General features: G+C 64.9%; 63 protein-coding genes (1 of these 63 only partly in view). 54 read left to right on the forward strand and 9 right to left on the reverse strand.

The features are described 5' to 3' along the window. A partial coding sequence (locus JMF86_RS34945; protein ID WP_236592995.1) for a hypothetical protein occupies positions 1-193 on the reverse strand: 193 nt, incomplete at its 3' end. 152 nt (positions 194-345) lie between these two features. Here JMF86_RS34945 and rpsJ point away from each other — a divergent pair. The 31 genes from rpsJ (at position 346) to dsbD (ending at position 17356) form a co-directional block, all read left to right on the forward strand. After that, positions 346-657 (forward strand): 30S ribosomal protein S10, encoded by a 312-nt coding sequence (gene rpsJ, locus JMF86_RS01370; protein ID WP_004199280.1) that lies wholly within the window; start codon positions 346-348, stop codon positions 655-657. A 178-nt stretch (positions 658-835) separates the two neighbouring features. Continuing rightward, the gene (gene rplC / locus JMF86_RS01375) at positions 836-1486 is read left to right on the forward strand and encodes a 50S ribosomal protein L3 (protein WP_006482922.1); all 651 of its coding nucleotides are present in this window, start codon (positions 836-838) and stop codon (positions 1484-1486) included. Further along, on the forward strand, positions 1486-2106 hold the full coding sequence (rplD, locus tag JMF86_RS01380; protein WP_006477192.1) for a 50S ribosomal protein L4: 621 nt from the start codon (positions 1486-1488) through the stop codon (positions 2104-2106). Before rplC ends, rplD begins: the two co-directional genes overlap by 1 nt. Next, positions 2103-2417, forward strand: coding sequence for a 50S ribosomal protein L23 (rplW, locus tag JMF86_RS01385; RefSeq protein WP_004199275.1), 315 nt, complete (start codon positions 2103-2105; stop codon positions 2415-2417). The genes rplD and rplW overlap by 4 nt, the downstream gene beginning before the upstream one ends. 2 nt (positions 2418-2419) lie before the next feature. Further along, positions 2420-3247: a 50S ribosomal protein L2 gene (gene rplB, locus JMF86_RS01390; RefSeq protein ID WP_006482900.1), complete on the forward strand. Its 828-nt coding sequence runs from the start codon at positions 2420-2422 to the stop codon at positions 3245-3247. A gap of 10 nt (positions 3248-3257) precedes the next feature. Further along, positions 3258-3533 carry a 30S ribosomal protein S19 gene (gene rpsS / locus JMF86_RS01395; RefSeq protein WP_004199273.1) on the forward strand — a complete coding sequence of 92 codons (276 nt, stop codon included), beginning with the start codon at positions 3258-3260 and terminating at the stop codon, positions 3531-3533. Between the two features lie 12 nt (positions 3534-3545). Next, a complete protein-coding gene (gene rplV / locus JMF86_RS01400; protein WP_004199272.1) occupies positions 3546-3875 on the forward strand; it encodes a 50S ribosomal protein L22 in 330 nt (109 codons plus the stop codon). 11 nt (positions 3876-3886) lie between these two features. After that, positions 3887-4687: a 30S ribosomal protein S3 gene (gene rpsC, locus JMF86_RS01405; RefSeq protein ID WP_006482899.1), complete on the forward strand. Its 801-nt coding sequence runs from the start codon at positions 3887-3889 to the stop codon at positions 4685-4687. Positions 4688-4689: 2 nt separating this feature from the next. Continuing rightward, positions 4690-5106, forward strand: a complete 417-nt coding sequence (gene rplP, locus JMF86_RS01410) for a 50S ribosomal protein L16 (RefSeq protein WP_006482873.1) — start codon at positions 4690-4692, stop codon at positions 5104-5106. Positions 5107-5115: 9 nt separating this feature from the next. After that, the gene (rpmC, locus tag JMF86_RS01415; RefSeq protein ID WP_006400652.1) at positions 5116-5310 is read left to right on the forward strand and encodes a 50S ribosomal protein L29; all 195 of its coding nucleotides are present in this window, start codon (positions 5116-5118) and stop codon (positions 5308-5310) included. Beyond that, positions 5307-5579 carry a 30S ribosomal protein S17 gene (rpsQ, locus tag JMF86_RS01420; protein WP_006477189.1) on the forward strand — a complete coding sequence of 91 codons (273 nt, stop codon included), beginning with the start codon at positions 5307-5309 and terminating at the stop codon, positions 5577-5579. Before rpmC ends, rpsQ begins: the two co-directional genes overlap by 4 nt. A gap of 309 nt (positions 5580-5888) precedes the next feature. Continuing rightward, positions 5889-6257: a 50S ribosomal protein L14 gene (rplN, locus tag JMF86_RS01425; RefSeq protein ID WP_006482918.1), complete on the forward strand. Its 369-nt coding sequence runs from the start codon at positions 5889-5891 to the stop codon at positions 6255-6257. A gap of 9 nt (positions 6258-6266) precedes the next feature. After that, entirely contained in the window at positions 6267-6575 is a 309-nt protein-coding gene (rplX, locus tag JMF86_RS01430) for a 50S ribosomal protein L24 (RefSeq protein WP_006477187.1), read from the forward strand. A gap of 16 nt (positions 6576-6591) precedes the next feature. Beyond that, positions 6592-7131 carry a 50S ribosomal protein L5 gene (gene rplE, locus JMF86_RS01435; RefSeq protein ID WP_006477186.1) on the forward strand — a complete coding sequence of 180 codons (540 nt, stop codon included), beginning with the start codon at positions 6592-6594 and terminating at the stop codon, positions 7129-7131. A gap of 7 nt (positions 7132-7138) precedes the next feature. Further along, positions 7139-7444 carry a 30S ribosomal protein S14 gene (rpsN, locus tag JMF86_RS01440; RefSeq protein ID WP_006482884.1) on the forward strand — a complete coding sequence of 102 codons (306 nt, stop codon included), beginning with the start codon at positions 7139-7141 and terminating at the stop codon, positions 7442-7444. A 14-nt stretch (positions 7445-7458) separates the two neighbouring features. Then, a complete protein-coding gene (gene rpsH / locus JMF86_RS01445) occupies positions 7459-7854 on the forward strand; it encodes a 30S ribosomal protein S8 (protein WP_006477185.1) in 396 nt (131 codons plus the stop codon). Positions 7855-7872: 18 nt separating this feature from the next. After that, positions 7873-8403 (forward strand): 50S ribosomal protein L6, encoded by a 531-nt coding sequence (gene rplF / locus JMF86_RS01450; RefSeq protein WP_006477184.1) that lies wholly within the window; start codon positions 7873-7875, stop codon positions 8401-8403. Positions 8404-8415: 12 nt separating this feature from the next. Next, complete coding sequence (rplR, locus tag JMF86_RS01455) at positions 8416-8781, forward strand: 50S ribosomal protein L18 (protein ID WP_006477183.1); 366 nt, start codon at positions 8416-8418, stop codon at positions 8779-8781. Between the two features lie 14 nt (positions 8782-8795). Next, entirely contained in the window at positions 8796-9314 is a 519-nt protein-coding gene (gene rpsE, locus JMF86_RS01460) for a 30S ribosomal protein S5 (protein WP_006752931.1), read from the forward strand. 15 nt (positions 9315-9329) lie between these two features. Further along, positions 9330-9512 carry a 50S ribosomal protein L30 gene (rpmD, locus tag JMF86_RS01465; protein WP_006400644.1) on the forward strand — a complete coding sequence of 61 codons (183 nt, stop codon included), beginning with the start codon at positions 9330-9332 and terminating at the stop codon, positions 9510-9512. A gap of 26 nt (positions 9513-9538) precedes the next feature. Continuing rightward, a complete protein-coding gene (rplO, locus tag JMF86_RS01470; protein WP_006477180.1) occupies positions 9539-9973 on the forward strand; it encodes a 50S ribosomal protein L15 in 435 nt (144 codons plus the stop codon). A 42-nt stretch (positions 9974-10015) separates the two neighbouring features. Beyond that, positions 10016-11365 carry a preprotein translocase subunit SecY gene (gene secY / locus JMF86_RS01475; RefSeq protein WP_006482915.1) on the forward strand — a complete coding sequence of 450 codons (1350 nt, stop codon included), beginning with the start codon at positions 10016-10018 and terminating at the stop codon, positions 11363-11365. Between the two features lie 7 nt (positions 11366-11372). After that, entirely contained in the window at positions 11373-11591 is a 219-nt protein-coding gene (gene infA, locus JMF86_RS01480; RefSeq protein WP_004521905.1) for a translation initiation factor IF-1, read from the forward strand. 20 nt (positions 11592-11611) lie between these two features. Further along, positions 11612-11728, forward strand: coding sequence for a 50S ribosomal protein L36 (gene rpmJ / locus JMF86_RS01485; RefSeq protein ID WP_004199844.1), 117 nt, complete (start codon positions 11612-11614; stop codon positions 11726-11728). 38 nt (positions 11729-11766) lie between these two features. Continuing rightward, the gene (rpsM, locus tag JMF86_RS01490; protein ID WP_006477178.1) at positions 11767-12132 is read left to right on the forward strand and encodes a 30S ribosomal protein S13; all 366 of its coding nucleotides are present in this window, start codon (positions 11767-11769) and stop codon (positions 12130-12132) included. A gap of 28 nt (positions 12133-12160) precedes the next feature. Beyond that, positions 12161-12562 (forward strand): 30S ribosomal protein S11, encoded by a 402-nt coding sequence (rpsK, locus tag JMF86_RS01495; protein ID WP_004197937.1) that lies wholly within the window; start codon positions 12161-12163, stop codon positions 12560-12562. Positions 12563-12716: 154 nt separating this feature from the next. Next, positions 12717-13340 (forward strand): 30S ribosomal protein S4, encoded by a 624-nt coding sequence (gene rpsD, locus JMF86_RS01500; protein WP_006477177.1) that lies wholly within the window; start codon positions 12717-12719, stop codon positions 13338-13340. 124 nt (positions 13341-13464) lie between these two features. Beyond that, positions 13465-14442 carry a DNA-directed RNA polymerase subunit alpha gene (locus tag JMF86_RS01505; RefSeq protein ID WP_006477176.1) on the forward strand — a complete coding sequence of 326 codons (978 nt, stop codon included), beginning with the start codon at positions 13465-13467 and terminating at the stop codon, positions 14440-14442. A gap of 149 nt (positions 14443-14591) precedes the next feature. Beyond that, on the forward strand, positions 14592-14987 hold the full coding sequence (rplQ, locus tag JMF86_RS01510) for a 50S ribosomal protein L17 (RefSeq protein ID WP_006477175.1): 396 nt from the start codon (positions 14592-14594) through the stop codon (positions 14985-14987). A 202-nt stretch (positions 14988-15189) separates the two neighbouring features. Next, complete coding sequence (gene cutA, locus JMF86_RS01515; RefSeq protein WP_027805216.1) at positions 15190-15516, forward strand: divalent-cation tolerance protein CutA; 327 nt, start codon at positions 15190-15192, stop codon at positions 15514-15516. Further along, positions 15509-17356, forward strand: a complete 1848-nt coding sequence (gene dsbD, locus JMF86_RS01520; RefSeq protein WP_175810062.1) for a protein-disulfide reductase DsbD — start codon at positions 15509-15511, stop codon at positions 17354-17356. The genes cutA and dsbD overlap by 8 nt, the downstream gene beginning before the upstream one ends. A gap of 128 nt (positions 17357-17484) precedes the next feature. Here the strand turns inward: dsbD and hemB are convergent, their stop codons facing one another. Together hemB and yihA are read right to left on the reverse strand one after the other, a co-directional pair. Next, on the reverse strand, positions 17485-18483 hold the full coding sequence (gene hemB, locus JMF86_RS01525) for a porphobilinogen synthase (RefSeq protein ID WP_011546641.1): 999 nt from the start codon (positions 18481-18483) through the stop codon (positions 17485-17487). A gap of 252 nt (positions 18484-18735) precedes the next feature. Then, a complete protein-coding gene (yihA, locus tag JMF86_RS01530; protein ID WP_006477171.1) occupies positions 18736-19395 on the reverse strand; it encodes a ribosome biogenesis GTP-binding protein YihA/YsxC in 660 nt (219 codons plus the stop codon). A gap of 214 nt (positions 19396-19609) precedes the next feature. On the opposite strand from yihA, the gene JMF86_RS01535 reads away from it, so the two are divergent. From JMF86_RS01535 to msrQ, 5 genes are all read left to right on the forward strand, one after another. Then, on the forward strand, positions 19610-20263 hold the full coding sequence (locus tag JMF86_RS01535) for a cytochrome c (protein WP_011546640.1): 654 nt from the start codon (positions 19610-19612) through the stop codon (positions 20261-20263). 222 nt (positions 20264-20485) lie between these two features. After that, a complete protein-coding gene (locus tag JMF86_RS01540) occupies positions 20486-22699 on the forward strand; it encodes a cytochrome c biogenesis protein ResB (protein ID WP_175809226.1) in 2214 nt (737 codons plus the stop codon). A gap of 4 nt (positions 22700-22703) precedes the next feature. After that, entirely contained in the window at positions 22704-23894 is a 1191-nt protein-coding gene (ccsB, locus tag JMF86_RS01545) for a c-type cytochrome biogenesis protein CcsB (protein ID WP_175809228.1), read from the forward strand. Positions 23895-24053: 159 nt separating this feature from the next. Beyond that, positions 24054-25049 (forward strand): protein-methionine-sulfoxide reductase catalytic subunit MsrP, encoded by a 996-nt coding sequence (gene msrP / locus JMF86_RS01550; protein WP_175809230.1) that lies wholly within the window; start codon positions 24054-24056, stop codon positions 25047-25049. 20 nt (positions 25050-25069) lie between these two features. Beyond that, entirely contained in the window at positions 25070-25756 is a 687-nt protein-coding gene (gene msrQ / locus JMF86_RS01555; RefSeq protein ID WP_175809233.1) for a protein-methionine-sulfoxide reductase heme-binding subunit MsrQ, read from the forward strand. A gap of 94 nt (positions 25757-25850) precedes the next feature. Here the strand turns inward: msrQ and JMF86_RS01560 are convergent, their stop codons facing one another. Next, on the reverse strand, positions 25851-26129 hold the full coding sequence (locus JMF86_RS01560; protein WP_054928283.1) for a lipoprotein: 279 nt from the start codon (positions 26127-26129) through the stop codon (positions 25851-25853). A 36-nt stretch (positions 26130-26165) separates the two neighbouring features. On the opposite strand from JMF86_RS01560, the gene cyaY reads away from it, so the two are divergent. Beyond that, a complete protein-coding gene (cyaY, locus tag JMF86_RS01565) occupies positions 26166-26492 on the forward strand; it encodes an iron donor protein CyaY (protein ID WP_011546634.1) in 327 nt (108 codons plus the stop codon). An 81-nt stretch (positions 26493-26573) separates the two neighbouring features. On the opposite strand, the gene JMF86_RS01570 is transcribed toward cyaY, so the two are convergent. Further along, positions 26574-28967, reverse strand: coding sequence for a penicillin-binding protein 1A (locus JMF86_RS01570; protein ID WP_027809236.1), 2394 nt, complete (start codon positions 28965-28967; stop codon positions 26574-26576). Between the two features lie 220 nt (positions 28968-29187). On the opposite strand from JMF86_RS01570, the gene JMF86_RS01575 reads away from it, so the two are divergent. From JMF86_RS01575 to ugpQ, 12 genes are all read left to right on the forward strand, one after another. Beyond that, entirely contained in the window at positions 29188-30111 is a 924-nt protein-coding gene (locus tag JMF86_RS01575; RefSeq protein WP_011546632.1) for a competence protein ComA, read from the forward strand. Next, entirely contained in the window at positions 30111-30755 is a 645-nt protein-coding gene (locus tag JMF86_RS01580; protein WP_011546631.1) for a hypothetical protein, read from the forward strand. The genes JMF86_RS01575 and JMF86_RS01580 overlap by 1 nt, the downstream gene beginning before the upstream one ends. Next, on the forward strand, positions 30752-31618 hold the full coding sequence (locus JMF86_RS01585; protein ID WP_054928284.1) for a hypothetical protein: 867 nt from the start codon (positions 30752-30754) through the stop codon (positions 31616-31618). The genes JMF86_RS01580 and JMF86_RS01585 overlap by 4 nt, the downstream gene beginning before the upstream one ends. After that, positions 31615-33246, forward strand: a complete 1632-nt coding sequence (locus JMF86_RS01590; RefSeq protein WP_054928285.1) for a type IV pilus secretin PilQ — start codon at positions 31615-31617, stop codon at positions 33244-33246. Before JMF86_RS01585 ends, JMF86_RS01590 begins: the two co-directional genes overlap by 4 nt. A 40-nt stretch (positions 33247-33286) precedes the next feature. Then, entirely contained in the window at positions 33287-33841 is a 555-nt protein-coding gene (gene aroK / locus JMF86_RS01595; RefSeq protein WP_054928286.1) for a shikimate kinase AroK, read from the forward strand. Then, positions 33838-34917: a 3-dehydroquinate synthase gene (gene aroB, locus JMF86_RS01600; protein ID WP_054928287.1), complete on the forward strand. Its 1080-nt coding sequence runs from the start codon at positions 33838-33840 to the stop codon at positions 34915-34917. The genes aroK and aroB overlap by 4 nt, the downstream gene beginning before the upstream one ends. A gap of 41 nt (positions 34918-34958) precedes the next feature. Beyond that, positions 34959-36167: a deoxyguanosinetriphosphate triphosphohydrolase gene (locus tag JMF86_RS01605; RefSeq protein WP_011546628.1), complete on the forward strand. Its 1209-nt coding sequence runs from the start codon at positions 34959-34961 to the stop codon at positions 36165-36167. An 88-nt stretch (positions 36168-36255) separates the two neighbouring features. After that, positions 36256-37590 carry a sn-glycerol-3-phosphate ABC transporter substrate-binding protein UgpB gene (gene ugpB, locus JMF86_RS01610; protein WP_054928288.1) on the forward strand — a complete coding sequence of 445 codons (1335 nt, stop codon included), beginning with the start codon at positions 36256-36258 and terminating at the stop codon, positions 37588-37590. 96 nt (positions 37591-37686) lie between these two features. Next, positions 37687-38571 carry a sn-glycerol-3-phosphate ABC transporter permease UgpA gene (gene ugpA, locus JMF86_RS01615; protein ID WP_011546626.1) on the forward strand — a complete coding sequence of 295 codons (885 nt, stop codon included), beginning with the start codon at positions 37687-37689 and terminating at the stop codon, positions 38569-38571. Beyond that, a complete protein-coding gene (gene ugpE / locus JMF86_RS01620) occupies positions 38568-39413 on the forward strand; it encodes a sn-glycerol-3-phosphate ABC transporter permease UgpE (RefSeq protein WP_006477155.1) in 846 nt (281 codons plus the stop codon). The genes ugpA and ugpE overlap by 4 nt, the downstream gene beginning before the upstream one ends. Before the next feature lie 30 nt (positions 39414-39443). Beyond that, positions 39444-40529 carry a sn-glycerol-3-phosphate import ATP-binding protein UgpC gene (locus tag JMF86_RS01625; protein ID WP_011546625.1) on the forward strand — a complete coding sequence of 362 codons (1086 nt, stop codon included), beginning with the start codon at positions 39444-39446 and terminating at the stop codon, positions 40527-40529. Positions 40530-40557: 28 nt separating this feature from the next. Beyond that, positions 40558-41328, forward strand: a complete 771-nt coding sequence (gene ugpQ, locus JMF86_RS01630; RefSeq protein ID WP_006477153.1) for a glycerophosphodiester phosphodiesterase — start codon at positions 40558-40560, stop codon at positions 41326-41328. 178 nt (positions 41329-41506) lie between these two features. Here ugpQ and JMF86_RS01635 read toward each other — a convergent pair whose 3' ends face one another. Continuing rightward, positions 41507-42238, reverse strand: a complete 732-nt coding sequence (locus JMF86_RS01635; RefSeq protein ID WP_011546624.1) for an OmpW family protein — start codon at positions 42236-42238, stop codon at positions 41507-41509. 193 nt (positions 42239-42431) lie between these two features. On the opposite strand from JMF86_RS01635, the gene JMF86_RS01640 reads away from it, so the two are divergent. From JMF86_RS01640 to JMF86_RS01650, 3 genes are all read left to right on the forward strand, one after another. Next, positions 42432-43145, forward strand: a complete 714-nt coding sequence (locus JMF86_RS01640) for a transposase (protein ID WP_006477151.1) — start codon at positions 42432-42434, stop codon at positions 43143-43145. Between the two features lie 288 nt (positions 43146-43433). After that, positions 43434-48137, forward strand: a complete 4704-nt coding sequence (locus JMF86_RS01645) for a glutamate synthase-related protein (protein ID WP_012327769.1) — start codon at positions 43434-43436, stop codon at positions 48135-48137. A gap of 85 nt (positions 48138-48222) precedes the next feature. Further along, positions 48223-49689, forward strand: coding sequence for a glutamate synthase subunit beta (locus JMF86_RS01650; protein ID WP_054928289.1), 1467 nt, complete (start codon positions 48223-48225; stop codon positions 49687-49689). Between the two features lie 60 nt (positions 49690-49749). On the opposite strand, the gene JMF86_RS01655 is transcribed toward JMF86_RS01650, so the two are convergent. Then, positions 49750-50148 carry a hypothetical protein gene (locus JMF86_RS01655; RefSeq protein ID WP_054928290.1) on the reverse strand — a complete coding sequence of 133 codons (399 nt, stop codon included), beginning with the start codon at positions 50146-50148 and terminating at the stop codon, positions 49750-49752. A 290-nt stretch (positions 50149-50438) separates the two neighbouring features. Here JMF86_RS01655 and JMF86_RS01660 point away from each other — a divergent pair, with 290 nt between their 5' ends. Both JMF86_RS01660 and thpR read left to right on the forward strand, forming a co-directional pair. Then, positions 50439-51932, forward strand: a complete 1494-nt coding sequence (locus tag JMF86_RS01660) for a sodium:alanine symporter family protein (RefSeq protein ID WP_011546621.1) — start codon at positions 50439-50441, stop codon at positions 51930-51932. Then, positions 51929-52513 (forward strand): RNA 2',3'-cyclic phosphodiesterase, encoded by a 585-nt coding sequence (thpR, locus tag JMF86_RS01665; RefSeq protein ID WP_011546620.1) that lies wholly within the window; start codon positions 51929-51931, stop codon positions 52511-52513. The genes JMF86_RS01660 and thpR overlap by 4 nt, the downstream gene beginning before the upstream one ends. 73 nt (positions 52514-52586) lie before the next feature. On the opposite strand, the gene JMF86_RS01670 is transcribed toward thpR, so the two are convergent. Both JMF86_RS01670 and JMF86_RS01675 read right to left on the reverse strand, forming a co-directional pair. Then, entirely contained in the window at positions 52587-53888 is a 1302-nt protein-coding gene (locus JMF86_RS01670) for a D-amino acid dehydrogenase (protein ID WP_011546619.1), read from the reverse strand. Between the two features lie 25 nt (positions 53889-53913). Then, positions 53914-54207 carry the final stretch of an MFS transporter gene (locus JMF86_RS01675; protein ID WP_054928291.1) on the reverse strand. 969 nt of this gene lie beyond the right edge of the window, so the window shows 294 of its 1263 coding nt (coding positions 970-1263); its start codon lies beyond the right edge, outside the window — the gene reads right to left on this strand; its stop codon occupies positions 53914-53916.

A 54207-nucleotide genomic window follows, 5' to 3' on the forward strand; every position in this document is an offset into this window, starting at 1 on the left:
GATCCGCGAAGGCGGCCGTACCGTCGGCGCCGGCGTCGTCGCCAAGATCATCGAGTAATATCGACGATCCGCGGATCCCGACGGGGTCCGCGATTCCCGCGGTACGCGGTTGTACCGTCGAAACCGGGTGCCCAGCTTGCGCTGGCGCCCGGTTTTGTTTTTCCGGCGGCGCGTTGCGCGCACCAAGAAACACGCAACACTACTTCAGAATTTCGTGTAGAATCGCGGGCTTAGCAGTGGAAGTACTGTCCGGAACCTGATGCTTCGCTCCCCGCTGGCGTCATGTTTCACGTTCTTTTAGTGTCCGGCGATGCAACATCGCCTCGCTCTTTTCAAGGAATTGTCATGCAGCAACAGAAAATCCGCATTCGCCTGAAGGCATTCGACTATCGTCTGATCGATCAATCGGCTGCCGAAATCGTCGATACCGCGAAGCGGACTGGCGCAATCGTCCGTGGCCCGGTGCCGCTGCCGACGCGCATTCAGCGTTTTGACATTCTGCGTTCGCCGCACGTCAACAAGACGTCGCGCGATCAGCTCGAAATCCGTACCCACCAGCGCCTGATGGACATCGTCGACCCGACGGACAAGACCGTTGACGCGCTGATGAAGCTCGACCTGCCGGCTGGCGTCGACGTGGAAATCAAGCTGCAGTAAGGCTTCCAGCGCCGGTCGGTCCGCCGGGCGGTGCTAAGTCTTTGTATTGCTTGCGGAAATCGGAAAGTCGGGCTATACTGCTTGGCTTTTCGCGTATTCGCGTAAAAAAGTTGGGCCTTGCGTGCCCGGCATTTTGTAAATCAGCCCCGACCAATCGCAGTCGGGAATGGAGAAAATGATGAGCCTTGGACTCGTAGGTCGCAAGGTTGGCATGACCCGTATCTTCACGGCTGAAGGGGATTCGATTCCCGTCACCGTGCTGGACGTGTCGGACAACCGCGTGACGCAGATCAAGACTGTTGAAACCGACGGCTACACGGCCGTGCAGGTTGCATTCGGCTCCCGCCGCGCATCGCGCGTGACGAAGCCGCTGGCAGGTCATCTCGCCAAAGCCGGTGTCGAAGCCGGTGAAATCCTCAAGGAATTCCGCATTGACGCGGCCAAGGCAGCCGAGCTGTCGAATGGCGCCGTGGTCGGTGCAGATCTTTTCGAAGTGGGCCAGAAGGTCGACGTGCAAGGCGTGTCGATCGGTAAGGGCTACGCCGGTACGATCAAGCGTTACAACTTCTCCTCCGGCCGTGCCACGCACGGTAACTCGCGCTCGCACAACGTGCCGGGCTCGATCGGTATGGCGCAGGATCCGGGTCGTGTTTTCCCGGGTAAACGCATGACGGGTCACATGGGTGACGTGACGGTGACGGTGCAGAACCTCGAAATCGCTCGTATCGACGCAGAGCGCAAGCTGCTGCTCGTGAAGGGTGCGATTCCGGGCGCGAAGGGCGGCAAGGTCTTCGTGACGCCGGCCGTCAAGACCAAGGGGGCGAAATAATGGAACTCAAGCTCCTGAACGAAAATGGTCAGGAAGGTGCAGTGGTCAACGCATCGGACGTCGTGTTCGGTCGTGACTACAACGAAGCGCTGATCCACCAGGTCGTCGTCGCTTACCAGGCGAATGCTCGCCAGGGTAACCGCGCACAGAAGGACCGTGAGCAAGTCAAGCACACGACCAAGAAGCCGTGGCGCCAGAAGGGTACGGGTCGCGCTCGTGCCGGTATGTCGTCGAGCCCGCTGTGGCGTGGCGGTGGTCGTATCTTCCCGAATTCGCCGGAAGAAAACTTCTCGCACAAGGTCAACAAGAAGATGCATCGCGCAGGTCTCTGCTCGATCTTCTCGCAGCTGGCCCGTGAAGGCCGTCTGTCGGTCGTCGAGGACATCATCCTCGAAGCGCCGAAGACCAAGCTGCTGGCCGACAAATTCAAGACCATGGGTCTCGACTCCGTGCTGATCATCACCGACACGGTCGACGAGAACCTGTACCTGGCTTCGCGCAACCTGCCGCACGTGGCGATTGTCGAGCCGCGCTACGCTGACCCGCTGTCGCTGATCTACTTCAAGAAAGTGCTGGTCACGAAGGCTGCGGTCGCCCAGATCGAGGAGTTGCTGTCATGAGCGAGATTCGCAAGAACGATCATCGTTTGATGCAGGTCCTGCTCGCACCGGTGATCTCGGAAAAGGCGACGCTGGTTGCCGACAAGAACGAGCAAGTCGTGTTCGAAGTCGCACCGGATGCCACGAAGCAGGAAGTGAAGGCGGCTGTCGAGCTGCTGTTCAAGGTTGAAGTTGATTCGGTCAACGTGCTGGTTCAGAAGGGCAAGCAAAAGCGCTTCGGCCGTTCGATGGGCCGCCGCAAGGACGTGAAGAAGGCGTACGTTTGCCTGAAGCCCGGCCAGGAAATCAACTTTGAAGCGGAGGCCAAGTAATCATGGCAATCGTTAAAGTTAAGCCGACATCGCCGGGTCGCCGCGCGATGGTCAAGGTGGTCAACAAGAACCTGCACCAGGGCAAGCCGTTCGCGGCACTGCTCGACTCGCAGAGCTCGACCGCCGGCCGTAACAACAACGGTCGTATCACCACGCGTCACAAGGGTGGTGGTCACAAGCAACACTATCGTATCGTCGATTTCCGTCGCACGAAGGATGGCATCCCGGCAAAGGTCGAGCGTCTCGAGTACGACCCGAACCGCAGCGCGAACATCGCGCTGGTGCTCTACGCAGACGGCGAACGTCGCTACATCATCGCCCCGAAGGGCCTGACCGTCGGCCAACAGCTGATGTCGGGTTCGGAAGCGCCGATCCGTGCAGGCAACACGCTGCCGATCCGCAACATTCCGGTCGGTACGACGATCCACTGCATCGAGATGCTGCCGGGCAAGGGCGCGCAAATGGCGCGTTCGGCTGGCACGTCGGCCATGCTGCTGGCGCGCGAAGGCGTCTACGCGCAGGTTCGTCTGCGTTCGGGCGAAATCCGCCGCGTGCACATCGAGTGCCGTGCAACGATCGGTGAAGTCGGCAACGAAGAGCATAGCCTGCGCCAGATCGGCAAGGCTGGCGCGAACCGCTGGCGCGGTATCCGCCCGACGGTGCGTGGCGTTGCGATGAACCCGGTTGATCACCCGCACGGTGGTGGTGAGGGCAAGACGGCTGCAGGTCGCGACCCGGTGAGCCCGTGGGGTACGCCGGCTAAGGGTTACCGCACCCGCAGCAACAAGCGCACGACGACGATGATCGTCCAGCGCCGTCACAAGCGTTAAGGAGTAGGCAATGGCACGTTCTGTTAAAAAAGGTCCGTTCTGCGACGCCCATTTGCTGAAGAAAGTTGAGGCGGCTGCAGCTTCGCGCGACAAAAAGCCGATCAAGACCTGGTCGCGTCGCTCGACGATTCTGCCGGATTTCATCGGCCTGACGATCGCTGTTCACAACGGCCGTCAACACGTTCCGGTGTACATCTCGGAAAACATGGTCGGCCACAAGCTTGGCGAGTTCGCACTGACCCGTACGTTCAAGGGTCACGCAGCCGACAAGAAGGCCAAGAAATAAGGGGCAATCAAGATGGAAGTGAAAGCAATTCATCGCGGTGCCCGCATCTCGGCGCAGAAAACGCGCCTTGTGGCTGACCAGATCCGCGGTTTGCCGGTCGACAAGGCGCTGAACGTTCTGACGTTCTCGCCGAAGAAGGCGGCTGGCATCGTGAAGAAGGTTGTGCTGTCGGCAATCGCGAATGCGGAGCACAACGAAGGCGCTGATATCGACGAGCTCAAGATCAAGAGCATCTACGTCGACAAGGCTGCATCGCTCAAGCGTTTCACCGCGCGCGCCAAGGGCCGCGGTAACCGCATCGAGAAGCAATCCTGTCACATCACTGTGACGGTCGGGAATTAAGGAGCCATACGATGGGACAGAAAATTCATCCGACTGGCTTCCGCCTGGCTGTCAGCCGCAATTGGGCTTCGCGTTGGTACGCGAACAACAACAATTTCGCGGCGATGCTGCAGGAAGACATCGGTGTTCGTGAATACCTGAAGAAGAAGCTGAAGAACGCTTCGGTCGGTCGGGTCGTCATCGAGCGTCCGGCGAAGAACGCGCGCATCACGATTTACAGCTCGCGTCCGGGCGTGGTCATCGGCAAGAAGGGCGAGGATATCGAACAGCTGAAGACGGAACTGCAACGCCGCATGGGCGTGCCGGTTCACGTCAACATCGAAGAAATCCGCAAGCCGGAAACCGATGCTCAGCTGATCGCTGACTCGATCACGCAACAGCTCGAGCGCCGGATCATGTTCCGTCGCGCGATGAAGCGTGCGATGCAGAACGCGATGCGTCTGGGTGCCCAAGGCATCAAGATCATGAGCGCAGGCCGTCTGAACGGTATCGAAATCGCTCGTACGGAGTGGTATCGCGAAGGTCGCGTGCCGCTTCATACGCTGCGTGCTGATATCGACTACGCGACTTCGGAAGCGAAGACGACTTACGGGATCATCGGCGTCAAGGTGTGGGTCTACAAGGGCGATACGCTCGGCCGCAACGACGCACCGGTGGTGGAAGAAGTAGCCGAAGACAAGCGTCCGCGTCGCAATGCGCGTCCGGGCGACCGTCGTCCGCGCCGTGATGGCGAAGGCGGCGCTCCGGGTGCTCGTCGTGGCGCACCGCGCCGCGGCGCCGGCAAGCCCGAAGACGGCAAGACTGGAGAATAACGATGCTGCAACCGAAACGCAGAAAGTATCGTAAAGAGCAGAAGGGTCGTAACACCGGTAAGGCGACGCGCGGCAACGCAGTGTCGTTCGGTGAATTCGGCCTGAAGGCGATCGGTCGCGGTCGTTTGACCGCACGTCAGATTGAAGCGGCGCGTCGTGCAATGACGCGTCACATCAAGCGTGGCGGCCGCATCTGGATCCGGATCTTCCCGGACAAGCCGATTTCGCAGAAGCCGGCCGAAGTGCGTATGGGTAACGGTAAGGGTAACCCGGAGTACTACGTCGCCGAGATTCAGCCGGGCAAGATGCTCTATGAAATGGACGGCGTAACCGAAGAACTGGCACGCGAAGCGTTCCGTCTGGCCGCAGCCAAGCTGCCGCTCAAGACGGCATTCATCGTGCGCCAGCTCGGCGCCTAAGGAGAAAACATGAAGGCTTCCGAACTTCTCCAGAAAGACCAGGCCGCGCTCAACAAGGAGCTGGCGGACCTGCTGAAGGCGCAATTCGGCCTGCGCATGCAACTCGCGACCCAGCAGCTCACGAACACGAGCCAGCTGAAGAAGGTTCGTCGCGACATCGCACGTGTGCGGACCGTCATGACTCAGAAGGCGAACCAGAAATGAACGATAGCGTGAAAACCTCGCTGAAGCGGACGCTGGTCGGTCGGGTCGTCAGCAACAAGATGGACAAGACCGTCACCGTGCTGATCGAGCACCGCGTCAAGCACCCGATCTACGGCAAGTATGTCGTGCGTTCGAAGAAGTACCACGCGCACGATGAAGCGAACACCTACAACGAAGGCGATCTCGTCGAAATCCAGGAAACGCGTCCTGTTTCGAAGACGAAGGCCTGGACGGTGTCGCGCCTCGTCGAAGCCGCTCGCGTCATCTAAGCGGGCAGTGCAGTAGGCAGTAACAGGCACTTCTCCACGAAGTGCTTGAAATCGCAAAGTTTTTGCTTGCGGGACCAGGATTATTTGTTATAATTCTGGTCTTCCCTCTTTATGGGAGCCCCGTCGCGGGCGAAGTTGGTGGGGGAAGCGGACTGGCGCCAGCCTGTCCGAAAGATTCACCGAATTGCGATGGCGGGTTTCGTTTGCCGTCGCTGCTGTTCCAACCCAAGCAGCCGATTGGCTGACGGGACCAAGACTGACCGAATGCATCATGGTGGTGCATCCGGATTAAGTTGGGAAAGACAAACCATGATCCAGACCGAATCTCGGCTCGAAGTAGCCGACAACACGGGTGCACGTGAAGTCCTGTGCATCAAGGTGCTCGGCGGCTCGAAGCGTCGTTATGCCGGCATTGGCGACATCATCAAGGTGAGCGTCAAAGAGGCAACGCCGCGCGGGCGCGTGAAGAAAGGCGAAATCTACAACGCCGTGGTGGTTCGCACCGCCAAGGGCGTGCGCCGTCAAGACGGCTCGCTGATCAAGTTCGACGGCAACGCCGCTGTGCTTTTGAATAACAAGCTCGAGCCGATCGGCACCCGTATCTTCGGGCCGGTGACGCGTGAGCTGCGTAGCGAACGATTCATGAAGATCGTTTCGCTGGCGCCGGAAGTGCTGTAAGGAGTCGCGATGAACAAGATTCGCAAAGGTGACGAAGTCATCGTCGTCACTGGCAAGGACAAGGGCAAGCGCGGCGTCGTGCTGGCTGTCGGTGCTGAACATGTGACGGTTGAAGGTATCAACCTCGTCAAGAAGCATGTGAAGCCGAACCCGATGAAGGGTACGACGGGCGGCGTGGAAGCGAAGACGATGCCCCTGCATATTTCGAACGTCGCACTGGTCGACGCGAATGGCAAGGCGTCGCGTGTTGGCATCAAGGTCGAGGAAGGCAAGAAGGTTCGCTTCCTGAAGACGACCGGTGCCGTACTGAGCGCCTGACGCAGCGGAGTAAAAAATGGCTCGTTTTCAAGAGTTTTACAAAGAAAAGGTTGTGCCCGGCCTGATCGAGAAGTTCGGTTACAAGTCGGTCATGGAAGTGCCGCGCATCACCAAGATCACGCTGAACATGGGTCTTGGCGAAGCGATCGCTGACAAGAAGATCATCGAGAACGCCGTTGGCGACCTCACGAAGATCGCCGGCCAGAAGCCGGTCGTCACGAAGGCTCGCAAGGCAATCGCAGGCTTCAAGATCCGCCAGGGTTACCCCATCGGCGCGATGGTGACGCTGCGTGGCCAGGCGATGTACGAATTCCTCGACCGTTTCGTGACGGTTGCCCTGCCCCGCGTGCGTGACTTCCGCGGTGTGTCGGGTCGTGCTTTCGATGGCCGTGGCAACTACAACATCGGTGTGAAAGAGCAGATCATTTTCCCCGAAATCGATTACGACAAGATCGACGCACTGCGTGGGCTGAACATCAGCATCACGACGACTGCGAAGACCGACGACGAAGCAAAGGCTCTGCTCGCCAGCTTCAAGTTCCCGTTCAGAAACTGAGGTTACCGTGGCTAAACTGGCACTGATCGAACGTGAAAAGAAGCGCGCCCGCCTGGTCGCGAAGTTCGCAGCAAAGCGCGAAGCGCTGAAGGCGATCGTCGAAGACCAAAGCAAGTCGGAAGAAGAGCGCTACGAAGCACGCCTGGAGCTGCAGCAACTGCCCCGCAACGCAAACCCGACCCGCCAGCGTAACCGCTGCGCGATCACGGGCCGTCCGCGTGGCACGTTCCGTAAATTCGGCCTCGCGCGTAACAAGATTCGTGAAATCGCATTCCGTGGCGAGATTCCTGGCCTGACCAAGGCGAGCTGGTAATAGGAGAAACGTAAATGAGCATGAGTGATCCTATCGCCGATATGCTGACTCGCATCCGCAACGCGCAGATGGTCGAGAAGGTATCGGTCGCGATGCCCTCGTCGAAGGTCAAGGTTGCAATCGCGCAAGTCCTGAAGGACGAAGGCTATATCGACGATTTCGCCGTGAAGGCGGAAGGTGCGAAGTCCGAACTGAATATCGCGCTGAAGTACTACGCAGGTCGCCCGGTCATCGAACGCCTCGAGCGCGTGTCGAAGCCTGGTCTGCGCGTGTACCGCGGCCGTAACGACATTCCGCAGGTCATGAATGGCCTCGGTGTGGCAATCGTGTCGACGCCGAAGGGCGTGATGACCGACCGCAAGGCGCGCGCTACCGGCGTCGGCGGCGAAGTCATCTGCTACGTCGCTTAAAGCCGAGGAGAGAGAAACATGTCTCGAGTAGGTAAGAGCCCGATCGCGCTGCAAGGCGCGGAAGTCAAGCTGGCCGACGGTGCAATCACCGTCAAGGGCCCGCTGGGCACCATCACGCAAGCGATCAATCCGCTCGTGAACGTGGCGAACAACGACGGCACGCTGAATCTGTCGCCGGTCGACGAAAGCCGCGAAGCAAATGCACTGTCGGGCACGATGCGCGCGATCATCGCGAATGCCGTGCACGGCGTGACCAAGGGTTTCGAGCGCAAGCTGACGCTGGTTGGCGTCGGTTACCGTGCGCAAGCGCAAGGCGACAAGCTGAACCTGTCGCTGGGTTTCTCGCACCCGGTGGTGCACCAGATGCCGGAAGGCGTCAAGGCTGAAACCCCGACGCAAACCGAAATCGTGATCAAGGGGATCAACAAGCAACAAGTCGGTCAAGTGGCTGCGGAAGTCCGCGGTTACCGTCCGCCGGAGCCCTACAAGGGCAAGGGCGTGCGTTATGCCGACGAGGTTGTGATCCTCAAAGAAACGAAGAAGAAGTAAGGGTGCGCAATCATGGATAAGACTCAATCTCGCCTGCGCCGCGCTCGCCAGACGCGTATCAAGATCGCTGAGCTGCAGGTCGCGCGTCTCGCCGTGCATCGCACGAACACGCACATCTACGCTCAAGTGTTCTCGCCGTGCGGCACCAAGGTGCTCGCCAGCGCGTCGACGCTCGAGGCAGAAGTGCGCGCAGAACTGGCCGACAAGTCGGGCAAGGGCGGCAACGTCAATGCCGCGACGCTGATCGGCAAGCGTATTGCCGAAAAGGCAAAGGCTGCCGGCATCGAATCCGTCGCCTTCGACCGCTCGGGCTTCCGCTACCACGGCCGCGTCAAGGCGCTGGCTGAGGCAGCTCGCGAAGCTGGGCTCAAGTTCTAAGGAAGGAATTCGTCATGGCAAAGATGCAAGCGAAAGTTCAGGCTGACGAGCGCGACGACGGCCTTCGCGAAAAGATGATTTCGGTCAATCGCGTGACCAAGGTCGTGAAGGGTGGCCGTATTCTCGGCTTCGCCGCACTGACCGTGGTTGGCGATGGTGATGGCCGCATCGGTATGGGCAAGGGCAAGGCGAAGGAAGTGCCGGTCGCTGTCCAGAAGGCAATGGAACAAGCTCGCCGCAACATGTTCAAGGTGCCGCTGAAGAACGGCACGCTGCAGCACGAAGTGCACGGCAAGCATGGCGCATCCGCTGTCCTCCTCGCTCCGGCGAAGGCAGGTACGGGCGTGATCGCCGGCGGCCCGATGCGCGCAGTGTTCGACGTGATGGGCGTTCAGAACGTCGTGGCGAAGAGCCACGGTTCGACGAACCCGTACAACCTCGTTCGCGCCACGCTGGACGGTCTGCGCAAGCAGTCGACCCCGGCAGACATCGCGGCGAAGCGCGGCAAGTCCGTCGAAGATATTTTGGGCTAAGCCCGGGTGGTCACCATGTCTGAAAAAACTGTCAAGGTTCAGCTCGTCAAGAGCCTGATCGGGACCCGCGAATCGCACCGCGCGACCGTGCGTGGCCTGGGCCTGCGCCGACTCAATTCGGTTAGCGAGCTGCAGGACACGCCGGCGGTCCGCGGCATGATCAACAAGGTCTCGTACCTCGTTAAGGTCATCGCGTAAGCGGCCCTACGGATCAAGGAGTTGATATGGAATTGAATAACCTGAAGCCGGCCGCTGGTGCAAAGCACGCCAAGCGTCGCGTCGGTCGTGGCATCGGTTCGGGCCTCGGCAAGACGGCTGGCCGTGGTCACAAGGGTCAGAAATCGCGTTCGGGCGGCTTCCACAAAGTCGGTTTCGAAGGCGGTCAGATGCCGCTGCAACGTCGTCTGCCGAAGCGCGGCTTCACGTCGCTGACGAAGGAATTCGTCGGTGAAGTGCGCCTGAGCGACCTCGAGAAGCTGCCGGTCGACGAGATCGATCTGCTCGCACTGAAGCAAGCCGGCCTGGTCGGCGAGCTGACGAAGAGCGCAAAGATCATCGCGACGGGCGAACTGAAGCGCAAGATCGTCGTGAAGGGTCTCGGTGCCACCAAGGGTGCGCGCGCTGCGATCGAAGCGGCTGGCGGTTCGTTCGCCGAGTGACACGCGTAGCGCGTCGTCACTTGCATTCATCGGAGAAGGTACTTGGCTAACAGCCCGAGTCTTGCAAAACCCGGTCGAAGCACGGCGAAATTCGGCGATCTGCGCCGGCGAGCGATGTTCCTGCTCCTGGCGCTGATCGTCTATCGCATCGGCGCGCACATTCCCGTGCCGGGCATCGATCCGGATCAACTGGCTAAGCTGTTCCAGAGCCAGGCGGGCGGCATCCTGGGCATGTTCAACATGTTCTCGGGTGGCGCACTGTCCCGCTTCACGATCTTTGCGCTGGGGATCATGCCGTACATCTCGGCGTCGATCATCATGCAGTTGCTGGCGATCGTTTCGCCGCAGCTCGAGGCGCTGAAGAAGGAAGGGCAGGCAGGGCAACGGAAGATCACGCAGTACACGCGGTATTTCACCGTGGTGCTCGCGACCTTCCAGGCATTCGGTATCGCGGCCGCGCTGGAAAACCAGCCGGGCCTCGTCACCGATCCCGGCATGCTGTTCCGTCTGACGACGGTCGTGACGCTGGTGACGGGCACGATGTTCCTGATGTGGCTCGGCGAGCAGATTACCGAGCGTGGTCTGGGCAACGGTATCTCGATCATCATCTTCGGCGGGATCGCAGCAGGATTCCCGAATGCCGTGGGTGGGTTGTTCGAGCTGGTGCGTACGGGTTCGATGAGCATCATTTCGGCGATCATCATCGTCGTTCTGATCGCCGCGGTGACTTACCTGGTCGTGTTCATCGAACGCGGTCAGCGCAAGATCCTCGTGAACTACGCGAAGCGCCAGGTCGGCAACAAGATCTACGGTGGGCAGTCGTCGCATCTGCCGCTGAAGCTGAACATGTCGGGCGTGATTCCGCCGATCTTTGCATCGTCGATCATTCTGTTCCCGGCAACGATTCTCGGCTGGTTCAGTACCGGTCAGCCGACGGGAAGCTGGATTTCCAATACGTTGCATAACGTTGCGGAAGCGCTGAAGCCGGGCCAGCCGGTCTATGTGCTGCTGTACACGCTGGCAATCGTGTTTTTCTGCTTCTTCTACACCGCACTGGTGTTCAACAGCAGGGAGACCGCGGACAACCTGAAGAAGAGCGGCGCGTTTGTTCCGGGCATTCGTCCGGGCGATCAGACCGCACGATATATCGACCGCATCCTCACGCGTCTGACGCTGGCCGGTGCGATCTACATCGTCTTCGTGTGTCTGCTGCCGGAATTCCTGGTGCTGCGCTGGAACGTGCCGTTTTATTTTGGTGGAACGTCGCTGCTGATCATTGTCGTCGTCACGATGGACTTTATGGCGCAGGTGCAGTCGTACGTTATGTCGCAACAGTATGAGTCACTGCTCAAGAAGGCTAACTTCAAGGGCGGCAACATCCCGATGCGTTGAAAGGACTATGGCCAAAGACGATGTAATCCAGATGCAGGGTGAGGTGATTGAAAACCTCCCGAATGCGACCTTCCGTGTGAAGCTGGAAAACGGCCATGTCGTGTTGGGGCATATTTCCGGAAAGATGCGGATGCACTACATCCGCATTCTGCCCGGCGACAAGGTGACGGTTGAGTTGACGCCTTACGATCTGTCTCGTGCGCGGATCGTGTTCCGGGCGAAGTGATTTGAAAAAAGGGTATTATCATGAAAGTGATGGCATCGGTTAAGCGCATTTGCCGCAATTGCAAGATCATCAAGCGCAAAGGCGTCGTTCGCGTGATCTGCAGCTCGGATCCGCGCCACAAGCAGCGCCAAGGCTGACCGCGCGTTTGTTTGCGCTTTTTGTTTGAGGAAAAACAATGGCTCGTATCGCAGGGGTTAACATCCCGAATCACCAGCACACCGAGATCGGCCTGACGGCTATCTTTGGTGTCGGCCGCACCCGTTCGCGCAGCATCTGCGTGGCAGCTGGCGTCGATTTTTCGAAGAAGGTCAAGGATCTGACCGACGCAGACCTGGAAAAGCTGCGTGAAGAAGTGGGCAAGTTTGTCGTCGAAGGCGATCTGCGCCGTGAAGTGACGATGAACATCAAGCGCCTGATGGACCTCGGTTGCTACCGCGGCGTCCGTCATCGCAAGGGCCTGCCGATGCGCGGTCAGCGTACGCGTACGAACGCACGTACCCGCAAGGGTCCGCGTCGTGCAGCGCAAGCGCTGAAGAAGTAAGCGGAACTGACAGTTACAGGAAAACGTAATGGCTAAGGCTTCGAACACCGCGGCGCAACGCGTTCGCAAGAAGGTTAAGAAGAACGTCGCTGAAGGCGTGGTTCACGTTCACGCGTCGTTCAACAACACGATCATCACGATCACCGATCGCCAAGGCAACGCTCTGGCATGGGCGACGTCGGGCGGTCAGGGCTTCAAGGGCTCGCGCAAATCGACGCCGTTCGCTGCTCAGGTCGCAGCCGAGTCGGCTGGCCGCGTCGCGATGGAATACGGCGTGAAGAATCTGGAAGTGCGGATCAAGGGCCCGGGCCCGGGCCGTGAGTCGGCAGTGCGTGCACTGCACGGCCTCGGCATCAAGATCACCGCGATTTCGGACGTCACCCCGATTCCGCACAACGGCTGCCGCCCGCCGAAGCGTCGTCGTATCTAAGGATGTGCTGGCACGTTCGTGCTAGCGCATTGCCTGTCGCCGCTCAGCGTCGACGGGCGTTGCTTTTTTGATTGACTAAGCCCACCGTTCGCCCCAAAGGGAGCGGACTAGCGCGGATTTCGATCCGCGTGACTGATTGATAAAGGAATGCAAAGTGGCACGTTATATCGGCCCCAAAGCCAAGCTGTCCCGCCGTGAAGGCACCGACCTGTTCCTGAAGAGCGCACGCCGTTCGCTCGCCGACAAGTGCAAGCTCGACAGCAAGCCGGGTCAGCACGGCCGTACCTCGGGCGCACGTACGTCCGACTACGGTACGCAGCTGCGCGAAAAGCAGAAGGTCAAGCGTATCTACGGCGTGCTGGAACGTCAGTTCCGTCGCTACTTCGCTGAAGCCGATCGTCGCAAGGGCAACACGGGTGAAAACCTGCTGCAACTGCTCGAGTCGCGCCTCGACAACGTCGTGTATCGCATGGGCTTCGGCTCGACCCGCGCTGAAGCGCGTCAGCTGGTGAGCCACAAGTCGATCACCGTGAACGGCGTCGTCGCAAACGTCCCGTCGCAGCAAGTGAAGGCGGGTGACGTCGTCGCGATCCGCGAAAAGGCGAAGAAGCAGGCGCGTATCGTCGAAGCGCTGTCGCTGGCCGAGCAAGGCGGCATGCCGAGCTGGGTTGCAGTCGATGCGAAGAAGTTCGAAGGCACGTTCAAGCAAATGCCGGAACGCGCTGAAATCGCAGGCGACATCAACGAAAGCCTGATCGTCGAATTGTATTCGCGTTAATCCGATTGACGGCCGAGGTACCCCGATTGCGTTGCGCAAGGAGGGGCCTCGGCTGTTTATTTTCTGGTTGTTACCGGTCAGCCTTATCGGTGTAACGAGCCGAGGGTATTGAAAAGGAAAGCCCATGCAAACCAGTTTGCTGAAACCCAAGATCATCGCCGTGGAATCGCTGGGCGAGAACCACGCGAGGGTGGTCATGGAACCGTTCGAACGCGGTTACGGCCACACCTTGGGCAATGCGCTTCGCCGCGTGCTGCTGTCGTCGATGGTGGGCTACGCGCCGACCGAAGTCACGATCGCAGGCGTGGTGCACGAGTACTCGACGCTGGATGGCGTGCAGGAAGACGTCGTCAACCTGCTGCTGAACCTGAAGGGCGTGGTGTTCAAGCTGCATAACCGTGACGAAGTGACGGTTACGCTGCGCAAGGAAGGTGAAGGCGTCGTGACGGCCGGCGATATCGAGCTGGCTCACGATTGCGAAGTCATCAACCCGAATCACGTGATTGCGCACCTGTCGAAGGGCGGCAAGCTCGACGTTCAGATCAAGATCGAAAAGGGTCGCGGCTATGTGCCCGGCAACGTCCGTCGCTATGGCGAAGACACGGCCAAGATCATCGGCCGCATCGTCCTCGACGCATCGTTCTCGCCGGTTCGCCGCGTGAGCTATGCGGTTGAAAGCGCACGGGTCGAGCAGCGTACCGACCTCGACAAGCTCGTGATGAACATCGAGACGAGCGGCGTGATCACGCCGGAAGAAGCGATCCGCCAGTCGGCCCGCATCCTGGTCGACCAGCTGTCCGTGTTCGCGGCGCTGGAAGGCACGGAAACGGCAGCCGAAGCGCCGTCGCGTGCACCGCAGATCGATCCGATCCTGCTGCGTCCGGTGGACGATCTCGAGCTGACGGTTCGTTCGGCGAACTGCCTGAAGGCCGAGAACATCTACTACATCGGCGATCTGATCCAGCGCACGGAAAACGAGCTGCTGAAGACGCCGAACCTCGGTCGCAAGTCGCTCAACGAGATCAAGGAAGTGCTCGCTTCGCGCGGTCTCACGCTGGGCATGAAGCTCGAGAACTGGCCGCCGGCTGGTCTCGACAAGTAAGCCCGGTTGTAGCCAGGCTATAGCTGTAGTTGGCAAAGATGCGGATTTTCCTTTAAAATCCGCATCTTGCTTTTTTTCGTTACCGGCCCGTGCACCCTTCGAGGTGCGATAGAAGAGCTGGACCAAAACTTTGAATCAAGGAAACTGAAATGCGCCATCGTCATGGTCTGCGGAAACTGAACCGCACGAGCAGCCACCGTCTGGCTATGCTCCGTAACATGTCCAACTCGCTGATCGAGCACGAAGTCATCAAGACGACGCTGCCGAAGGCGAAGGAACTCCGTAAGGTCGTCGAGCCGCTGATCACGCTCGGCAAGAAGCCGTCGCTGGCAAACCGTCGCCTGGCGTTCAACCGCCTGCGCGATCGTGACTCGGTGGCGAAGCTGTTCGACGTGCTCGGTCCGCGTTTCGCGAACCGTCCGGGTGGCTACCTGCGCGTGCTGAAGTTCGGCTTCCGCGTGGGCGACAACGCACCGATGGCACTGGTCGAACTGCTCGATCGTCCGGAAGTCGACGAAACGGAAAACGTGCAAGAAGCCGAGTAAGCTTCCGGTACGCAGCAGGATCTGAAAGGGGCCGAGCAATTGCTTGGCCCTTTTTGTTTTTGAGATGCCGGCTGCGATCGATTGTCGCAGGCCGGTGCCGGCAGCGTCGCGCGGGCTGCGCTACGATACGGGGCAACCGGTGCGGTCCCTGAGCGCGTAACCGGCGTCGGCAGAAGCCGGCAGACCCGTTAGGAGGGCGCGGATGATAGTGGTGCTGATGCTGACGACGGTACCCGATGCGGCGACGGCGGCAGCGCTCGCCGACGGTGCGCTCGACGCACGGCTTGCGGCGTGCGTGTCGGAGCTCGGCACGATCAAGTCGCGCTATCACTGGCAGGGCAAGGTCGAAACGGCCGACGAGATCCAGTTGCTGTTCAAGACGAGCCCGGTCCGGGCGCTCGAACTGGAGCGGTTCATTCTCGCGCATCATCCTTACGAGACGCCCGAAATCGTCTCGTGGCAGACGACGGCATCGGCCGCGTATGGCCAGTGGGTGACCAGCGAAACTCAACGTCTATTTCATGTTTAACGGTATGGCGCTTTCGGTGCGCGTGCGCGCGCTGCGGTTTCTTGCGGTCCTGTTGTCGTTCGTGTTCGTGCTGGGCGGATTGTCCGCCGCGCGCGCGGCCGACGATTTCCTCGATCCGTCGGTTGCGTTCAAGTTCAGCGCGAGCGAATCGCCGGGACAGGTGGACGTCCGCTTCAAGATCGCCAACGGCTATTACATGTATCGCGAGCGGTTCGCGTTCGCAGTGAAGAGCGGTCAGGCCACGCTCGGGGAGCCGCAATTCCCGGCCGGCCACGTGAAGTTCGACCAGACGTTCCAGAAGAACGTCGAGACCTATCGCGATGAAGTCGTCGTTCACGTGCCGGTAAAGCAGGCGGCCGGGCCGTTCGAGCTCGCGGTGACGTCGCAAGGGTGTGCGGACGAAGGGATCTGCTATCCGCCGGCCGAGCACGTGATGAAGGTCGATGGCGCAGCGCTCGGCGCCGCCTCCTCGTCCGGTGACACGGCTGCCGCGGGTAGCTGGTTCGACAAGGTCACGAGCGCCGATTTCGCGCAGTCGCTGCTCGAAGGCCACGGCTTCTTCACGATCGTCGCGCTCTATTTCGTCGCGGGTGTCGTGCTGAGCCTGCTGCCGTGTTCGTACCCGATGATTCCGATCGTGTCCGCGATCATCATCGGCCAGGGCACGCGTGCGACGCATGCACGCGGCTTCGCGCTGTCGCTGACCTACGTGGTCGGCATGGCGCTGGTCTACACGGTACTCGGGATCGCCGCCGCGCTGGTCGGCCAGAGCCTCGGCGCATGGTTGCAGAACCCATGGGTGCTTGGCGCGTTCGCCGTGCTGCTGACCGCGTTCGCGGTGTCGCTGATCTCGGGCAAGGACATCGCATTGCCGGAGCGCTGGCAGAACGGCGCGGCCGAGGCATCGAGCGCGCGCCAGGGCGGCCACTTCGTCGCGGTCGCGGCGATGGGCGCGTTGTCGGCGCTGGTCGTCGGCGCGTGCATGACGGCGCCGCTGTTCGCCGTGCTCGCTTTCATCGCGCACACCGGCAATGCGTTGCTCGGCGGCGCGGCGCTGTTCGCGATGGGGCTCGGGCTCGGCGTGCCGCTGCTGGTCGTCGGCGTCGGGGCCGGGACGGTGCTGCCGCGCGCCGGCGCGTGGATGGACGGCGTCAAGGTGTTCTTTGGCATCGTGCTGCTCGCGGCCGCGTTGTGGATCGTCTGGCCGGTGCTGGCGGGCGCGCTGAAGATGGTGCTCGCGGCGTTGTGGCTGCTGATCGCGGCCGCGGCGCTCGGGCTGTTCACGCCGAATGCCGGTGCCGCGTCGATCTGGCGCCGCCTGGGCCGCGGCGTGGGCGCCGCGCTCGCGATCTGGGCCGCGACGCTGCTCGTCGGCCTGGCTGCGGGCTCGACCGATCCCGTCAAGCCGCTGGCCGTGCTGGCGGCGCGTACGGTAGCGTCCGGCGGCGCGGCGACGGCCGGCGCAGCTGCCGCGCAGGACGGTCCTGCGTTCGCATCGGTGCGCTCGAGCGGCGAACTCGACGCGCTGCTGAAGACGTCGGGCCAGCCCGTGATGCTCGACTTCTACGCCGATTGGTGCGTGAGCTGCAAGGAGATGGAGCATCTGACGTTCACCGACGCGCGCGTGCAGGCGCGGCTCGCGAAGCTCCACCTGGTGCGCGCGGACGTCACCGCAAACAACCCGGACGATCAGGCGCTGCTCAAGCGCTTCAACCTGTTCGGGCCGCCGGGCATCATCTTCTTCGATCGCAACGGCAACGAGATCAGCCGCGTGGTTGGCTATCAGGCGGCCGATACGTTCCTGCGCAGCCTCGATCGGGCGGCCGTGCCGACGGTATGACGGTGTCAGTCGGGCCGAACCGGCGACGGACGATTCGGGCTGGCTGACAGTCTCGATCGACGGTAAACAAAAAAACGGCGGAACACCGAGGTGTCCCGCCGTTTTTGCAGGTGCGTGCCGACGCGCGATCAGCGCTGCGCTTTCAGCAGACGCGCGGCATCGAGCGCGAAGTACGTGAGCACGCCGTCGGCGCCTGCCCGCTTGAACGCGAGCAGCGATTCGAGCACGACCTTGTCGTGGTCGAGCCAGCCGTTCATCGCGGCCGCCTTCAGCATCGCGTATTCGCCGCTCACCTGGTACACGTAGGTCGGGAAGCGGAACTCGTCCTTCACGCGGCGCACGATGTCGAGATACGGCATGCCGGGCTTGACCATCACCATGTCGGCGCCTTCGTCGATGTCGAGGCGCACTTCACGCAGCGCTTCGTCGCTGTTCGCCGGATCCATCTGGTAGGTCATCTTGTTGCCCTTGCCCAGGTTGGATGCCGAACCGACCGCATCGCGGAACGGGCCGTAGAACGCCGACGCGAACTTCGCCGAATAGGCCATGATCCGCGTATGGATATGACCGTCGCTTTCCAGCATCTCGCGGATCGCGCCGATGCGCCCGTCCATCATGTCCGACGGCGCGACGATGTCGACGCCGGCTTCGGCCTGCGCACGTGCCTGTTCGATCAGGATTTCGATCGTGTCATCGTTGATCACGTAGCCGTTCTCGTCGAGCACGCCGTCCTGGCCGTGGCTCGTGTACGGATCGAGCGCGACGTCGGTCAGCACGCCGAGTTCGGGGAAGCGCTTTTTCAGCTCACGCACGGCGCGCGGAATCAGGCCTTCCGGATTGGCCGCCTCGCGACCGTCGGGTGTTTTCACCGACGGATCGATGGCCGGGAACAGCGACAGCACGGGCACGCCGAGTTCGACGCACTGCTCGGCGACGTGCATCAGCAGGTCGACCGACACGCGCTCGACGCCGGGCATCGACGGGATGGGCTGGCGTTGCTGGGTGCCTTCGACGACGAACACCGGGTAGATCAGGTCGTCGGTGGTCAGGCGGTTTTCGCGCATCAGGCGGCGGGAGAAGTCGTCGCGGCGCATCCGGCGCGGACGATGAAGCGGATGGAAGCTCATGGCGATTTGGCAGAAATCAGGGCAAGAAGACCTTACGGAACCCTTAGGTCATTTTCGAGATCGTTGGTATATGATAGCGATCGAGCGGCACGCGTTGCGTGCAGCTCCCCGCTTCTCCTCCCTGAGCGGGTGCCTGTCGTTTTTCGATTAGGCTGTTTGACCCGCCGTTCAACGGCGGGTTTTTTTATGAGCCGGCCGAATCCGCAGGTGCCGTCAGGTGCGCACAGCCGATCCCAGCCGCGCGTTGCCCGCTCATTGTGCTACAGGCTCGCTTTTTTCGTCGGCGACGGACGGCCGCAGCCAGCTCTCGATCAGTTCATGGGCCTCGTCGAGCCCCGTACGCTTCAGCGCCGAGAACAGCTGGACCGTCAGCTTGCCCTTCACGCCCTGGTCGCGATACGCGTCGAGCCCCTTCTGCGTGTTGCGCAGCGCATTGATGCTTTCCTGGCGCGTCAATTTGTCGCACTTCGTCAGCAGCGTGTGGATCGGCTTGCCGGTCGGCGCGAACCACTCGATCATCCGTCGATCGAGATCGGTCAGCGGACGGCGTGAATCCATCATCAGGATCAGGCCGCAGAGCTGCGAGCGCGTCGCGAGATAGGACGACAGCAGCATTTCCCAGTGCGCCTTGGCGGCACCGGGCACTTCCGCGTAGCCGTAGCCGGGCAGGTCGACGAGGTTCGCGACGGGCTCGGCGGCCGGGCCGACGGAGAAGTAGTTGATATGCTGCGTGCGGCCGGGCGTCTTCGACGCGAAGGCCAGCCGCTTCTGGTTGCACAGCACGTTGATTGCCGTCGACTTGCCGGCATTCGAGCGGCCCGCGAACGCGATTTCCGGCTGAACCGTCGGCGGCAGGTCGCGCAGATGGTTGACGGTCGTGTAGAAGCGGGCTTGATGGAGCAGAAAGGCCATGGGAACCGGAAGGACGGGCGGCGCGAGCCGCTTGGTGGAGGCGGGGTAGCCCCGATAGGCGCGGGGGCTTTCAGCACGATATTGTACAATACGGCGGTTTTACCGAAGGCCACCGGGCGCCTGCCTCGCGCTTTTATGTGGCTTCTGCGGTAGACTGAACGCCGTCGTTTTTTGCAGAACCTCAAATTCCCACAAGACGAAACAGGGTGTGCGAATGAATCGACTGTGCAAGTCTCTGATGGTGCTTCAGGTTGCAGCAGGGTTCGTAGGTTTCGTAGCGGAGGCAAATGCGGCAGATGCGGCCAAGCCGGATCTGGACCGCGGCAAGGCGATTGCCGGGCAGGTCTGCGCGTCGTGTCACGGCGCCGACGGCAACAGCGCGTCGGGCAGTTTCCCGAAGCTCGCCGGCCAGCATCCCGAATATCTGGTCAAGCAGTTGAACGACTTCAAGACGCAGCCGGGCGCGAAGGGGCCGGTGCGTAACAACGCGGTGATGGTCGGATTCGCGAGCGCGTTGAGCGCGGACGACATGCGCAACGTCGCCGCGTACTACGGGTCGCAGACGACGAAGCTCGGTACCGCTCGCGATGCGGCGACCGTGCCGGTCGGCCAGAAGATCTATCGCGGCGGCATCGCGGAGAAGGGCGTACCTGCCTGCGCGAGCTGCCACGGGCCGACGGGGCAGGGTATCCCGGTCCAGTATCCGCGTTTGTCGGGGCAATGGGCCGATTACACGGTCGCGCAGTTGACCGCGTTCCAGCAGGGTGCCGGCGCGCGCAACAACAACGAGGCGATGCATCAGATCGCGTCGCGGCTGTCGGATACCGAGATCAAGGCCGTCGCGGATTACATCGCGGGCCTGCGTTGAGCGGTCAGCCGCGAACGGAATGACCGGGCGCCCGAAGGGCGGCCGGAGTCAGAACAAGAAAAGGGTGGGGCGCCGCGTCGTTGCGGTTGCCTCGCCCTTCTTTTTTGTCGGCGCGCGCCGAGCCGAGCCGGGATGGCGCGGCTTGCGGGCGATTGGGGGGGCTGCGCCTCCCGAGCCGAACATAGTGAGCGTGGGGGCTGTTTCCCCTTAGTCGGAGTTTGAATGAGCGTTACCACGTCGGGGTTGCAGTCGAAGTCGAGTCAGGGTGCGTCGAAACGTGCGGTGGAGCTGCTGAGCTCGATGCGTTTCGCGATCGCGTTGCTGGTGGTGCTGTCGATCGCGAGCATCATCGGCACGGTCCTGACCCAGGACGATCCGTATCCGAACTACGTGAACCAGTTCGGGCCGTTCTGGGCGGACATCTTCCGCTCGCTCAGCCTGTACACCGTGTACAGCGCGTGGTGGTTCATGCTGATCCTGATCTTTCTCGTCGTGTCGATCTCGCTGTGCGTGATCCGCAACGCGCCGAAGATGCTCGCCGATGCGAAGAGCTGGAAGGACAAGGTCCGCGAAGGCAGTCTGCGCGCATTCCACCACAAGGCGGAGTACACGGCATCCGGCACGCGCGCGAGCGTCGCGGCGGCGCTCGCCACATTCGTCACGAAGGCCGGCTACAAGCATGTCGTGCGTGAAACCGACGGCGCGACGCTGATTTCCGCGAAGCGCGGCGCGATGACCAAGTGGGGCTACATTTCCGCACACCTCGCGATCGTCGTGATCTGTATCGGCGGCCTGCTCGACAGCAACCTGCCGATCAAATTCCAGATGTGGATATTCGGCAAGAGCCCGGTCAACACGAGCGCGACGATCAGCGAGATTTCGCCCGACCATCGCCTGTCCGCGTCGAACCCGACGTTCCGCGGCTATGCGTGGGTGCCGGAGGGCCAGTTCGTGTCGACCGCGATCCTGAACCAGCCGAGCGGCTCGCTGATCCAGGATCTGCCGTTCTCGATCCAGCTCGACAAGTTCATCGTCGATTACTACACGACGGGCATGCCGAAGCTGTTCGCGAGCGACATCGTCGTGATCGATCGCGAGACCGGCCGCAAGATCCCGGCGCGGGTCGAGGTCAACAAGCCGTTCACGTACAAGGGCGTGTCGATCTACCAGTCGAGCTTCCAGGACGGCGGCTCGCAGATGCAGATGACGGCCTATCCAATGACCGGCAGCCAGGCGGCGACCGTCCCGGTGAAGGGCACGATCGGCAGCTCGGCGCCACTGCAGGTTCTGGGCGCCGACGGCGACACGATCGAGTTCTCCGACTTCCGTGCGATCAACGTCGAGAACATGGCCGACGCGAAAGGCAAGCCGGACGTACGCGGCGTCGCGACGACCAGCTCGCTGAAGGAAGTGTTCGACGAGCGGCTCGGCTCGGGCGCGAAGACGTCGAAGCCGACGCAGCTCCACAACATCGGCCCGTCGGTGCAGTACAAGATTCGCGGCAAGGATGGCCAGGCGCGCGAATTCAACAACTACATGCTGCCCGTCGACATGAATGGCGAGCGCGTGTTCCTCGCCGGCGTGCGCGCGAGCCCGAACGATCCGTTCCGCTACATGCGGATCCCGGCCGACAGCCAGGATTCGATCGGCGAATGGATGCGCCTGCGGGCCGCGCTCGAGGACCCGGCGGTGCGTACCGAAGCCGCCGCACGCTTCGCGCAGCGCTCGCTGCCGGGCGACGCGTCGCTGCGCGGCCGTCTGCAGGACAGCGCCTCGAAGGTGCTGACCCTCTTTGCGGCGAGCGACGACAGCATCGGCCGCGGGGCGGACGGCCAGCCGGTCGGCGGCTTCCAGGCGGTGGCGACCTTCATCGACCGCTCGGTGCCGAAGGGCGAGCAGGAGAAGGCCGCGAGCCTGCTGCTGCGAATGCTCGAGGGCTCGATGTGGGAGGTTTGGCAGATTGCGCGCGAGCGTGCCGGCGAGCCGGCCGCGCAGCAGGGCACCGACACGATCCGCTTCGTGCAGAACGCGATCAACGCGCTATCCGACAGCTTCTTGTATGGATCGCCGGTCTATTTGCAGCTTGACTCATTCAAGCAGGTGCAAGCTTCGGTATTTCAGTTGACGCGCGCACCCGGCAAGAATCTGGTGTATCTTGGCAGCCTGCTGCTGGTCGCCGGCATCTTCTCGATGTTCTACGTGCGCGAGCGGCGACTCTGGTTCTGGCTGAAGGACGCCGGTTCGGGCGTCGATGTGGTGATGGCAATGTCCACGGCCCGCAAGACCTTCGATTTCGAGAAAGAATTCGTGCAGACGCGCGACGCGGCCGGCGCCGCCTTGCGCGCCGCACCTCGCGACGCCGCGCCCGCCGGTGCGGCTTCGACGGCCCGCCCGCCTGCCGGCGGCGGTTCCGATTCCGAGAATTCCACCCGGTAACATCATGGATCTCACGCAAGTTTCCTCTTCCCGTACGGCGTCGGCTCCGGCGCCGGCATCGTCGCCGTTGTTCGACGAGCGGCCGTTCCTCGCGCGCCTGTCGCTGTTCGACTGGCTGTTCGCACTGGCGCTGGTGGCGGGCGCGGGTTATGCGCTCGTGCACTACAACGCGCACATGGATTATTACGACAAGGCGGTGATGATCGGCACCGTGCCGGCGCTCGTCGCGCTCGGCTGGCGCTGGAAGCCGGCGCGGCTGATGATGGCGTCGATCGCCGTTCTATCGCTGCTGTCGATCCAGATCTACCAGGGCGATCTCGCCCGCGCCGATTCGGCGTTCTTCCTCAAGTACTTCCTGTCGAGCCAGTCGGCGATCCTGTGGATGAGCGCGTTGTTCGTGCTCGCGACGGTCTTCTACTGGATCGGCCTGCTCGCGCGCTCCGAAACGGGCGCCGCGATCGGCCAGAAGCTTACATGGGTTGCCGTGCTGATGGGCTTCACGGGGTTGATGGTGCGCTGGTACGAGTCCTACCTGATCGGTGCGGACGTCGGGCATATCCCCGTGTCGAACCTGTATGAAGTGTTCGTCCTGTTCAGCCTGATCACCGCGCTGCTTTATCTGTATTACGAGGGCCACTACGGTACGCGTTCGCTCGGCGCGTTCGTGCTGCTGGTCATCAGCGCGGCGGTCGGCTTCCTGATGTGGTACTCGGTCGCGCGCGATGCGCAGCAGATCCAGCCGCTCGTGCCGGCGCTGCAAAGCTGGTGGATGAAGATCCACGTGCCGGCGAACTTCATCGGCTACGGCAGCTTCGCGCTGTCGGCGATGGTGTCGGTCGCGTACCTGATGAAGGAACGCGGCATCCTCGCCGATCGCCTGCCGACGCTCGAAGTGCTCGACGACGTGATGTACAAGTCGATCGCGGTCGGTTTCGCGTTCTTCACGATCGCGACGATCCTCGGCGCGCTGTGGGCGGCCGAAGCGTGGGGCGGCTACTGGAGCTGGGACCCGAAGGAAACCTGGGCGCTGATCGTGTGGCTGAACTACGCGGCGTGGCTGCACATGCGGCTGATGAAGGGCCTGCGCGGCGCGGTGGCCGCATGGTGGGCGCTCACCGGCCTGCTGGTCACGACGTTCGCGTTCCTCGGCGTCAACATGTTCCTGTCCGGGCTGCACAGCTACGGCAAACTGTAAGATTTCCGTTGCTCGTCCGACTATCAGACCGCCGGTGCACTGCGTGCCCGGCGGTTTTGTTTTGTAACGGGCGGGCGAACCGGGCGTCGAACGGCGCGTGACGGGCCGGGTCGAACGCTGATGAAGCATGCGCGCCGCGCATGCGGGAGGAGCTGCACGATGTGGATCAAACGCCCTTTGCGTAACGTACTGACCGGCGCGGATATCGCGTCGAGCGAGATCACGCCGCGCGCGGTATTCGAGAGCCGGCGGCGCGTGTTGCAGGCCGCCGGCCTCGCGGCGGCGGGCGGCCTGTTCGGCACCAGCGGCGCGGCGCTCGCCGCGTATGCGTCACCCGACCCGCGGGCGGCGAAGCTCGCGGCAAAAACCAATCCGAAATTCGTCGCCATCGACAAGGTGACGCCGTTCAAGGACATCACGTCCTACAACAACTTCTACGAATTCGGCACCGACAAGAGCGACCCGGCGCAGAACGCCGGCACGCTGCGGTCGCGCCCGTGGCGGGTGAGCGTCGAGGGCGAGGTGCAGCACCCGAAGGTGTTCGATCTCGACGAGCTGCTGAAGCTCGCGCCGCTCGAGGAGCGCGTGTACCGGCTGCGCTGCGTCGAGGGCTGGTCGATGGTGATCCCGTGGATCGGCGTGCCGCTGTCCGAGCTGATCAAGCGCGTGCAGCCGACCGGCAACGCGAAATACGTGCAGTTCATCACGCTGGCCGATCCGTCGCAGATGCCCGGCCTGTCGACGCCGGTGCTCGACTGGCCGTATTCGGAAGGGCTGCGGATGGACGAGGCGATGAATCCGCTGACGCTGCTGACGATGGGCGTCTACGGGCAGGTGCTGCCGAACCAGAATGGCGCGCCGGTGCGGATCGTCGTGCCGTGGAAGTACGGCTTCAAGAGTGCGAAGTCGCTCGTGAAGATCCGCTTCGTCGACAAGCAGCCGAAGACGAGCTGGAACACGTATGCGGCGAACGAGTACGGTTTTTATTCGAACGTGAACCCGAACGTCGATCATCCGCGCTGGAGCCAGGCCACCGAGCGGCGCATCGGCGAGGACGGCTTCTTCACGCCGAAGCGCAAGACGCTGATGTTCAACGGCTACGGCGATCTGGTCGCGTCGATGTATCAGGGCATGGACCTGAAGAGGAATTTCTGAGCGTGACCGTGAGAAACGACATGCCTCCTTCGACGCTCACGCCTGCGCGTGCCGCCAGCACCGGGCCGGCCGCGCGAGGGGCGCGCGCGGGAGGGAGCCGGCCCGCCGCGCCGCGCTGGCTCGCACCGGCCAAGGTGCTGGTGTTCGCGGCCGGCCTCTATCCGCTCGCGCGCCTCGTGCTGTTCGGGCTGACCGACCGGCTCGGTGCAAACCCGATCGAGTTCATCACGCGCTCGACGGGCCTGTGGACGCTCGTCCTGTTGTGCGTCACGCTTGCCGTCACGCCGGTCAGGCGCATGACGGGTTTCGCGCCGCTGTTGCGCTTTCGCCGGATGATCGGGCTGTTCGCGTTCTTTTACGCGACGCTGCATTTCACGACCTACCTGTGGTTCGACAAGTGGTTCGACGTCGTCGCGATCCTGAAGGACGTCGGCAAGCGCCCGTTCATCACGGTCGGCTTCGCTGCGTTCGTGCTGCTGATCCCGCTTGCCGCGACGTCGCCGCGCGCGATGGTGCGCAGGCTCGGCCGCCACTGGGCGACGCTGCACAGCGCGATCTATGCGATCGCGCTATTCGGCGTGCTGCACTTCTGGTGGATGCGCGCCGGCAAGCACAACGTCGCGCAGCCGAAGTTCTACGCGGCGATCGTCGCCGTGCTGCTCGGCTGGCGGCTGGTTGCGTGGGGATGGCGGCGCGTGCGCGCGTGACGGCGCGGCCCGGAAAAACGCCCTGGAAAAACAAAAGGCGATGACCGGGAAGTCATCGCCTCGTTTCGCGCGCCGCGCGGGCGGCCTCGCGTCGTTACTTCGTGGCGGTCGGGCCCGATGCCGGAGCGGGCAGGGTCGAGGCGCTGCTCGACAGCTCGGGCGACAGCATGAGCGGCGAGCCGGACGTATCGGGCGTCTCGTCGGACGACGCGTTTTCGTCGGTCGGTTTCACATCCGATGGCGGCGTGTTCTGCGGCTGGATCGGCTTGGGCATCGGAGGCACGGTGGGCAGATAGAGCGCGCCGCTTTGACCGCAGCCGGCAAGAATCGCCAAAGCCGCTACAATCGCGCTCATCCGGAAAACGACTCGCATGATCGTCCCTGAACAATTTAACCGATAGAGTTTAGCATGTCCGATACTGAATACCTGGCCCGTGCCGAGGCCGTGCTGGCGGCCGTCGAGCGTACCGTGGACGTCGCGAACGACGGCGATCACGACATCGATCTGGAGCGCAACGGCAGCGTGCTGACGCTGACGTTCGAGAACGGCTCGAAGATCATCGTCAACCTGCAGCCGCCGATGAAGGAAGTGTGGATCGCCGCGAAGGCAGGCGGATTCCACTACCGTTTCATCGACGGCGAATGGCGCGATACGCGCACTGGTACCGAGTTCTTCTCGGCGCTCACCGAGTACGCGACCCAGCAGGCTGGCCTGCCGATCACGTTCAGCGCGTGACGGCCGGGGCGCGGCGCTCCGCGCGTCGTGCCCAAAGAAAAAGCGCCCCGCGGGGCGCTTTTTTCATGGCCGGGCCGCGCGTCAGTGGCCGCGGAACAGGTTCATGATGTCCTGCTTTTCCTGCTCGTCGACGTGCGGCACGGCCTCGTCGACGTTTTGCGCGGCCGGCGCCTGCGGCACGCCGACCGTCGACACGAAGCCGTGCCCCGGCGTGAACTCGGTGAAGTACAGTTCGCCGCCGAGCGATTCGACACCGTCCGGCACCGTCGGCTTGAACTCGGGCACGCCCTTCAGCGCCGCACCCATGTACTCGATCCAGACCGGCAGCGACAGGCCGCCGCCGGTTTCGCGATCGCCGAGGCTGCGCGGATTGTCGTAGCCGATCCACGCGATTGCGGCGAGCGTGTGCTGGTAGCCGGCGAACCACGCGTCGTGCGAGTCGTTCGTCGTGCCGGTCTTGCCCGCGAGGTCGGTGCGCTTGAGCACGTTGGTCCGGGCACCCGTGCCGCGCTGCGCGACACTCTGCAGCAGGCTGTTCATCACGTAGGCGTTGCGTGCGTCGATCGCGCGCGGCGCGTTCTGCTCCGCGACGAGCGGCTGCGCGCGCGCGACGATCGCGCCGTTCGGATCGGTGACCTCGGCGATCAGGTACGGATTGACGCGATAGCCGCCGTTCGCGAAGACCGAGTACGCGCCGGCCATCTGCAGCGGCGTGACCTGGCCGGCGCCGAGCGCCATCGGCAGGTAGGCCGGATGGCGATCGGCGTCGAAGCCGAAGCGCGTGATGTATTGCTGCGCGTATTTCGTGCCGATGTTGTTGAGAATCCGGATCGACACGAGGTTGCGCGAGCGCTGCAGCGCGGTGCGCATCGACATCGGGCCCTCGAAGCCGCCGCCGTAGTTCTTCGGCTCCCACGGCTGGCCGCCCGTTTCCGCGGCGCTGAAATACAGCGGGCCGTCGTTGATCACGGTCGCCGGCCCGAGGCCCTTGTCGAGCGACGCCGAGTAGATGAACGGCTTGAACGACGAACCCGGTTGCCGCCACGCCTGCGTGACGTGGTTGAACTTGTTCTTGTTGTAGTCGAAGCCGCCGACGAGCGAGCGGATCGCCCCGTCCTGCGGGACGATCGACAGGAACGCGCCTTCGACCTGCGGCAACTGCGTGATCGACCATTTGCCGGCGTCGTTCTTCACGACGCGGACGATCGCACCCGGGCGGATGCGGCGGTTCGGCTGCGCGTTGGCCGACAGCGCGCCCGACGCGAAGCGCAGGTTGTCGCCCTCGATCGTCGCCGTGCTGCCGTCGATGAACGCCACCGTGATCTGGCGCGGGCTCGCGGCCGTCACGACCGCGGCGATCAGTTCGCCGTTGTCGGGATGCTCGAGCAGCGCGTCGTCGATCGCCTGTTCGCGATCGTCGGCGCCGGCCGGCAGCTCGATGAAGCCTTCCGGCCCGCGATAGCCGTGGCGGCGCTCGTAATCCATGATGCCCTTGCGCAGCGCGGTGTACGCGACCTGCTGGTCCGCGGAATCGATCGTCGTGACGACGTTGAAGCCGCGCGTGTAGGTTTCCTCGCGATACTGCGCGTACATCATCTGTCTGACCATTTCCGCGACGTACTCGGCGTGCACGCTGAAATCGCGGCCCGGCCCCTTGACGACGAGCGGCTGCGCGGCGGCTTCGTCGTACTGCTCGCGCGTGATGAAGTTCAGCTCGAGCATCCGCTGCAGGATGTATTCCTGGCGCACCTTCGCGCGCTTCGGGTTGACGACCGGGTTATACGCGGACGGCGCCTTCGGCAGCCCCGCGAGCATTGCGGCTTCCGCGAGCGTGATGTCCTTCAGGTCCTTGCCGAAATAGACCCGCGCGGCGCTCGCGAAGCCGTACGCGCGCTGGCCGAGATAGATCTGATTCATGTAGACCTCGAGAATCTGATCCTTCGTCAGCGCGCGCTCGATCCGGTACGCGAGCAGCATCTCGTAGATCTTGCGCGTGTAGGTCTTCTCGCTCGACAGGAAGAAGTTGCGCGCGACCTGCATCGTGATCGTGCTCGCGCCCTGCGACGCGTGGCCGTTCGTCAGCGCGACGAAGCCGGCGCGGATGATGCCGGTGAGGTCGACGCCGCCGTGATCGTAGAAGCGTGCGTCCTCGATCGCGAGGATCGCCTTCTTCAGCGAGTCGGGCACGTCCTTGAAATGGACGACGTCGCGGCGCTCCTCGCCGAATTCGCCGATCAGCACATGATCGGACGTATAGATGCGCAGCGGCACCTTCGGGCGGTAGTCGGTCAGCGCGTCGAGCGACGGCATGTTCGGCCAGGCCACGACGAGCGCGTAGCCGAGCACGAGGCCGCCGGCCACGACGAGGGCCACGCACATCGCGGCGAAGCCGAGCAGGACTTTTTGCCACCAGGGCCGCTTCTTCGGCTCCGGGGCGGGAGGCGGGGACGTAGGAGTCGTGGATTGCATAGGCATACCGGAAAACAGTCCCGCGATTATAGCTGCCCGGTAAGACCGGTCCTGACGCGGGGGCCGCCCGTCGGAAAGCCGCGGTCGGCGTGCCGTCAGCATAAGTCCGTGCGCGGCCGCCGCGAGCAGATGCTGGCCGTTTGGCCGACTGTCGGCCGCACGCATCGCTTTGCAGAATCAGGTCTCGGAAACGCGGCGTGGGCCGCGACGATCTCGGGAGGCTGGGATGGCAGGACGATGGGTGGCACGGTTTGCACAGGGCAGGTACCGGTCGACGGGAATCGACGTCGGTGCGCACGAGGTGAGGGTGGCCGTGGTGAGCCGGCGCGGCAAGTGCGCGAACGTGCGCGTCGAGGGGCTCGAGCGGGAGCCGGTCGGGTTGGCGGGCGGGCCGGAAGACGCGCGTTGGGCAGCCGTCGCGCGGTCGCTGGCGGCCGCCGTGTCACGGCTATCGGCGTCTGATGTGCAGTGCGACGTGCGCGGCGTGATGGCGCTGCACGATGACGAGATGCGTACCGCGACGCTCGATCTGGCCGGGCGCGGCGACATCCCGGACGCCGCGCGGCAAGCGGCCGAACGCATTTCGGGGCTGGCGCCGGATAGTCTGGCGTTCGACTGGCGGCATTACGGCGGCGTGCGGTCCGGCGAGATCGCGGTGGCGGTGGCGCCGCTGGCGCTGCTCGAACGGCGGATCGACGTGGCCGCCCAGGCCGGTATCGACCTGACGGTGATCGACGGCGAGTCGGTTGCCGTGCTGCGCGCGCTGCACTATGCCGCGCAGTTCGAACTCGACGCGCAGGGTGCCTACGCCGTGCTGTGGTTCTGTGACGCGGGCGTGCGCGGCTGGCGCATCGAGGGCCGGTCGGCTGTCTCGGTGCTCACCCTGTCCGGTACGTTGCCGGAAGCGCTTCCCGATGCATTGCGCCGGCGCGTGCTCGGAGCCGTGGGTTGCGTATTCGTCGCCGGGGACGAGCGATGTATCGCCCGCTTCGACACGTCCGTCGCCGAGATTGGCGATGTGCTCGGCACGGCGGTGGTGCCGTTCGACTGCACGGGGTGGGACGGCCAGCCGTGCGCGCGCGCCGGCATGCCGGGCGGCCCGGCGTTTGCCGTCGCATTCGGGCTGGCGTTGCGCGGGGTGTGGGAATGATGGCCGGTCACGTGGCGGCGAGCGGGGCCGCGGCGGTTGCGCCCGGGCAGGCGGTACTCGGCGACTTCAACCTGCTGCCGTACCGCGAGCGATTGGCGCAGGCGTTGCGGCGTCGCCGGGTCGCGCAGTGCGGTGTCGCGATCCTGCTCGGCGTGCTCGGCGCCGGCCTGTGGACGGGCGCTGCCGGGTTGTCGCGGTGGCGGGTGGACGCCGAGCGTGCCAGCGTGGAGACGCGGCTGCGGCAGTTGCAGCCCCAGGTGGCGGCTGCGACACGCGCCGCCAATGCCGCTGCCGCCGTCGCGCAGCGCGACGCGCAAGCGGCTGCGCTGGCCGCGCCCTACCGGCGCGTGGCAGGGTTGCTCGCGACCCTCATGCAGGTGCGTGCCGATCATATCCGGCTCGACGCGCTGCGCATGACGTCGACCGGCGCCGTGCTCGATGCACGTGCCGCGAGTTACCGGGCAGCTGCGCGGTGGCTCGCCGCGATGGCGCGCGAGCAGCGCGACTGGCGGATCGATATAGAGACGTTGAAGCCTGCCTCGGACGCGCCGGCTGCCACGGCCTGGATGCCGTTCCGGTTCTCGGTGCAGTTGCGCTGGCACGACGCGATGTCGTCGCGGACGGTATCGGGAGGTGGCGCATGACCGCGCTCGTGCATCGGCCGGCGCTGCGCGGAGGCGCCGGGTCGGGCGGCCTGCCGCGCGTGTCGCCGGCGGCCGTGCATGCCACGGGGTGTGTACTGGCATTCGTGGCCGTGCTGGCTGGCGGCATTCATCTGGCGAATGCCGCCGACTGGAGCGGGCTGACCCATAGTCGCGCGTTGCTCGCCGCAGCGCAGGCGCGCGCGGCCGACGCGCAGCGTATGCTCGCTGCCGCGGGACAACGACGCGACGGACATCGTGCGTCGACGCGCGACGATCATTCGCCGCATGCGCCGGAATGGGCGGCACTGATGCTGGAACTGGCCGATCTCGCCGCGTCGAGCGGGCTGCGCGGCGTATCGATCGAACCGCAGCGCGCCGATGGCGCGGAACCGGATGGCCGGCGCACCGTGCACATCGCCGCGGATGGCGGTTTTCGCGCGCTGCTGCACATGGTTGGCGGGCTCGCGCGCTTCCCGGTGCTGGCGGTACCGACGGCGCTGCGTATCGAGCGTGGCATGGCGGCGGCGCGGGTGGACATGTCCGTCGACGTGTTTCCGGCGCTGCCGGCGACAACGGCTGCTCCGGACAACACGCCGGTTCGCGCGGCGGCGCCCGACGCAGATCCGTTCGGCGAGGCTGGCCCGGCCGAAGCGGCGGGGCACACGGCGCGCCTTGCCGGCACGATTCGCGACGCGCGCGCCGGTCTCGCGTTGTTCGACGACGGCGATGGCGCGTTCACCGCCGTCGCGCCTGGCGACCTGCTCGGGGCCGCGCGCGTGGTGCGCGTCGAGCGCGCGGCCGTGACGCTTGCGACGGCGGACGGAGCGCAGCGGCTCGTCCTGGACGACGGAGGCCGGCCATGACGAAACACGGCTGTTGGCTATTTGCCATCTGGGCCGGCGTGACGGCGGCCGACGCCGGCGCGTCGTTGCCGCCGCTGCCCGCGGTCTGGCCCGCCGGGGCGACGGATGTGTCGGTGCCGGACTTGCCGCAGCCGCTGCGCGTGGCCGACGGCGGGGACGGTGCGGTAGCGCAGGACGCCGGCCCGCCGCCATTCGATCAGGCGGCGCGCACGGCACTGCCGACGGAAACCGCCGCAACGACCCCCACGCTGGAGGGGCCGCCGATCCCGTTGGCGCCGCCGGCCCGGATGAGCGACGCGGCGGCCCGGCAACCGGGCGATGCGGACGACGCGCGGCGGATCTCGCTGAATCTGCAGGGTGTCGGGCTCGCGGCCGCATTCGACGCGATCGCGCGGTTCACGGGGCTCAATATCGTCGTCGGCGAGCAGGTGCGCGGCACGGTGACGTTACGTCTGAATAATGTCCGCTGGCGCGAGGCGTTCGACACGCTGCTCGACACGCACGGGCTCGCGATGTCCCGGCGCGGCAACGTGATCTGGGTGACACCGGCGGCCGAGCTGGCCGCGCGCGAACGCGAGCGCTTCGAAATGCATGCGCGGGCCGCCGATCTGGAGCCACTCGCTAGCCGTACGTTCGTGCTGCACTATCCGCGCGCGCAGGACGTGCAACGGCTGCTGGCCGGCGCGACCGGCCAGCGTCTGCTGTCGAAGCGCGGTGCTGCTGCGGCCGATCCCCGCACGAACCTGCTGTTCGTCACCGATCTCGCGCCGCGCATCACGCAGATCGCGGGCCTGATCGATGCGATCGACCGGCCGTCGCGGCAGGTCCGGATCGAGGCCCGCATCGTCGAAGGCGAGCAGGGTTTCTCGCGCAACCTCGGGGCCCGCGTCGCGCTGCGTGCGCAGGGGCGGCCGCCAGCGGCCGAAGGCGCGTCCTTCACGGCGAACGCACGCAACGCGCTCGACCTTGCCGCGCGGCCGCTGGGCGGGTTCGACGCGGCGACCGCCGGTTTCACGCTGTTCGCCGCGCCACTCAGCCGCGTACTCGACATCGAACTGAGCGCGCTCGAGGCGCAGGGACGGGGCCAGATCGTTTCGCGTCCGCGGGTGGTGACGGCCGATCGCGTCAAGGCCATCGTCGAACAGGGTTCCGAGCTGCCGTACCAGGCGAAGGTCGGCAACGGCATGAGCGGTGTGCAGTTCCGCCGCGCGACGCTCAAGCTCGAAGTCGAGCCACAGATCACGCCGGACGGGCGCGTGGTGCTCGATCTCGACGTGACGAAGGACAGCGTCGGCGAGCCGACCGGAGCCGGCCCCGCCATCCATACGAAGCATGTGCAAACGCGTGTCGAGGTCGAGAATGGCGGGACGGTCGCGATCGGCGGCATCTATGAGCAACTGAACCGGAACGATGTGACGCGGGTGCCGCTCTTGGGCAAAATACCGATTCTGGGCGCGCTTTTCCGGCACCGCGCGCAGCGCGACCAGCGCAACGAACTGGTCGTTTTCATCACGCCGACCGTCGTCGATGCGCGTTGCGGCGCACCGGGCGCGGGCGACGCGGATGCCGAGGAAACGGGGCCGGAAGCCGCCGGCGCAGGCTCGACAAGGCAGCCGCTTTGCCAGTAAGCTGCGCCACACACCAGCAAGATTGAAGCAGAGGAAGCCGTTGCAAGCGCGGGACCCACATGCAAACGTATTTTTCGTCGGCCTTATGGGAGCGGGTAAGACCACCGTGGGCCGTGCGGTCGCGCGTCGTCTCGACAGGACGTTCTTCGACTCCGACCACGAAATCGAGGCCCGCACGGGCGCGCGCATTCCGGTGATCTTCGAGCTGGAGGGCGAGGCCGGGTTTCGCGATCGCGAAACGCAGGTGATCGCCGATCTCGCGCAGCGCGAGAACATCGTGCTCGCGACGGGCGGCGGCGCGGTGCTGCGCCCGGAAAATCGCGACAGCCTGAAAGCCAACGGCATCGTCGTCTACCTGCGCGCCAATCCGCACGATCTGTGGCTGCGCACGCGCAAGGACAAGAACCGCCCGCTGTTGCAGACGGAAGATCCGAAGGGGCGTCTCGAAGCGCTGTACGAAGCGCGCGACCCGCTGTACCGCGAATGCGCGGATTTCGTCATCGAGACCGGCCGTCCGTCGGTCAACGGTCTCGTCAACATGGTGCTGATGCAACTCGAACTGGCCGGCGTCATCGCCAAGCCGCTACAAGCATGATTACTGTCAACGTCGATCTGGGCGACCGCGCCTATCCGATTCATATTGGCGCCGGCCTGATCGGCCGCACCGAGCTGTTCGCGCCCCACATCAAGGGTTCGTCCGTCACGATCGTCACGAACACGACGGTCGATCCGCTCTATGGCGACGCGCTGCGCGCGGCGCTCGCGCCGCTCGGCAAGCGCGTGTCGACGGTCGTGCTGCCGGACGGCGAGGCGTACAAGAACTGGGAAACGCTGAACCTGATCTTCGACGGCCTGCTGACGGATCACGCCGATCGCAAGACGACGCTCGTCGCGCTCGGCGGCGGCGTGGTCGGCGACATGACCGGCTTTGCCGCCGCGTGCTACATGCGCGGCGTGCCGTTCATCCAGGTACCGACGACGCTGCTGTCGCAGGTCGATTCGTCGGTCGGCGGCAAGACGGGCATCAACCACCCGCTCGGCAAGAACATGATCGGCGCGTTCTACCAGCCGCAGGCCGTGATCGCGGACATCGGCGCGTTGACGACGCTGCCCGATCGCGAGCTGGCGGCGGGCGTGGCCGAAGTCATCAAGACGGGCGTGATCGCCGATGCCGGGTTCTTCGACTGGATCGAGGCGAACGTCGAGGCGCTGAACCGTCGCGAGCCGGCAGCGCTCGCGCATGCGGTGAAGCGTTCGTGCGAGATCAAGGCGAGCGTCGTCGCGGCCGACGAACGCGAAGGCGGCCTGCGCGCGATCCTGAACTTCGGCCACACGTTCGGCCATGCGATCGAGGCCGGGCTCGGCTATGGCGAATGGCTGCACGGCGAGGCGGTCGGCTGCGGGATGGTGATGGCGGGCGACCTGTCGGTGCGGCTCGGCCTCCTCGATGAAGCGTCGCGGCAACGCCTCGATGCGGTGATCGCGGCCGCGCATCTGCCGACCCGCGGGCCCGCGCTCGGCGACGCGCGCTACATGGACCTGATGCGCGTCGACAAGAAGGCCGAGGCCGGCGCGATCAAGTTCATCCTGCTGAAGCGATTCGGCGATACGCTGATCACGCAGGCGCCGGACGAAGCGGTATTCGCTACACTGGCGAAGACGACGCGCTAACGGCGGCCCGGATTCGCCGGCGCCCCTGACATGGAGGAGACGTGAGCGAGACATCCAGCAGCACACTGCCCGAAGCCAGCCGCGCATCCGCTGCGCCGGTGGCCGAGCCGCCGACGCTGGCGGCGCTGGAAGCCCATCTCGCTCCGTATGCCGCGCACGCGTCGCAGTCGCGCGGCCGCCGCCATCCTGAAACGCCGCCGGCGGCGCGCACCGAATTCCAGCGCGATCGCGACCGCATCGTCCATTCGACCGCGTTTCGCCGGCTCGAATACAAGACGCAGGTCTTCGTCAATCACGAAGGCGACCTGTTCCGCACCCGCCTCACGCACAGCCTCGAAGTCGCGCAGATCGCGCGCTCGGTCGCACGCAACCTGCGCCTGAACGAGGACCTCGTCGAAGCGATCTCGCTCGCGCACGATCTCGGCCATACGCCGTTCGGCCATGCCGGGCAGGACGCGCTGAATGCGTGCATGCGCGAGCACGGCGGCTTCGAGCACAACCTGCAGAGCCTCGCGGTGGTCGACGAGCTCGAGGAGCACTACGGCGCGTTCAACGGGCTGAACCTGTGTTTCGAGACGCGCGAAGGCATCCTGAAGCACTGCTCGCGCGAGAATGCGCGCAAGCTCGGCGCGCTCGGCGAGCGCTTTCTGCAGGGTCGCCAGCCGTCGCTCGAAGCGCAGCTCGCGAACATCGCCGATGAAATCGCCTACAACAACCACGACGTCGACGACGGCCTGCGCTCCGGCCTGATCACGATCGAGCAGCTCGCCGAAGTCGAGCTGTGGCAGCGCCACTACGAAGCGGCGCTCGCCGAATTCCCGCACCTCGAAGGCCGCCGTCTCGTGCACGAGACGGTGCGCCGCATCATCAACACGCTGATCGTCGACCTGATCGACGAGACGACGCGCAATCTCGCCCGCGTCGCGCCCGCGTCGCTCGACGACGTGCGCGCCGCGCCGCCGCTCGTCGCGCACAGCCCCGAGGTCGCCGCGCAGGCGGCGGCCCTCAAGCGCTTCCTCTTCAAGAACCTGTATCGCCACTACAAGGTGATGCGCATGGCGAGCAAGGCGCAACGCGTCGTCACCGGGTTGTTCGACGCGTTCATCGACGATCCGCGCCTGCTGCCGCCGCCGTACCAGTCCGACGACGCGGCGCAGCAGCCGCGTCTCGTCGCGCACTACATCGCCGGCATGACCGACCGCTTCGCGCTGAAGGAATATCAGCGCCTGTTCGTCATCAACGACAACTGACTGTCACAAACGATCACTAGACTTCGCCGGTTCAATGGCGACGGGAATGTTGCACACGCTGTTGGTAACGTTTTCATAGGAGAGGTCGATGAAGAAGAAGCCTGCGGGGACACTGGTTCGTTCGATCGCGCTCGGCGGCGCGCTGATGTTCGGGGCACAGCACGTGGCGCTCGCCGCGACGGAAATCCAGTTCTGGCATGCGATGGAGGCCGCGCTCGGCGAGCGGGTCAATGCGATCGCCGACCAGTTCAACGCGTCGCAAAGCGACTACAAGATCGTGCCGGTCTTCAAGGGCACTTACGACCAGGCGCTCGCAGCGGGCATCGCGGCCTATCGCAGCGGCAACGCGCCGGCGATCCTCCAGGTCTATGAAGTCGGCACGGCGACGATGATGCAGGCGAAGAAGGCGGTCGTGCCGGTCTACGACGTGTTCAAGCAGGCCGGCGTGACGCTCGACGAAAAGGCGTTCGTGCCGACCATTGCGAGTTACTACAGCGACGCGAAGACGGGCCACCTCGTGTCGATGCCGTTCAACAGCTCGACGCCGGTGCTGTACTACAACAAGGACGCGTTCAAGAAGGCGGGCCTCGATCCGAACCAGCCGCCGAAGACGTGGGCCGACGTGAAGGCGGATGCCGAGAAGCTGCGCAAGTCGGGGATGGCGTGCGGCTTCACGACCGGCTGGCAAGGCTGGATCCAGCTCGAAAACTACAGCGCGTGGCACGGGCTGCCGTTCGCGAGCCGCAACAACGGCTTCGACGGTACCGACGCCGTGCTCGAGTTCAACAAGCCGCAGCAGATCGAACACATCTCCTTCCTCCAGCAGATGGCGAAGGACGGCACGTTCACGTACGCGGGCCGCAAGGACGAAGCGTCGGCGAAGTTCTACAGCGGCGACTGCGGGATCCTCACGACGTCGTCGGGCGCGCTCGCGAACGTGCAGAAATTCGCGAAGTTCAGCTACGGCACGGGCATGCTGCCGTACGACGCGAACGTGAAGGGCGCGCCGCAGAACGCGATCATCGGCGGCGCGAGCCTGTGGGTGCTGGCCGGCAAGGACCCGGCGACCTACAAGGGCGTCGCGAAATTCCTCTCTTACCTGGCTTCGCCCGCGGTCGCCGCGAAGTGGCACCAGGACACCGGCTACCTGCCGGTCACGACCGCCGCGTACGACCTGACGCGCCAGCAGGGCTTCTACGCGAAGAACCCGAGCGCCGAAACCGCGATCAAGCAGATGCTGAACAAGCCGCCGCTGCCGTACACGAAGGGGCTGCGCCTGGGCAACATGCCGCAGATCCGCACGGTGGTCGACGAGGAGTTCGAACAGGTCTGGGCGCAGAAGAAGTCGCCGAAGGACGCGCTCGATTCGGCTGCGTCGCGCGGCGACGAACTGCTGCGCCGCTTCGAGAAGTCGGGCGGCTGAGCACGCATCGCCTCGTGCCGCCGGCGGTATCGCGCGTCAGCGCATGCCGTCCGGCGGCGCGGTTTCCTTTCCGTTTCGCCTGACCGGATATCCGCGATGCAATCCCGTTCCCGTTTCGGTACGAGCCCGGTGCCGTACCTGCTGATCGCGCCGCAGCTCGCGATCACCGCCGTGTTCTTCCTGTGGCCGGCCGGCGTCGCGCTGTGGCAGTCCACGCAGACGCAGGACGCGTTCGGCACGTCGAGCGAATTCGTCGGCCTCGCGAACTTCACGCACCTGTTCGCCGATCCGCTGTATCTCGATTCGATGCGCACGACGCTCGTGTTCAGTTCGCTGGTCACGGTGAGCGGGCTCGTCGTGTCGCTGCTGCTCGCCGCGTGCGCCGACCGCGTGATCCGCGGCGCGCGCGTGTACCGCACGCTGCTGATCTGGCCGTACGCGGTCGCACCGACGATCGCGGCCGTGCTGTGGGCATTCCTGTTCAACCCGAGCATCGGCCTGATCACATATGCGCTCGCGAAGGGCGGCATCGTGTGGAACCATGCGCTGAACGGCGAGCAGGCGATGTTCCTCGTCGTGCTGGCGTCGGTGTGGAAGCAGGTGAGCTACAACTTCCTGTTCTTCTACGCGGGGCTGCAGGCGATTCCGCGCTCGCTGATCGAGGCGGCGGCGATCGACGGTGCGGGGCCGGTGCGGCGCTTCTTCAACATCGTGCTGCCGCTGCTGTCGCCGACGAGTTTCTTCCTGCTGGTCGTGAACCTCGTCTACGCATTCTTCGACACCTTCCCGGTGATCGACGCGGCCACCGGCGGCGGCCCGGCGCAGAGCACCAGGACGCTGATCTACAAGATCTTCGCGGAGGGCTTCCAGGGGCTCGACATCGGCAGCTCGGGCGCGCAGTCGGTCGTGCTGATGATCATCGTCGTCGCGCTCACGGTGATCCAGTTCCGCTTCGTCGAACGCAGGGTGCAATACGCATGATCGAAAATCGCAAGGGCTTCGACCTGTTCTGCCACGCGGTGCTGATCGCGGGCGTGGTGCTGATCGTGTTCCCTGTCTACGTCGCGTTCTGCGCGGCGACGATGAACGCGCAGGAAGTGTTGACGGTGCCGCTGTCGCTCGTGCCGAGCACGCACCTGTTCGAGAACGTCGCGTACATCTGGGGGCACGGCAGCGGCGGCACGACGGCGCCGTTCGGCCGTTTGCTCGTGAACAGCTTCGCGATGGCGCTCGGCATCGCGGTCGGCAAGATCGCGGTGTCGATCCTGTCCGCATACGCGATCGTCTATTTCCGCTTCCCGTTTCGCAACACGGCGTTCTGGCTGATCTTCATCACGCTGATGCTGCCGGTGGAAGTGCGGATCTTCCCGACCGTGCAGGTCGTGTCGACGCTGCACCTGACGAACACCTACGCCGGGCTCTCGCTGCCGCTGATCGCGTCGGCCACCGCGACGTTCCTGTTCCGCCAGTTCTTCATGACGCTGCCCGACGAACTGATGGATGCCGCGCGCATCGACGGCGCGGGGCCGCTGCGCTTCTTCTGGGACGTCGTGCTGCCGCTGTCGAAGACGAGCATCGCCGCGCTGTTCGTGATCACCTTCATCTACGGCTGGAACCAGTATCTGTGGCCGATCCTGATCACGACGGAAGCGTCGCTGTCGACGGCGGTGGTGGGCATCAAGACGATGATCGCGAGCGGCGACGCCGCGACCGAATGGCAATACGTGATGGCGGCGCTGCTGCTGGCGATGATTCCGCCGCTCGTCGTCGTGCTGGCGATGCAGCGCTGGTTCGTGCGCGGCCTCGTCGATTCCGAAAAATAACCCCCACGGTAACCGGGAGAAGGACCAGGTATGGCTGCGCTGAGCTTGAAGGGCGTCAGGAAATCCTACGACGGCAAGCAGCACGTGCTGCATGGCATCGACGTGGAGATCGCCGACGGCGAATTCATCGTGCTGGTCGGCCCGTCGGGCTGCGGCAAGTCGACGTTGCTACGGATGATCGCGGGGCTCGAGAGCGTGACGGACGGCGAGATCGCGATCGGCGACCGGGTCGTCAACACGCTGGAGCCGAAGGATCGCGACATCGCGATGGTGTTCCAGAACTATGCGCTGTACCCGCACATGACGGTCGCGCAGAACATGGGTTACGGGCTGAAGATCCGCGGGATCGAGCGCGCGACGATCGATTCAAGGGTGGCCGCGGCCGCGAAGATCCTCGAGCTCGAGCCGCTGCTCGCGCGGCGCCCGCGTGAACTGTCGGGCGGCCAGCGGCAGCGCGTCGCGATGGGGCGCGCGATCGTGCGCGAGCCGTCGGTGTTCCTGTTCGACGAGCCGTTGTCGAACCTCGACGCGAAGCTGCGCGTGCAGATGCGGCTCGAGATCCAGCGGCTGCATGCGCGGCTCGCGACGACCAGCGTGTACGTGACGCACGACCAGATCGAAGCGATGACGCTCGCGCAACGGGTGATCGTGATGAATCGCGGCTACGCGGAGCAGATCGGTGCGCCGGTCGACGTGTACGAGAAGCCGGCGACGGTGTTCGTCGCGGGCTTCATCGGCTCGCCGGCGATGAACCTGATGCACGGCCGGCTGTCGGAAGACGGCGCGAGCTTCACGGTCGCCGGCGGCGGCCCCGCGCTGCCGGTGGCCGGCGCGCCGGGCATCGGCCGCGAGATCGCCACCGGGCGCGACTGGGTGCTCGGCGTGCGTCCCGAACACATGACGCCGCAGCCGGGCGTCGCGCAGGCGACGCTGCCGGTCGATTCGTGCGAGCTGCTCGGCGCGGACAATCTCGCGCACGGCCGCTGGGGCGATCACGACATCGCGGTGCGCCTGCCGCACGCGGACCGCCCCGCGCGCGGTACGGCGCTGGCGGCCGCGCTGCCCGCGCACCGGCTGCATTTCTTCGATCCCGAATCCGGCAAGCGCGCCGGCTGAAACCGCTGCATTCGCCGAGAGACCGACGATGATCACCCGTATCGACTGGCCCTATCCGCGTGTCGTCGCCCATCGCGGCGGCGGCACGCTCGCACCGGAGAACACGCTGGCCGCGCTCGACGAGGGCGCGCGGCGCGGGCACCGGATGGTCGAATTCGACGCGAAACTGTCGGCCGACGACGTGACGTTCCTGCTGCATGACGATACGGTCGACCGGACCTCGAACGGCCACGGAGCGGCGGCGGGCATGCGTTATGCGGCGCTGGCCGCGCTCGACGCGGGCGCGTGGCGCGATGCGCGCTTCGCGGGCGAACGGATGCCGACGCTCGAGGCGGCGGCGGCGCGCTGCCTCGCGCACGGGCTGGCCGCGAACGTCGAGATCAAGCCGTGCCCGGGGCGCGAGCGCGAAACCGGGCAGCGCGTGGCGGCCGACGCGGCTGCGTACTGGCGCGATGCCGCCGTTGCGCCGTTGCTGTCGTCGTTCTCGTTCGAGGCGCTGCAACAGGCGCGTGCGACGGTGCCGGCGTTGCCGCGCGGGATGCTCTACGAAGTCGTGCCGGACGACTGGCATGCGCAGGTCATCGATGCGCTCGACTGCGTATCGTTGCATGCAGACCACACTCGGCTCGACGAATCGCTGGTGCGCGCGATCAAGGCGGCCGGCTTGCGCATCCTGGTTTACACGGTGAACGACCTCGAACGGGCACGCGAACTCGCGCGCTGGGGTGTCGATGCCGTCTGCACGGACCGCATCGACCTGATCGCACCCGACGCGCTGGACGACATCGACGTCGTCTAGCGGCGATGGCCGCGTCCGCGTCCGGTAAAAAACCGTCGCCCGGACCGTGCCTGACGCGAAAAAACGACGCCCCGGCGCGCTGAGCGCCGGGGCGTTTTGCATCGTGGAGACGTTACGCCAGGAAAAATCCGCTACAAATTGCAGCAGGATTAACCATTCCCCAAATATTCGACTACGCTTAGAAGCGGTAGCCGAGGTTCAGGTACGTGACGATCGGGTTCAGCGAGATGTGGGCCTTCGACGTTTCCGTCAGCGTCCCGACCGGCGTCCGGCGGGCCGTCGTGAACGTCGCGGTCACGCTGACCGGGATGTACGACAGTGACAGGCCTGCGAACCAGTGTTTCGTGAAGTTGTACGTGAAGCCGGCGTTGAGCACGGGCGCCCACTGGTTGCTGGTCGTCGCGCTGGTCGGGCCGCCGAGCACGCCGTTCTCGAACGCACTGTTGGTGATCTTGGCGCCGGTGAACCAGACGTACGTCGCACCGACGCCGACATACGGACGGAACTTCGCATTGGCGTCGTTGAAGTGGTAGCGAAGCAGGACGGCAGGGCTCCACTGGTATGCACGGCCGAGTACGCCGAATCTGTCGAACTGACCCTTGCCGGTGATGTCGAACTTCGGCGGGATCCCCATCACGAGCTCGGTGGAGATATGGTCGGTGACGAAGTAGCCTGCTGCGAGCCCCAGCGTGTCGGCGTCGTTGATGCCGGCGCCGGTGTTGGGAATCGATTGATTGATGGGCGTGCCGCCTACGCGGTAGACGAACAGCGGGTCACTGCTGTCCTGCGGCGAAAGGTGCAGCCAGCCGGTGCTGACGTAGAAATCACCTGCGGATTGTGCATGTGCCGTACCGCCCGCGAACGTGAATGCGAGCGCTGCGGCCCCCGTAATGGCCAGTTTTCGTTTCATTGTGTCTCCTCCGATCAAAGGCGTGCTCATTATGACGACTGCGTTTAAAACCAAACAAGCTCGTAAGTTAGAGTTTTCTCCCTAGGATTCGCACGACCGTACGCTTACGCGCGCCGCAGGGACAGGCATTCTACGCAGGTGCGCACTTTCGGACCTCCGGGTATTTCCTAACGCGTTCAAACGGACATTCAGCATGGCACGGTTAGCACGACTCTACGTTCCCGACCAGCCGCAGCACGTGATACTGCGCGGCCTGGATCAGCAACCCGCGTTCGTCGACGACCAGGACTACGAACTCTTCATCGATTGCCTGAAGGCCGCCGCACGCGATCATCACCTGTCGGTGCATGCCTACGTGCTGCTGCCGCGCCAGGTGCAACTGCTCGTGACGCCCAGCGACGAGGCCAGCCTGCCGAAGGCGATGCAGGCCGTCGGCCGTCGCTACGTCGCGCATTTCAACCGGCGCTATTCGCGCCGCGGCACGCTGTGGGAAGGCCGCTATCGCGCGACGGTGATCGAAGGCGAGCGCTATTTCCTGCTCGCGAGCCGCGTGGTCGAGATGAGCCCGGTGCGTGCGCAGCTCGTCGCGACGCCCGAGGCCTATCGCTGGTCGAGCTACCGGCATCACGTCGGGCTCACCGTCGACAGCCTGATCACCGACCATCCGCTCTACTGGGCGCTCGGCAACACGCCGTTTGACCGCCAGCGTGCGTACAAGGAGCTGTGCGAGCAGCCGCTCGACGAGCGGCAGGCCGACCAGCTGCAGCAGGCGACGCTGAAGGGCTGGGTGCTCGGCGGCGAGAATTACCGCGAGTGGGCGGCGCGCACCGCGAACCGGCGCGTTTCGCCGCTGCCGCGCGGACGCCCCAGAAAGGTGCGCGAGAACACGCCGCCGATCCAGCAGTAATGCCGGAAAGGCGGGCCAGAAGCGGCGCTGCGGGCGCCGCTTCTTTTTGCACCAAAACGATACGGCCCCAATAAAACGGCACCAGATCAAGGAATCTGGTTAATTGGGGTTCGATCAAACGGTTTTTGTTGCTATTCCCTTGATTCGTCGCGTATATTCCGAATTCCGGTGGTCCGGGCGAAGCCTGCCCAACCACTGTCGGCCGTGCCGTCTCCCGTCGGGAGCGGGCTCGACGGCAACAAGAAAACGGTTCAACGGCCTCCAGGCCCCCTTTACGACGGTGTCCCCATGAACGACCACCAGCAGCCGCTCGCCGCGGTGCCCGCCGCACAAGGTCTGTACGACCCGCAAAACGAACACGACGCCTGCGGCGTCGGCTTCGTCGCTCACATCAAGGGCAAGAAGAGCCACGAGATCATTCAGCAAGGCCTGAAGATCCTCGAGAACCTCGATCACCGCGGCGCGGTTGGCGCCGATCCGCTGATGGGCGACGGCGCGGGCATCCTGATCCAGATTCCGGACGCGTTCTATCGCGAGGAAATGGCGAAGCAGGGCGTGGACCTGCCGCCGGCCGGCGAGTACGGGGTGGGGATGATCTTCCTGCCGAAGGAAAACGCATCGCGTCTCGCGTGCGAGCAGGAGCTCGAGCGTACGGTGAAGGCCGAAGGCCAGGTCGTGCTGGGCTGGCGCGACGTGCCGGTCGACCATGCGATGCCGATCTCGCCGACGGTCAAGGCGAGCGAGCCGCTGATCCGCCAGATCTTCATCGGCCGCGGCAAGGACATCATGGTGACGGACGCGCTCGAGCGGAAGCTGTACGTGATCCGCAAGACGGCGAGCCACCGCATCCAGGCGCTGAAGCTCAAGCACGGCAAGGAATACTTCGTGCCGTCGATGTCGGCGCGCACGATCGTCTACAAGGGACTGCTGCTGGCGGGCCAGGTCGGCGTGTACTACCGCGACCTGCAGGACCCGCGCGTCGTGTCGGCGCTCGCGCTCGTGCACCAGCGCTTCTCGACCAACACGTTCCCGGCGTGGGAGCTGGCTCACCCGTACCGGATGATCGCGCACAACGGCGAGATCAACACCGTGAAGGGCAACGTGAACTGGCTGAACGCACGTACCGGCGCGATCGCATCGCACGTGCTCGCCGACGACCTGCCGAAGCTGTGGCCGCTGATCTATCCGGGCCAGTCGGATACCGCATCGTTCGACAACTGTCTCGAACTGCTGGTGATGGCCGGCTACCCGCTCGTGCATGCGGTGATGATGATGATCCCGGAAGCATGGGAACAGCACACGCTGATGGACGAGAACCGCCGCGCGTTCTACGAATACCACGCCGCGATGATGGAACCGTGGGACGGCCCGGCCGCGATCGCGTTCACCGACGGTCGCCAGATCGGCGCGACGCTCGACCGTAACGGCCTGCGCCCGGCGCGCTACATCGTGACCGACGACGACCTCGTCATCATGGCGTCGGAAGCCGGCACGCTGCCGATCCCCGAATCGAAGATCGTCAAGAAGTGGCGCCTGCAGCCGGGCAAGATGTTCCTGATCGACATGGAACACGGCCGCATCATCGACGACAAGGAACTGAAGGACAACCTCGCGAACGCGAAGCCGTACAAGAGCTGGATCGACGCGGTGCGCATCAAGCTCGACGAGATCGAGCCGAAGGCCGAGGAAGTCGCGGCCGGCCGCACGCAGGGCGCCGCGCTGCTCGACCGCCAGCAGGCGTTCGGCTACACGCAGGAAGACCTGAAGTTCCTGATGGCGCCGATGGCGCAGCAGGGCGAGGAAGCCGTCGGTTCGATGGGCAACGACTCGCCGCTCGCGGTGATGTCGAACAAGAACAAGACGCTCTATCACTACTTCAAGCAGCTGTTCGCGCAGGTCACGAACCCGCCGATCGACCCGATCCGCGAGAACATGGTGATGTCGCTCGTGTCGTTCATCGGCCCGAAGCCGAACCTGCTCGACACGAACAACATCAACCCGCCGATGCGGCTCGAAGTGTCGCAGCCGGTGCTCGACTTCAAGGACATCGCGAAGATCCGCGCGATCGACCAGTACACGGGCGGCAAGTTCAGCGCGTACGAGCTGAACATCTGCTACCCGGTCGCGTGGGGCAAGGAAGGCATCGAGGCGCGCCTCGCGTCGCTGTGCGCGGAAGCCGTCGACGCGGTGAAGTCGGGCTACAACATGCTGATCGTGTCGGACCGCAAGACCGACGCCGAGCACGTCGCGATTCCGGCGCTGCTCGCCACGTCGGCGATCCACACGCACCTCGTCCAGCAAGGGCTGCGCACGAGCACGGGCCTCGTCGTCGAGACGGGCTCCGCGCGTGAAACGCACCACTTCGCGCTGCTCGCGGGCTACGGCGCGGAAGCCGTGCACCCGTACCTCGCGATGGAAACGCTCGCGAAGATGGCCGAAGGCCTGCCGGGCGACCTGTCGCCGGAGAAGGCCGTCTACAACTTCACGAAGGCGGTCGGCAAGGGCCTGCAGAAGGTGATGTCGAAGATGGGCATCTCGACGTACATGTCGTACACGGGCGCGCAGATCTTCGAAGCGCTCGGCCTGTCGAGCGACCTCGTCGAGAAGTACTTCAAGGGCACGGCGTCGAAGGTCGGCGGCATCGGCCTGTTCGAAGTCGCGGAAGAGGCGATCCGTCTGCACCGCGATGCGTTCGGCGACAGCCCGGTCCTGCGCGACATGCTCGACGCGGGCGGCGAGTACGCGTACCGCGTGCGCGGCGAAGACCACATGTGGACGCCGGATTCGATCGCGAAGCTGCAGCACGCGACGCGCAGCAACTCGTACCAGACGTACAAGGAATACGCGCACCTGATCAACGACCAGACCAAGCGTCACATGACGTTCCGCGGCCTGTTCGAGTTCAAGGTCGAGCCGACCAAGGCGATCCCGATCGACGACGTCGAGCCGGCGAAGGAGATCGTCAAGCGCTTCGCGACCGGCGCGATGTCGCTCGGTTCGATCAGCACCGAAGCGCACGCGACGCTCGCGGTCGCGATGAACCGGATCGGCGGCAAGTCGAACACCGGCGAAGGCGGCGAGGACCAGAAGCGCTATCGCAACGAACTGCGCGGCATTCCGATCAAGGCGGGCGAGACGCTGAAGTCGGTGATCGGCGACGAGATCGTCAGCGACATTCCGCTGAAGGACGGCGATTCGCTGCGCTCGAAGATCAAGCAGGTCGCATCGGGCCGCTTCGGCGTCACCGCCGAGTACCTGGCGTCGGCCGACCAGATCCAGATCAAGATGGCGCAGGGCGCGAAGCCGGGCGAAGGCGGCCAGCTGCCGGGCCACAAGGTGTCGGAATACATCGGCAAGCTGCGTTACTCGGTGCCGGGCGTCGGCCTGATCTCGCCGCCGCCGCACCACGACATCTACTCGATCGAGGATCTGGCGCAGCTGATCCACGACCTGAAGAACGTGAACCCGAGCGCGAGCATCTCCGTGAAGCTCGTGTCGGAAGTGGGCGTGGGCACGGTTGCGGCCGGTGTCGCGAAGGCGAAGGCCGATCACGTCGTGATCGCCGGCCATGACGGCGGCACGGGCGCGTCGCCGCTGTCGTCGGTCAAGCATGCCGGCACGCCGTGGGAGCTTGGCCTGGCCGAAACGCAGCAGACGCTGGTGCTGAACCGCCTGCGCGGCCGCATTCGCGTGCAGGCCGACGGCCAGATGAAGACGGGCCGCGACGTCGTGATCGGCGCGCTGCTCGGCGCGGACGAATTCGGCTTCGCGACGGCGCCGCTCGTCGTCGAGGGCTGCATCATGATGCGCAAGTGCCACCTGAACACGTGCCCGGTCGGCGTCGCGACGCAGGACCCGGTGCTGCGTGCGAAGTTCAAGGGCCAGCCCGAGCACGTCGTGAACTACTTCTTCTTCGTCGCCGAGGAAGTGCGCGAGATCATGGCGCAGCTCGGCGTCGCGAAGTTCGACGACCTGATCGGCCGCGCCGACCTGCTCGATACGCGCAAGGGCATCGAGCACTGGAAGGCGAAGGGCCTCGACTTCTCGCGCGTGTTCTACCAGCCGGAAGAGTGCGAGGACGTCGCGCCGCGCCACGTCGACGTGCAGGATCACGGCCTCGAGCGCGCGCTCGACCACGTGCTGATCGAGAAGGCGAAGGCCGCGATCGAGAACGGCGAGCATGTGTCGTTCATCCAGCCGGTGCGCAACGTGAACCGGACGGTCGGCGCGATGCTGTCGGGCGTGATCGCGAAGAAGCACGGCCACGACGGCCTGGCCGACGACGCGGTGCACATCCAGCTGAAGGGCACGGCCGGCCAGAGCTTCGGCGCGTTCCTCGCGAAGGGCGTGACGCTCGACCTCGTCGGCGACGGCAACGACTACGTCGGCAAGGGCCTGTCGGGCGGCCGGATCATTATCCGTCCGACCAACGACTTCCGCGGCAAGTCCGAGGAAAACATCATCTGCGGCAACACGGTGATGTACGGCGCGATCGAAGGCGAAGCGTTCTTCCGCGGCGTGGCCGGCGAGCGCTTCTGCGTGCGCAACTCGGGCGCGACGGCGGTCGTCGAAGGCACGGGCGACCACGGCTGCGAATACATGACGGGCGGCACGGTCGTCGTGCTCGGCGAGACGGGGCGCAACTTCGCGGCCGGCATGTCGGGCGGCCTCGCGTACATCTACGATCCGGAAGGCACGTTCGCGGCGAAGTGCAACAAGTCGATGGTCGCGCTCGAGCCGGTGCTGCAGCAGGCCGAGCAGGAACGCACGGTCGACCGCGCGCTCTGGCACGAAGGCACGACGGACGAAGCGCTGCTCAAGGGGCTCGTCGAGCGTCATTTCCAGTTCACGGGTTCGCCGCGCGCGAAGTCGCTGCTGGAAAACTGGGACGCGGCGCGCCGCCAGTTCGTGAAGGTGTTCCCGCACGAATACAAGCGCGCGCTGGGCGAGATCGGTGCGAAGAAGGCGGCGAAGGAAGTGCTGGCCGCCTGAGCGACGAACGACATAGCGAATGCCGCGCGCGCCTGACGGCCGCGCGCGGCTCCCCCACCCGATACACCGAACAGAAGAGCACCTTATGGGCAAGGCAACCGGTTTTCTGGAGTTCGAACGCCGCCACGAGGCGTACGAAGCACCGCTCACGCGCGTGAAGCACTACAAGGAATTCGTCGCGGCACTGACCGACGCGGACGCGAAGATCCAGGGCGCGCGCTGCATGGATTGCGGCATCCCGTTCTGCAACAACGGCTGCCCGGTCAACAACATCATCCCGGACTTCAACGATCTCGTTTACCGCCAGGACTGGCAGCAGGCGATCGAAGTCCTGCACTCGACCAACAACTTCCCGGAATTCACGGGCCGCATCTGCCCGGCGCCGTGCGAAGCGGCGTGCACGCTCGGGATCAACGACGATCCGGTCGGCATCAAGTCGATCGAGCACGCGATCATCGACAAGGCTTGGGGCGAAGGCTGGGTCAAGCCGCTGCCGGCCGAACACAAGACGGGCAAGAAGGTCGCGGTCGTCGGTTCGGGCCCCGCGGGCCTCGCCGCCGCGCAGCAGCTCGCGCGCGCGGGCCACGACGTGACGGTGTTCGAGAAGAACGACCGCATCGGCGGCCTGCTGCGTTACGGGATTCCCGACTTCAAGCTCGAGAAGTGGCTGATCGACCGCCGCATGCGCCAGATGGAAGCGGAAGGCGTGACGTTCCGCACCAGCGTGTTCATCGGCAAGGAGCCGCTGCCCGAGTCGATCGGCAGCCTCGCGAAGGAAACCATTTCGCCGGACACGCTGAAGGAAGAATTCGACGCGGTCGTGATCGCCGGTGGTTCGGAAACGCCGCGCGACCTGCCGGTGCCGGGCCGCGAACTCGCGGGCGTCCATTTCGCGATGGACTTCCTGCCGCAGCAGAACCGCGTGAACGCGGGCGACAAGCTGACCGACCAGCTGCTCGCGAAGGGCAAGCACGTGATCGTGATCGGTGGCGGCGATACGGGTTCGGACTGCGTCGGCACGTCGAACCGTCACGGCGCGAAGCACGTCACGCAGTTCGAGCTGCTGCCGCAGCCGCCGGAAGAGGAAAACAAGCCGCTCGTGTGGCCGTACTGGCCGATCAAGCTGCGCACGTCGTCGTCGCACGACGAGGGTTGCGAGCGTGACTGGGCGGTCGCGACGAAGCGTCTCGAAGGCAAGAACGGCAAGGTCGAGAAGCTGATCGCGGTGCGCGTCGAGTGGAAGGACGGCAAGATGCAGGAAGTGCCGGGTTCCGAGTTCGAGATGAAGGCCGATCTCGTGCTGCTCGCGATGGGCTTCACGCAGCCGGCCGCGCCGGTGCTCGACGCGTTCGGCGTCGCGAAGGATGCGCGCGGCAATGCGCGTGCGGCGACCGAAGGCGATCGTTCGTACTACACGTCGGTCGACAAGGTGTTCGCGGCAGGCGACATGCGTCGCGGCCAGTCGCTCGTGGTGTGGGCGATCCGCGAAGGCCGCCAGTGCGCGCGCTCGGTCGACGCGTACCTGATGGGGCATTCGGAACTGCCGCGCTGAGCTGAAGCGCGCGAGCGGGTTTCGATGGAAGCCGGGCGTCCGAAAGGGCGCCCGGTTTTTTTATTTTTGAGGCTGCGAGCGAGCGCGAGCTTGTTCGGTTGCGGCGCCCAACGGATCGATGGTTTGCCCGTAGCTTGCAAGCTGCCCGTTGCAATCAATCATCGCGGTGTATCGGGTTTCGTCGACGCGCAGCGGGAATTCCCACACACCCAGCTTCCATGCGTGATACTGCGGCGCGCCGTCGAACCGGATGCTGTCCGGCGGTATTCCATGCTCTTCGAGAAGACGGGCCTGGACATTTTTTCGTAGCGCGTCGACAGACATGTCGGGGCAACTGCCTTCGGTCCGCTCATATCGGGATGTCGCGACGACGATGAACAGCAATGCGTAAGTGCAGATCGTTGCGATCACTAGCCAGAGAACCAGCTGGAGCGATCCGCGTATGACTCTGGAAATCATGGTGCGCTCGAGGTGGGATGAGCAACGTGAGGGGTAATCCGGGCGGGTATTTCGGCCACCGGATTTTCACCCCGGACGCGCGCGAGCCGGTAGCCCTGAGTGGAGGACGTCGCGTCTCCATGCCGCATTTTCGCGAAGCGTCGTCTAACCTGATGACATCCGGCTCCGATTTCTCGTCATCTCAAATCCTTTCGTTTTGTAATAATCCTTGAGAACTGTCATATCATGTCGCCCCTCGGGCCGCGTTCGCGGTCGCCGCACATGACTGACGTAATTTACAAGGACTCTGGATGGAAGCATTCGTGCAAGGGCTGATCGAAGCCGTCAACGGCGTGCTGTGGAACTACGTGCTGATCGCGCTGCTGCTGGGCGCCGGCGCGTGGTTCACGTTGCGGTTCCGGATGATCCAGCTGAAGGCGCTGTTCCTCAGCATGAAGCTGGTCGGCAGCAAGGGCGAGCCGGGCAGCATCTCGTCGTTCCAGGCGTTCGCGACCGGGCTCGCGAGCCGCGTCGGCACCGGCAACATCGCCGGCGTCGCGGTGGCGCTGACGGTCGGCGGCCCGGGCGCGATCTTCTGGATGTGGATGACCGCGCTCGTCGGGATGTCGTCCGCGTTCGTCGAGGCGACGCTCGCGCAGATCTTCAAGGTGTCGCACCCGGACGGCAGCTATCGCGGCGGCCCCGCGTACTACATCCAGACGGGGCTGCGCTCGTGCGGCTTCGGCGTGCTGTTCTCGCTGTCGCTGATCCTCGCGTTCGGCTTCGTGTTCAACGCGGTGCAGGCCAACGCGATCGCCGATGCGTTCCATACGTCGTTCGGCTGGCGTCGCGAGACGGTCGGCCTCGGTCTCGTGCTGCTTTCCGCGCCGATCATCTTCGGCGGCATCCGCCGCATCGCGACGGTCGCGCAGGTGATCGTGCCGCTGATGGCGATCGGCTACCTCGCGCTCGCGGTCTACGCGGTCGCGACGCACATCACGCTGGTGCCCGGCGTGATCGCGTTGATCGTGAAGAGCGCGTTCGGCCTCGAGCAGGCGGCCGGCGGCCTGACCGGCTATGCGGTCAGCCAGGCGATCGCGATCGGCGTGAAGCGCGGGCTGTTCTCGAACGAGGCGGGGATGGGCAGCGCGCCGAACGCGGCCGCGACCGCCAGCACGCGCCACCCCGTCACGCAGGGGCTGATCCAGATGCTCGGCGTGTTCGTCGACACGATCGTGATCTGCAGTGCGACCGCGTTCGTGATCCTGCTGTCGGGCCAGTACGAACTCGGCACCGGGATGGAGGGCGCGGCGCTCACGCAGCGCGCGATTTCGAGCCACGTCGGCGACTGGGGCGGCATCTACATGGCCGTCGCGATCTTCTTCCTCGCGTTCTCGTCGGTGATCGGCAACTACGCGTATGCGGAAGGCAACGTCGAATTCATCACGAAGCGGCGCGGCGTGCTGCCGCTGTTCCGCATCGCCGTGCTCGGCATGGTGATGTTCGGCAGCGTCGGGCAACTGCCGCTCGTGTGGGCGATGGCCGATACGAGCATGGGCCTGATGGCGATCATCAACCTGATCGCGATCCTCGCGCTCGGCAAGTACGCGCACGCCGCCTGGGCCGATTATCGCCGCCAGCGCGCGGCCGGCGTCGCCGATCCGGTGTTCACGCGCAACACGATCCCCGAACTCGCACGCGTGCTGCCGGCCGACGTGTGGGGCGAGCATGGCCCGCTGCCGCAGCGTCCGGTTGCTTCCGCTGGCGCATCGAACGCGCCGCGGGCCGCCGCGAGCGAATCATGAACGGCGACCGGCTCCGTGCGTTCGTCGCGCTGATGCCCGATGCGGCATCGCGCGACGCGCTGCACGCGTTGCCGGTTACCCGCGGGGCGCGGCGTACGCTGCCCGCGCAACTGCACATGACGCTCGCGTTCATCGGCGCAATCGAGCGGGAGCGGTGCGACGCGCTGGCCGCGCACCTGCCCGCGCTCGCGGCCGCGCATGCGTTGCCGTCGTTGCCGGTCGAGCGGATCGCGTGGTGGCCGAGCCTGCCGCGTGCGCGGCTGATCGTCGCGGAGCTCGCGGCCGATGCCGCTTGCGTCGCGCTGAATGCGGGGCTGGCGGCGCTGTTGCGCGAACTCGGCGTGCCGGCCGACCGGCGGCCGTTCCGGCCGCACGTGACGCTCGCGCGGCTGCCGCACGATGCGATCGGCCAGCCCGCGCACGGCGGCGCGCCGGGGCGGCCCGTCGAGGTGCGCGTCGAAGCGCTGACGCTGTTCGAAAGCCGGCTGTCGCAGGAGGGCGTGTCGCATCGGCCGATCGTATCGGCGCCGATTGCACGCGCGGACGACAGCGTCGGCGCTGAGGAGCGGCCCCACGAATGAATTTTTCCAGCTAGTGCAACGTGCCTTCCCGCCCGCATGGCGGCGTCGCTCGTCGTGATTGGCGCGAACATGCCTACCTGCCGTACCGCGCGAGCGTCAGCCCCGCCAGATCGATCTCCGGCGTGCGTCCGGTGACGAGATCCGCGACCACCTTTCCCGAACCCATCGACATCGCCCAGCCCGTCGAGCCGTGGCCGACGTTGAGCCAGAGGCCGTCGATCCCGCTCGCGCCGAGCAGCGGCGGCCCGTCTGGCGTCATCGGCCGGCGGCCGACCCAGAAGCGCGCCGACGTGCGATCGGCCGCGTGCGGGAACCAGTCGTCGAGCACCTTCATCAGCGTGTCGAGCGCCTGTTGCCGCAACGCCGCGTGGCGATTGCCGAGCTCCGCGGTGCCGGCGACGCGCAGCGTCGGGCCGAAGCGCGTGATCGCGGTCTTCAGCGATTCGTCCATCAGCGCGGCGCAGGGCGCCTTTTCGTCGTCGACGACCGCGAGCGTGGCCGAGTAGCCTTTCACCGGATACAGCGGCACGTCGATGCCGTACGGTCGCAACAGGCCGGCGCTGTCGACGCCGAGCGCGACGACGATCGCGTCGGCGGCGAGTGTCGTGCCGTGTCGCGCGCCGCCGCTACCGTTGCCTTCGTGGTTTCCGCCCACGGCGACGACGTGGACGCCGCGCGCTTTTCCGCCCGCGACATCGAGTGCGCGCAGTTCGGTGTTGAAGCGGAATGCCACGCCGTTCGCTTCGCACAGTGCCCGCAGTTCGCGGGTGAAGCGCGCGCAGTCGCCGGCTTCGTCGTCGGGCAGGTAGATGCCGCCGACGGGCGCCTGCCGCGCCCAGCGCAGGCCCGGTTCGATCGCGGTGCAGCCGGCCGCGTCGAGTTCGCGAAACGCGATGCCGGCATCGCGCAGCACCTTCAGCGCGGGCTGCACCATGTCGACGTCGAACGCGCCGCGCAGCAGTTGCAGATAGCCGCGGCTCGCGCCGTAGTCGAAGGAATAACGCTCGCGAAACGCATGCAGGCACGCGCGGCTGTAATACGCGATGCGCTGCATCCGCTGCTTGTTCACGCGAAACCGCTCGAATTCGCATTCGCGCAGCCAGCGCGCGATCCAGCGCCACTGCGCGGCGTCGAGCGTCGGCCGGAAGATCAGCGGCGACGCGGGCTTGAACAGGTATTTGAGGATCTTGCCGGGCATCCCGGGCGCGGCCCACGGCGTCACGTAGCCCGGCGCGATCACGCCTGCGTTGCCGAGGCTCGTCGCCTGCGCGACATCGGCCTCGCGTTCGATCACGGTGACGTCGCAGCCTGCTTCGCGCAGGTGCCAGGCGGTGGTGACGCCGATCACGCCGGCGCCGAGAACGATCACGTGCATGGGGTATCTGGTACGAAGCGGTGGCTCACGACGCGACGGCCGGATCGTCCGCGAGCGACTTGCCACGCGTTTCCGGCAGCACGAGCGCCGCGACGATCACCAGCAGATAGCCGCCGCCCGCGACGAGGCCGATCGCCTTCACGAGCGACATCGATTGCGACAGCGCGCCGACGAGGATCGGAAAGAACGAACCGAGCCCGCGGCCGAGGTTGTAGCAGAAGCCCTGGCCCGAGCCGCGGATCGCGCCCGGATACAGCTCCGACAGATACGCGCCGACGCCCGCGAAGATGCCCTGCACGACGATGCCGAGCGGAAAGCC

Origin of the sequence: Burkholderia sp. E168m15 (assembly GCF_016586105.1) — a bacterium.
GTDB classification, from domain to species: Bacteria; Pseudomonadota; Gammaproteobacteria; order Burkholderiales; family Burkholderiaceae; genus Burkholderia; species Burkholderia orbicola.

Bases quoted from the DNA above. Each gene is read 5' to 3' on its own strand.
- rpsJ (WP_004199280.1), top strand. From the start codon at position 346: ATGCAGCAACAGAAAATCCGCATTCGCCTGAAGGCATTCGACTATCGT.
- rplC (WP_006482922.1), top strand. From the start codon at position 836: ATGAGCCTTGGACTCGTAGGTCGCAAGGTTGGCATGACCCGTATCTTC.
- rplD (WP_006477192.1), top strand. From the start codon at position 1,486: ATGGAACTCAAGCTCCTGAACGAAAATGGTCAGGAAGGTGCAGTGGTC.
- rplW (WP_004199275.1), top strand. From the start codon at position 2,103: ATGAGCGAGATTCGCAAGAACGATCATCGTTTGATGCAGGTCCTGCTC.
- rplB (WP_006482900.1), top strand. From the start codon at position 2,420: ATGGCAATCGTTAAAGTTAAGCCGACATCGCCGGGTCGCCGCGCGATG.
- rpsS (WP_004199273.1), top strand. From the start codon at position 3,258: ATGGCACGTTCTGTTAAAAAAGGTCCGTTCTGCGACGCCCATTTGCTG.
- rplV (WP_004199272.1), top strand. From the start codon at position 3,546: ATGGAAGTGAAAGCAATTCATCGCGGTGCCCGCATCTCGGCGCAGAAA.
- rpsC (WP_006482899.1), top strand. From the start codon at position 3,887: ATGGGACAGAAAATTCATCCGACTGGCTTCCGCCTGGCTGTCAGCCGC.
- rplP (WP_006482873.1), top strand. From the start codon at position 4,690: ATGCTGCAACCGAAACGCAGAAAGTATCGTAAAGAGCAGAAGGGTCGT.
- rpmC (WP_006400652.1), top strand. From the start codon at position 5,116: ATGAAGGCTTCCGAACTTCTCCAGAAAGACCAGGCCGCGCTCAACAAG.
- rpsQ (WP_006477189.1), top strand. From the start codon at position 5,307: ATGAACGATAGCGTGAAAACCTCGCTGAAGCGGACGCTGGTCGGTCGG.
- rplN (WP_006482918.1), top strand. From the start codon at position 5,889: ATGATCCAGACCGAATCTCGGCTCGAAGTAGCCGACAACACGGGTGCA.
- rplX (WP_006477187.1), top strand. From the start codon at position 6,267: ATGAACAAGATTCGCAAAGGTGACGAAGTCATCGTCGTCACTGGCAAG.
- rplE (WP_006477186.1), top strand. From the start codon at position 6,592: ATGGCTCGTTTTCAAGAGTTTTACAAAGAAAAGGTTGTGCCCGGCCTG.
- rpsH (WP_006477185.1), top strand. From the start codon at position 7,459: ATGAGCATGAGTGATCCTATCGCCGATATGCTGACTCGCATCCGCAAC.
- rplF (WP_006477184.1), top strand. From the start codon at position 7,873: ATGTCTCGAGTAGGTAAGAGCCCGATCGCGCTGCAAGGCGCGGAAGTC.
- rplR (WP_006477183.1), top strand. From the start codon at position 8,416: ATGGATAAGACTCAATCTCGCCTGCGCCGCGCTCGCCAGACGCGTATC.
- rpsE (WP_006752931.1), top strand. From the start codon at position 8,796: ATGGCAAAGATGCAAGCGAAAGTTCAGGCTGACGAGCGCGACGACGGC.
- rpmD (WP_006400644.1), top strand. From the start codon at position 9,330: ATGTCTGAAAAAACTGTCAAGGTTCAGCTCGTCAAGAGCCTGATCGGG.
- rplO (WP_006477180.1), top strand. From the start codon at position 9,539: ATGGAATTGAATAACCTGAAGCCGGCCGCTGGTGCAAAGCACGCCAAG.
- infA (WP_004521905.1), top strand. From the start codon at position 11,373: ATGGCCAAAGACGATGTAATCCAGATGCAGGGTGAGGTGATTGAAAAC.
- rpmJ (WP_004199844.1), top strand. From the start codon at position 11,612: ATGAAAGTGATGGCATCGGTTAAGCGCATTTGCCGCAATTGCAAGATC.
- rpsM (WP_006477178.1), top strand. From the start codon at position 11,767: ATGGCTCGTATCGCAGGGGTTAACATCCCGAATCACCAGCACACCGAG.
- rpsK (WP_004197937.1), top strand. From the start codon at position 12,161: ATGGCTAAGGCTTCGAACACCGCGGCGCAACGCGTTCGCAAGAAGGTT.
- JMF86_RS01505 (WP_006477176.1), top strand. From the start codon at position 13,465: ATGCAAACCAGTTTGCTGAAACCCAAGATCATCGCCGTGGAATCGCTG.
- rplQ (WP_006477175.1), top strand. From the start codon at position 14,592: ATGCGCCATCGTCATGGTCTGCGGAAACTGAACCGCACGAGCAGCCAC.
- cutA (WP_027805216.1), top strand. From the start codon at position 15,190: ATGATAGTGGTGCTGATGCTGACGACGGTACCCGATGCGGCGACGGCG.
- dsbD (WP_175810062.1), top strand. From the start codon at position 15,509: ATGTTTAACGGTATGGCGCTTTCGGTGCGCGTGCGCGCGCTGCGGTTT.
- hemB (WP_011546641.1), bottom strand. From the start codon at position 18,483: ATGAGCTTCCATCCGCTTCATCGTCCGCGCCGGATGCGCCGCGACGAC.
- yihA (WP_006477171.1), bottom strand. From the start codon at position 19,395: ATGGCCTTTCTGCTCCATCAAGCCCGCTTCTACACGACCGTCAACCAT.
- JMF86_RS01535 (WP_011546640.1), top strand. From the start codon at position 19,610: ATGAATCGACTGTGCAAGTCTCTGATGGTGCTTCAGGTTGCAGCAGGG.
- JMF86_RS01540 (WP_175809226.1), top strand. From the start codon at position 20,486: ATGAGCGTTACCACGTCGGGGTTGCAGTCGAAGTCGAGTCAGGGTGCG.
- ccsB (WP_175809228.1), top strand. From the start codon at position 22,704: ATGGATCTCACGCAAGTTTCCTCTTCCCGTACGGCGTCGGCTCCGGCG.
- msrP (WP_175809230.1), top strand. From the start codon at position 24,054: ATGTGGATCAAACGCCCTTTGCGTAACGTACTGACCGGCGCGGATATC.
- msrQ (WP_175809233.1), top strand. From the start codon at position 25,070: ATGCCTCCTTCGACGCTCACGCCTGCGCGTGCCGCCAGCACCGGGCCG.
- JMF86_RS01560 (WP_054928283.1), bottom strand. From the start codon at position 26,129: ATGCGAGTCGTTTTCCGGATGAGCGCGATTGTAGCGGCTTTGGCGATT.
- cyaY (WP_011546634.1), top strand. From the start codon at position 26,166: ATGTCCGATACTGAATACCTGGCCCGTGCCGAGGCCGTGCTGGCGGCC.
- JMF86_RS01570 (WP_027809236.1), bottom strand. From the start codon at position 28,967: ATGCCTATGCAATCCACGACTCCTACGTCCCCGCCTCCCGCCCCGGAG.
- JMF86_RS01575 (WP_011546632.1), top strand. From the start codon at position 29,188: ATGGCAGGACGATGGGTGGCACGGTTTGCACAGGGCAGGTACCGGTCG.
- JMF86_RS01580 (WP_011546631.1), top strand. From the start codon at position 30,111: ATGGCCGGTCACGTGGCGGCGAGCGGGGCCGCGGCGGTTGCGCCCGGG.
- JMF86_RS01585 (WP_054928284.1), top strand. From the start codon at position 30,752: ATGACCGCGCTCGTGCATCGGCCGGCGCTGCGCGGAGGCGCCGGGTCG.
- JMF86_RS01590 (WP_054928285.1), top strand. From the start codon at position 31,615: ATGACGAAACACGGCTGTTGGCTATTTGCCATCTGGGCCGGCGTGACG.
- aroB (WP_054928287.1), top strand. From the start codon at position 33,838: ATGATTACTGTCAACGTCGATCTGGGCGACCGCGCCTATCCGATTCAT.
- ugpB (WP_054928288.1), top strand. From the start codon at position 36,256: ATGAAGAAGAAGCCTGCGGGGACACTGGTTCGTTCGATCGCGCTCGGC.
- ugpA (WP_011546626.1), top strand. From the start codon at position 37,687: ATGCAATCCCGTTCCCGTTTCGGTACGAGCCCGGTGCCGTACCTGCTG.
- ugpE (WP_006477155.1), top strand. From the start codon at position 38,568: ATGATCGAAAATCGCAAGGGCTTCGACCTGTTCTGCCACGCGGTGCTG.
- JMF86_RS01625 (WP_011546625.1), top strand. From the start codon at position 39,444: ATGGCTGCGCTGAGCTTGAAGGGCGTCAGGAAATCCTACGACGGCAAG.
- ugpQ (WP_006477153.1), top strand. From the start codon at position 40,558: ATGATCACCCGTATCGACTGGCCCTATCCGCGTGTCGTCGCCCATCGC.
- JMF86_RS01635 (WP_011546624.1), bottom strand. From the start codon at position 42,238: ATGAAACGAAAACTGGCCATTACGGGGGCCGCAGCGCTCGCATTCACG.
- JMF86_RS01640 (WP_006477151.1), top strand. From the start codon at position 42,432: ATGGCACGGTTAGCACGACTCTACGTTCCCGACCAGCCGCAGCACGTG.
- JMF86_RS01645 (WP_012327769.1), top strand. From the start codon at position 43,434: ATGAACGACCACCAGCAGCCGCTCGCCGCGGTGCCCGCCGCACAAGGT.
- JMF86_RS01650 (WP_054928289.1), top strand. From the start codon at position 48,223: ATGGGCAAGGCAACCGGTTTTCTGGAGTTCGAACGCCGCCACGAGGCG.
- JMF86_RS01655 (WP_054928290.1), bottom strand. From the start codon at position 50,148: ATGATTTCCAGAGTCATACGCGGATCGCTCCAGCTGGTTCTCTGGCTA.
- JMF86_RS01660 (WP_011546621.1), top strand. From the start codon at position 50,439: ATGGAAGCATTCGTGCAAGGGCTGATCGAAGCCGTCAACGGCGTGCTG.
- thpR (WP_011546620.1), top strand. From the start codon at position 51,929: ATGAACGGCGACCGGCTCCGTGCGTTCGTCGCGCTGATGCCCGATGCG.
- JMF86_RS01670 (WP_011546619.1), bottom strand. From the start codon at position 53,888: ATGCACGTGATCGTTCTCGGCGCCGGCGTGATCGGCGTCACCACCGCC.